This window comes from Allobosea robiniae (genome assembly GCF_900102525.1).
In the GTDB taxonomy this organism is placed as follows: Bacteria; Pseudomonadota; Alphaproteobacteria; order Rhizobiales; family Beijerinckiaceae; genus Allobosea; species Allobosea robiniae.
The window spans coordinates 226,813-281,313 of record NZ_FNBZ01000005.1; the positions used below are offsets into that span (position 1 = coordinate 226,813).

General features: G+C 66.7%; 55 protein-coding genes (2 of these 55 cut by a window edge). 30 read left to right on the forward strand and 25 right to left on the reverse strand.

The window, feature by feature from the left end; all coding sequences use genetic code 11:
- The 3 genes in view from folP to folK are tightly spaced (each overlapping or abutting the next) and all read left to right on the forward strand, a layout consistent with a single transcriptional unit that may run on beyond the window.
- Window positions 1-217: the final stretch of a dihydropteroate synthase gene (gene folP, locus BLQ70_RS15520; RefSeq protein WP_091858266.1), read on the forward strand. Its footprint begins 626 nt before the window's first position; only the last 217 of its 843 coding nucleotides appear in the window; the start codon falls outside the window, past its left edge; its stop codon occupies window positions 215-217.
- Window positions 214-588 carry a dihydroneopterin aldolase gene (folB, locus tag BLQ70_RS15525; protein ID WP_091858269.1) on the forward strand — a complete coding sequence of 125 codons (375 nt, stop codon included), beginning with the start codon at window positions 214-216 and terminating at the stop codon, window positions 586-588. Before folP ends, folB begins: the two co-directional genes overlap by 4 nt.
- Window positions 578-1,093 (forward strand): 2-amino-4-hydroxy-6-hydroxymethyldihydropteridine diphosphokinase, encoded by a 516-nt coding sequence (gene folK, locus BLQ70_RS15530; RefSeq protein ID WP_091858272.1) that lies wholly within the window; start codon window positions 578-580, stop codon window positions 1,091-1,093. Before folB ends, folK begins: the two co-directional genes overlap by 11 nt.
- A gap of 53 nt (window positions 1,094-1,146) precedes the next feature.
- Here folK and fabI read toward each other — a convergent pair whose 3' ends face one another.
- The 3 genes from fabI to BLQ70_RS15545 form a co-directional block, all read right to left on the reverse strand.
- Window positions 1,147-1,986, reverse strand: coding sequence for an enoyl-ACP reductase FabI (fabI, locus tag BLQ70_RS15535; protein WP_061968686.1), 840 nt, complete (start codon window positions 1,984-1,986; stop codon window positions 1,147-1,149).
- Window positions 1,987-2,141: 155 nt separating this feature from the next.
- A complete protein-coding gene (locus BLQ70_RS15540) occupies window positions 2,142-3,080 on the reverse strand; it encodes a DnaJ C-terminal domain-containing protein (protein ID WP_091858275.1) in 939 nt (312 codons plus the stop codon).
- A 152-nt stretch (window positions 3,081-3,232) separates the two neighbouring features.
- Window positions 3,233-3,703, reverse strand: a complete 471-nt coding sequence (locus tag BLQ70_RS15545; RefSeq protein WP_091858278.1) for an RT0821/Lpp0805 family surface protein — start codon at window positions 3,701-3,703, stop codon at window positions 3,233-3,235.
- Between the two features lie 124 nt (window positions 3,704-3,827).
- On the opposite strand from BLQ70_RS15545, the gene pdxH reads away from it, so the two are divergent.
- From pdxH to BLQ70_RS15570, 5 genes are all read left to right on the forward strand, one after another.
- Window positions 3,828-4,442 (forward strand): pyridoxamine 5'-phosphate oxidase, encoded by a 615-nt coding sequence (gene pdxH, locus BLQ70_RS15550; protein ID WP_091858281.1) that lies wholly within the window; start codon window positions 3,828-3,830, stop codon window positions 4,440-4,442.
- Between the two features lie 67 nt (window positions 4,443-4,509).
- A complete protein-coding gene (locus BLQ70_RS15555; protein ID WP_082617531.1) occupies window positions 4,510-5,232 on the forward strand; it encodes an SDR family NAD(P)-dependent oxidoreductase in 723 nt (240 codons plus the stop codon).
- 16 nt (window positions 5,233-5,248) lie between these two features.
- Window positions 5,249-5,731 carry an NUDIX hydrolase gene (locus tag BLQ70_RS15560; RefSeq protein ID WP_280140815.1) on the forward strand — a complete coding sequence of 161 codons (483 nt, stop codon included), beginning with the start codon at window positions 5,249-5,251 and terminating at the stop codon, window positions 5,729-5,731.
- On the forward strand, window positions 5,728-6,171 hold the full coding sequence (locus tag BLQ70_RS15565) for a TIGR02301 family protein (RefSeq protein WP_091858284.1): 444 nt from the start codon (window positions 5,728-5,730) through the stop codon (window positions 6,169-6,171). The genes BLQ70_RS15560 and BLQ70_RS15565 overlap by 4 nt, the downstream gene beginning before the upstream one ends.
- A gap of 183 nt (window positions 6,172-6,354) precedes the next feature.
- On the forward strand, window positions 6,355-6,624 hold the full coding sequence (locus tag BLQ70_RS15570; RefSeq protein ID WP_348521636.1) for a hypothetical protein: 270 nt from the start codon (window positions 6,355-6,357) through the stop codon (window positions 6,622-6,624).
- Window positions 6,625-6,633: 9 nt separating this feature from the next.
- Here BLQ70_RS15570 and BLQ70_RS15575 read toward each other — a convergent pair whose 3' ends face one another.
- Together BLQ70_RS15575 and ggt are read right to left on the reverse strand one after the other, a co-directional pair.
- Window positions 6,634-7,647, reverse strand: coding sequence for a Gfo/Idh/MocA family protein (locus BLQ70_RS15575; RefSeq protein WP_091858819.1), 1,014 nt, complete (start codon window positions 7,645-7,647; stop codon window positions 6,634-6,636).
- Between the two features lie 89 nt (window positions 7,648-7,736).
- On the reverse strand, window positions 7,737-9,332 hold the full coding sequence (ggt, locus tag BLQ70_RS15580) for a gamma-glutamyltransferase (RefSeq protein WP_091858286.1): 1,596 nt from the start codon (window positions 9,330-9,332) through the stop codon (window positions 7,737-7,739).
- A 97-nt stretch (window positions 9,333-9,429) separates the two neighbouring features.
- Here ggt and ilvA point away from each other — a divergent pair, with 97 nt between their 5' ends.
- The gene (gene ilvA / locus BLQ70_RS15585; RefSeq protein ID WP_425284587.1) at window positions 9,430-11,049 is read left to right on the forward strand and encodes a threonine ammonia-lyase, biosynthetic; all 1,620 of its coding nucleotides are present in this window, start codon (window positions 9,430-9,432) and stop codon (window positions 11,047-11,049) included.
- 22 nt (window positions 11,050-11,071) lie between these two features.
- Window positions 11,072-11,950, forward strand: a complete 879-nt coding sequence (locus BLQ70_RS15590; protein ID WP_091858289.1) for a LysR substrate-binding domain-containing protein — start codon at window positions 11,072-11,074, stop codon at window positions 11,948-11,950.
- Window positions 11,951-11,953: 3 nt separating this feature from the next.
- On the opposite strand, the gene BLQ70_RS15595 is transcribed toward BLQ70_RS15590, so the two are convergent.
- The gene (locus BLQ70_RS15595) at window positions 11,954-13,012 is read right to left on the reverse strand and encodes an ornithine cyclodeaminase (RefSeq protein WP_091858292.1); all 1,059 of its coding nucleotides are present in this window, start codon (window positions 13,010-13,012) and stop codon (window positions 11,954-11,956) included.
- Between the two features lie 128 nt (window positions 13,013-13,140).
- On the opposite strand from BLQ70_RS15595, the gene BLQ70_RS15600 reads away from it, so the two are divergent.
- The 3 genes from BLQ70_RS15600 to mgrA all read left to right on the forward strand — a co-directional run bounded on the left by BLQ70_RS15600 (window position 13,141) and on the right by mgrA (window position 16,375).
- Entirely contained in the window at window positions 13,141-13,578 is a 438-nt protein-coding gene (locus BLQ70_RS15600; RefSeq protein ID WP_091858294.1) for an Lrp/AsnC family transcriptional regulator, read from the forward strand.
- Between the two features lie 248 nt (window positions 13,579-13,826).
- Complete coding sequence (locus tag BLQ70_RS15605) at window positions 13,827-15,257, forward strand: aldehyde dehydrogenase family protein (RefSeq protein ID WP_091858298.1); 1,431 nt, start codon at window positions 13,827-13,829, stop codon at window positions 15,255-15,257.
- Window positions 15,258-15,352: 95 nt separating this feature from the next.
- Window positions 15,353-16,375, forward strand: coding sequence for an L-glyceraldehyde 3-phosphate reductase (mgrA, locus tag BLQ70_RS15610; protein WP_091858301.1), 1,023 nt, complete (start codon window positions 15,353-15,355; stop codon window positions 16,373-16,375).
- A 135-nt stretch (window positions 16,376-16,510) separates the two neighbouring features.
- Here mgrA and BLQ70_RS15615 read toward each other — a convergent pair whose 3' ends face one another.
- On the reverse strand, window positions 16,511-16,999 hold the full coding sequence (locus tag BLQ70_RS15615) for an Lrp/AsnC family transcriptional regulator (protein WP_091858305.1): 489 nt from the start codon (window positions 16,997-16,999) through the stop codon (window positions 16,511-16,513).
- 168 nt (window positions 17,000-17,167) lie between these two features.
- Here BLQ70_RS15615 and BLQ70_RS15620 point away from each other — a divergent pair, with 168 nt between their 5' ends.
- The gene (locus BLQ70_RS15620) at window positions 17,168-18,526 is read left to right on the forward strand and encodes an aminotransferase-like domain-containing protein (protein ID WP_091858308.1); all 1,359 of its coding nucleotides are present in this window, start codon (window positions 17,168-17,170) and stop codon (window positions 18,524-18,526) included.
- Window positions 18,527-18,539: 13 nt separating this feature from the next.
- Here the strand turns inward: BLQ70_RS15620 and BLQ70_RS15625 are convergent, their stop codons facing one another.
- The 5 genes from BLQ70_RS15625 to BLQ70_RS15645 all read right to left on the reverse strand — a co-directional run bounded on the left by BLQ70_RS15625 (window position 18,540) and on the right by BLQ70_RS15645 (window position 24,058).
- Window positions 18,540-18,947, reverse strand: a complete 408-nt coding sequence (locus BLQ70_RS15625) for a DUF983 domain-containing protein (protein WP_061968707.1) — start codon at window positions 18,945-18,947, stop codon at window positions 18,540-18,542.
- Between the two features lie 124 nt (window positions 18,948-19,071).
- A complete protein-coding gene (gene lpdA / locus BLQ70_RS15630; RefSeq protein ID WP_091858311.1) occupies window positions 19,072-20,469 on the reverse strand; it encodes a dihydrolipoyl dehydrogenase in 1,398 nt (465 codons plus the stop codon).
- Window positions 20,470-20,479: 10 nt separating this feature from the next.
- Complete coding sequence (locus tag BLQ70_RS15635) at window positions 20,480-21,778, reverse strand: dihydrolipoamide acetyltransferase family protein (RefSeq protein ID WP_091858314.1); 1,299 nt, start codon at window positions 21,776-21,778, stop codon at window positions 20,480-20,482.
- On the reverse strand, window positions 21,778-22,794 hold the full coding sequence (locus BLQ70_RS15640; protein ID WP_091858824.1) for an alpha-ketoacid dehydrogenase subunit beta: 1,017 nt from the start codon (window positions 22,792-22,794) through the stop codon (window positions 21,778-21,780). The genes BLQ70_RS15635 and BLQ70_RS15640 overlap by 1 nt, the downstream gene beginning before the upstream one ends.
- Before the next feature lie 4 nt (window positions 22,795-22,798).
- On the reverse strand, window positions 22,799-24,058 hold the full coding sequence (locus BLQ70_RS15645; RefSeq protein ID WP_091858827.1) for a 3-methyl-2-oxobutanoate dehydrogenase (2-methylpropanoyl-transferring) subunit alpha: 1,260 nt from the start codon (window positions 24,056-24,058) through the stop codon (window positions 22,799-22,801).
- A 228-nt stretch (window positions 24,059-24,286) separates the two neighbouring features.
- Here BLQ70_RS15645 and BLQ70_RS15650 point away from each other — a divergent pair, with 228 nt between their 5' ends.
- A complete protein-coding gene (locus BLQ70_RS15650) occupies window positions 24,287-24,784 on the forward strand; it encodes an Lrp/AsnC family transcriptional regulator (RefSeq protein WP_061968714.1) in 498 nt (165 codons plus the stop codon).
- Between the two features lie 51 nt (window positions 24,785-24,835).
- On the opposite strand, the gene BLQ70_RS15655 is transcribed toward BLQ70_RS15650, so the two are convergent.
- The gene (locus BLQ70_RS15655) at window positions 24,836-25,867 is read right to left on the reverse strand and encodes an LLM class flavin-dependent oxidoreductase (protein WP_091858830.1); all 1,032 of its coding nucleotides are present in this window, start codon (window positions 25,865-25,867) and stop codon (window positions 24,836-24,838) included.
- A 209-nt stretch (window positions 25,868-26,076) separates the two neighbouring features.
- Between BLQ70_RS15655 and BLQ70_RS15660 the strand changes: the two genes are divergently transcribed.
- The 7 genes from BLQ70_RS15660 to BLQ70_RS15690 all read left to right on the forward strand — a co-directional run bounded on the left by BLQ70_RS15660 (window position 26,077) and on the right by BLQ70_RS15690 (window position 35,004).
- Window positions 26,077-26,991 carry a LysR family transcriptional regulator gene (locus BLQ70_RS15660; RefSeq protein ID WP_244492883.1) on the forward strand — a complete coding sequence of 305 codons (915 nt, stop codon included), beginning with the start codon at window positions 26,077-26,079 and terminating at the stop codon, window positions 26,989-26,991.
- A 227-nt stretch (window positions 26,992-27,218) separates the two neighbouring features.
- Window positions 27,219-27,695, forward strand: coding sequence for an NAD(P)H-dependent oxidoreductase subunit E (locus tag BLQ70_RS15665; protein WP_091858317.1), 477 nt, complete (start codon window positions 27,219-27,221; stop codon window positions 27,693-27,695).
- Window positions 27,692-29,257, forward strand: a complete 1,566-nt coding sequence (locus BLQ70_RS15670; RefSeq protein WP_091858320.1) for a formate dehydrogenase beta subunit — start codon at window positions 27,692-27,694, stop codon at window positions 29,255-29,257. Before BLQ70_RS15665 ends, BLQ70_RS15670 begins: the two co-directional genes overlap by 4 nt.
- Window positions 29,258-29,267: 10 nt before the next feature.
- Entirely contained in the window at window positions 29,268-32,150 is a 2,883-nt protein-coding gene (gene fdhF / locus BLQ70_RS15675; RefSeq protein ID WP_091858322.1) for a formate dehydrogenase subunit alpha, read from the forward strand.
- Window positions 32,137-32,979 (forward strand): formate dehydrogenase accessory sulfurtransferase FdhD, encoded by an 843-nt coding sequence (gene fdhD / locus BLQ70_RS15680; RefSeq protein WP_091858325.1) that lies wholly within the window; start codon window positions 32,137-32,139, stop codon window positions 32,977-32,979. Before fdhF ends, fdhD begins: the two co-directional genes overlap by 14 nt.
- Window positions 32,976-33,248 carry a formate dehydrogenase subunit delta gene (locus BLQ70_RS15685; protein ID WP_091858328.1) on the forward strand — a complete coding sequence of 91 codons (273 nt, stop codon included), beginning with the start codon at window positions 32,976-32,978 and terminating at the stop codon, window positions 33,246-33,248. The genes fdhD and BLQ70_RS15685 overlap by 4 nt, the downstream gene beginning before the upstream one ends.
- A gap of 97 nt (window positions 33,249-33,345) precedes the next feature.
- The gene (locus BLQ70_RS15690) at window positions 33,346-35,004 is read left to right on the forward strand and encodes an OFA family MFS transporter (protein ID WP_091858331.1); all 1,659 of its coding nucleotides are present in this window, start codon (window positions 33,346-33,348) and stop codon (window positions 35,002-35,004) included.
- Window positions 35,005-35,093: 89 nt separating this feature from the next.
- On the opposite strand, the gene BLQ70_RS15695 is transcribed toward BLQ70_RS15690, so the two are convergent.
- Entirely contained in the window at window positions 35,094-35,390 is a 297-nt protein-coding gene (locus BLQ70_RS15695; protein WP_091858334.1) for an antibiotic biosynthesis monooxygenase, read from the reverse strand.
- A 158-nt stretch (window positions 35,391-35,548) separates the two neighbouring features.
- On the opposite strand from BLQ70_RS15695, the gene BLQ70_RS15700 reads away from it, so the two are divergent.
- Entirely contained in the window at window positions 35,549-35,980 is a 432-nt protein-coding gene (locus BLQ70_RS15700) for an OsmC family protein (RefSeq protein WP_091858337.1), read from the forward strand.
- Between the two features lie 4 nt (window positions 35,981-35,984).
- Here BLQ70_RS15700 and BLQ70_RS15705 read toward each other — a convergent pair whose 3' ends face one another.
- From BLQ70_RS15705 to BLQ70_RS15735, 7 genes are all read right to left on the reverse strand, one after another.
- Complete coding sequence (locus BLQ70_RS15705) at window positions 35,985-36,989, reverse strand: ABC transporter ATP-binding protein (protein ID WP_091858340.1); 1,005 nt, start codon at window positions 36,987-36,989, stop codon at window positions 35,985-35,987.
- A complete protein-coding gene (locus BLQ70_RS15710) occupies window positions 36,982-37,971 on the reverse strand; it encodes an ABC transporter ATP-binding protein (RefSeq protein ID WP_091858343.1) in 990 nt (329 codons plus the stop codon). The genes BLQ70_RS15705 and BLQ70_RS15710 overlap by 8 nt, the downstream gene beginning before the upstream one ends.
- Window positions 37,968-39,431, reverse strand: a complete 1,464-nt coding sequence (locus BLQ70_RS15715) for an amidohydrolase family protein (RefSeq protein WP_091858833.1) — start codon at window positions 39,429-39,431, stop codon at window positions 37,968-37,970. Before BLQ70_RS15715 ends, BLQ70_RS15710 begins: the two co-directional genes overlap by 4 nt.
- 38 nt (window positions 39,432-39,469) lie before the next feature.
- A complete protein-coding gene (locus BLQ70_RS15720; protein WP_091858346.1) occupies window positions 39,470-40,666 on the reverse strand; it encodes an amidohydrolase family protein in 1,197 nt (398 codons plus the stop codon).
- A 32-nt stretch (window positions 40,667-40,698) separates the two neighbouring features.
- The gene (locus BLQ70_RS15725) at window positions 40,699-41,634 is read right to left on the reverse strand and encodes an ABC transporter permease (RefSeq protein WP_091858349.1); all 936 of its coding nucleotides are present in this window, start codon (window positions 41,632-41,634) and stop codon (window positions 40,699-40,701) included.
- Entirely contained in the window at window positions 41,624-42,616 is a 993-nt protein-coding gene (locus BLQ70_RS15730) for an ABC transporter permease (RefSeq protein ID WP_091858352.1), read from the reverse strand. Before BLQ70_RS15730 ends, BLQ70_RS15725 begins: the two co-directional genes overlap by 11 nt.
- Before the next feature lie 130 nt (window positions 42,617-42,746).
- The gene (locus BLQ70_RS15735) at window positions 42,747-44,315 is read right to left on the reverse strand and encodes an ABC transporter substrate-binding protein (RefSeq protein WP_061968737.1); all 1,569 of its coding nucleotides are present in this window, start codon (window positions 44,313-44,315) and stop codon (window positions 42,747-42,749) included.
- 243 nt (window positions 44,316-44,558) lie between these two features.
- Between BLQ70_RS15735 and BLQ70_RS15740 the strand changes: the two genes are divergently transcribed.
- The 5 genes from BLQ70_RS15740 to BLQ70_RS15760 all read left to right on the forward strand — a co-directional run bounded on the left by BLQ70_RS15740 (window position 44,559) and on the right by BLQ70_RS15760 (window position 48,721).
- Window positions 44,559-45,266, forward strand: coding sequence for a GntR family transcriptional regulator (locus tag BLQ70_RS15740; protein ID WP_061968739.1), 708 nt, complete (start codon window positions 44,559-44,561; stop codon window positions 45,264-45,266).
- A 270-nt stretch (window positions 45,267-45,536) separates the two neighbouring features.
- Window positions 45,537-46,352 carry an alpha/beta fold hydrolase gene (locus BLQ70_RS15745; RefSeq protein ID WP_091858355.1) on the forward strand — a complete coding sequence of 272 codons (816 nt, stop codon included), beginning with the start codon at window positions 45,537-45,539 and terminating at the stop codon, window positions 46,350-46,352.
- 133 nt (window positions 46,353-46,485) lie between these two features.
- Complete coding sequence (locus BLQ70_RS15750; protein ID WP_170843433.1) at window positions 46,486-46,872, forward strand: c-type cytochrome; 387 nt, start codon at window positions 46,486-46,488, stop codon at window positions 46,870-46,872.
- An 82-nt stretch (window positions 46,873-46,954) separates the two neighbouring features.
- Window positions 46,955-48,151 (forward strand): Na+/H+ antiporter NhaA, encoded by a 1,197-nt coding sequence (gene nhaA / locus BLQ70_RS15755; protein WP_091858361.1) that lies wholly within the window; start codon window positions 46,955-46,957, stop codon window positions 48,149-48,151.
- A gap of 120 nt (window positions 48,152-48,271) precedes the next feature.
- On the forward strand, window positions 48,272-48,721 hold the full coding sequence (locus BLQ70_RS15760; protein WP_091858364.1) for an NUDIX hydrolase: 450 nt from the start codon (window positions 48,272-48,274) through the stop codon (window positions 48,719-48,721).
- On the opposite strand, the gene BLQ70_RS15765 is transcribed toward BLQ70_RS15760, so the two are convergent.
- Window positions 48,718-49,191 carry a DUF6644 family protein gene (locus BLQ70_RS15765; protein ID WP_091858367.1) on the reverse strand — a complete coding sequence of 158 codons (474 nt, stop codon included), beginning with the start codon at window positions 49,189-49,191 and terminating at the stop codon, window positions 48,718-48,720. The two genes, BLQ70_RS15760 and BLQ70_RS15765, sit on opposite strands and share 4 nt — an antisense overlap.
- 2 nt (window positions 49,192-49,193) lie before the next feature.
- Window positions 49,194-49,580 carry a DUF6152 family protein gene (locus BLQ70_RS15770; RefSeq protein ID WP_091858370.1) on the reverse strand — a complete coding sequence of 129 codons (387 nt, stop codon included), beginning with the start codon at window positions 49,578-49,580 and terminating at the stop codon, window positions 49,194-49,196.
- 611 nt (window positions 49,581-50,191) lie between these two features.
- On the opposite strand from BLQ70_RS15770, the gene BLQ70_RS15775 reads away from it, so the two are divergent.
- Window positions 50,192-50,689 (forward strand): GNAT family N-acetyltransferase, encoded by a 498-nt coding sequence (locus BLQ70_RS15775; protein WP_091858373.1) that lies wholly within the window; start codon window positions 50,192-50,194, stop codon window positions 50,687-50,689.
- A gap of 3 nt (window positions 50,690-50,692) precedes the next feature.
- Here the strand turns inward: BLQ70_RS15775 and BLQ70_RS15780 are convergent, their stop codons facing one another.
- A complete protein-coding gene (locus BLQ70_RS15780; protein WP_091858376.1) occupies window positions 50,693-51,112 on the reverse strand; it encodes a DUF2267 domain-containing protein in 420 nt (139 codons plus the stop codon).
- 198 nt (window positions 51,113-51,310) lie between these two features.
- Between BLQ70_RS15780 and BLQ70_RS15785 the strand changes: the two genes are divergently transcribed.
- Window positions 51,311-52,258, forward strand: a complete 948-nt coding sequence (locus tag BLQ70_RS15785) for an RES family NAD+ phosphorylase (protein WP_210184306.1) — start codon at window positions 51,311-51,313, stop codon at window positions 52,256-52,258.
- Window positions 52,259-52,279: 21 nt separating this feature from the next.
- Here the strand turns inward: BLQ70_RS15785 and uvrB are convergent, their stop codons facing one another.
- A protein-coding gene (gene uvrB / locus BLQ70_RS15790) for an excinuclease ABC subunit UvrB (RefSeq protein WP_091858381.1) crosses the window boundary here: on the reverse strand, window positions 52,280-54,501 show its 3' portion. Its footprint extends 478 nt past the window's final position; only the last 2,222 of its 2,700 coding nucleotides appear in the window; its start codon lies beyond the right edge, outside the window; it ends in the stop codon at window positions 52,280-52,282.

Here is a 54,501-nt window from a genome sequence, read left to right on the forward strand (position 1 = left end):
CGGCTGCCCGATCCTGCTCGGCGCGTCCCGGAAATCGACACTCGGGCGCATCACAGGCCGGGAGGTTCCGGCCGAGCGGCTCGCCGCCAGCATCGCCGCGCATCTCTATGGCGCGAGCCGCGGCGCCGCCATCATCCGCGCCCATGACGTTGCCCCGCATATCGACGCGCTCAAGACCTGGGCCGCCATCGAAGACAGCATGAAAGCAGACCTGTGAGCGAAACCGGCCGCATCCTGATCGAGAAACTCGACATCTACGCCTATCACGGCTTCTTCTCGGAGGAGGAGCGGCTCGGCCAGCGCTTCGTCATCGACCTCGTGCTCGATGTCGACCTGCGCGCCGCCGCCGCCAGCGATCGCCTCACTGACACCGTCGATTATGGCCGCGCCGTCGCCATCGTCGCCGAAGCCTTCACGGCCCGCCGCTACCACCTGCTGGAAGGCGCGGCGCGCGCCGTGGCACTGGCGCTGTTCGATGCCTTCCCGATGATCGAGGCCGTCGAGGTCACCCTGCGCAAGCCGGCGCCGCCGATCCCGGCGACGCTCGGCTCGGTTGGCATCCAGCTGAGGTTCCAGCGTGAAGGTTGAGGCCGCACTCGCCTTCGGCGGCAATATCGGCGACCCCGTCGCGGCCTTCGCCGCGGCGCTGAAGGGGCTGCGCGCGCATCCGGACATCACGCTCGGCCAGCTGTCCTCGATCTATCGCACGCCGCCCTGGGGCAAGACCGACCAGCCGGAATTCCTCAATATGGCCGTGCTGGTCGAGACCTCCTTGCCGCCGCAGGACCTGCTCGCCTTCTGCCTGGAGCTGGAGCGCGCCGGCGGCCGGGAACGCCGCGAGCGCTGGGGGCCACGCACGCTCGATATCGACATCCTGACCTATGGCGACGCGATCATCGACCAGGCGCGGTTGCAGATCCCGCATCCGCGCATCCCCGAGCGCGCCTTCGTGCTGACGCCGCTGGCCGAGATCCTGCCGCAGCGCCTGATCGGCGGGCGCAGCGTCACCGAATTGCTGGCGGCGGCCACAGACGAAACGATCCGCCGCGACGATATCGCGACGGATCGTTTGAAGACTCTACTGGCCAGTTAACTCACCGCATCGGATCGATCAGACGGAACAGTCGGTCGATCCGATGAGCGGGATCACTCGCCCTTGTCGAGGGAGATGTCCGGCGCGGTCGGCACCTTCATGCCGACGACATGGTAGCCGGCATCGACATGCATGATCTCGCCGGTGATGCCGCGCGACATGTCGGAGACGAGGAAGACCGCGGTCTCGCCGACCTCCTCGATGGTGACCGTGCGGCGCAGCGGCGAGTTGTACTCGTTCCAGCGCAGGATGTAGCGGAAATCGCCGATGCCGGAGGCCGCCAGCGTCTTGATCGGGCCGGCCGAGATCGCGTTGACGCGGATCTTCGAGGGGCCGAGATCGGCGGCGAGATACTGCACGCTCGATTCCAGCGCCGCCTTGGCGATGCCCATGACGTTATAATGCGGCATCCATTTCTCGGCGCCGTAATAGGTCAGCGTCAGCAGCGAGCCGCCATCGGGCATCAGCTTCTCGGCGCGCTGGGTGATCGCCGTGAAGGAATAGCAGGAGATCAGCAGCGACTTCGAGAAATTCGCCTCGGTGGTCTCGACATAGCGGCCGGTCAATTCGTCCTTGTCGGAGAAGGCGATGCAATGGACGACGAAGTCGAGCTTGCCCCAGAGCCTTTCGACCTCGGCGAAGACCGCGTCGATGGTCGCGCCGTCAGTGACATCGCAATGGCCGACGACATGGCCGCCGAGTTCCTTGGCGAGCGGCTCGACCCGCTTCTTCAGCGCATCGCCCTGATAGGTGAAGGCGAGTTCAGCGCCCGCATCGGCCGCAGCCTTGGCGATGCCCCAGGCGATGGACCGGTTGTTCGCGACGCCCATCACGAGCCCGCGCTTGCCCTTCAGGAGATTGGCGGTCGGCGAAACGGCGTTGGAATCAGGCATGGGAAACCCGCAGATGAACGATGAGCAGGTCTCTTAGAACAGTCGCAGGGAAACGGGAACCGCTTTGATGCCCGCCTCCACGGCTGAATCACGCATAAGACCGCGATCCGTAGCCCGCGCGGCTCGTTTTCGGCTGTAACGGCGCCCGAGCCGGCTCAGTTCGCCTCGTCCCGCCCCTTCATCAGCGCCGTCAGCTCCGCGTCGCTCGCCGGCATCTCGATATCGATGGCGACGAAGAGATCGCCGACCGCGCCCTTTTCGCCCTTCAGGCCCTTGCCGCGCAGGCGGAACTGCCGGGCCGTGCCGGTCAGCGGCGGGATGTTCATCTCGACCGCGCCGGTCAGCGTCGGCACATGCAGCGGCCCGCCGAGCACCGCCTTGGCGAGCGGCACCGCGACGCGGGTGCGCAGGTCGTTGCCATCGACCGCGAAGCGGGAATCCGGCTTGACCTTGATGGTCATCATCACATCGCCGGCCTCGCCGGAGTACGGATCGATCTGGCCGAGCCCGCGCAGGCGCATCACCTTGCCGTCGCTCACCCCCACGGGGATGGTGATCTCAACCTCGCGCCCACCCGGCAGCTTGACCCGGCGCGTGCCGCCGGTCGCGGCCTGCGCCAGCGTGACCTCCAGTGTGAAACTCTGCTCCGGCGGCTTCTGCGGCTCGGGCTTGCCGCGGGCGCGCCGGCCGGCCTCGCCGAAGAGCGAGGAGAAGATGTCGGAGGCGTCGAAGCCGGCATCGCCCGCGCCCCCGCCCGGGCCGCCGCGACCGCCGAAGGGATGGCCGCCACCGCCCTGGCCGAAATTGAACTCGAAGCCGCCGCTGCGCCCGCCCCGGCCGGCGCCCATGCCCTCGAAGCCCTGGAAGCGCGGCTTGCCCTCGGCATCGATCTCGCCGCGGTCGAACTGCTTGCGCTTGGTCTCGTCGCCGACGATTTCATAGGCGGCGTTGAGCTCGGAGAACTTGTCCTGCGCCTTCGGGTCGTCCCGGTTGCGGTCCGGGTGTAGCTCCTTGGCGCGCTTGCGGAAGGCCTTCTTCAGCTCCGCATCGCTCGCGCCGCGGGCAACGCCTAGAACCTGATAGGGATCGCGCATCCAAAACCTCTTTCAGACAAAGTCGAACGGCCGGCGCGAGAACCGCCAGCCGTCCGCCTCGCCCAATGTGGGGGCGGTGTGGCGTGTGCGCAACACCTGGCGGGGGCCGTTCTGCACCCGGCCTCGCGGCAAGGCAAGCCAGGTAAAAAGCTTCAGCCCAGGCCCTTCCAGGGCTCCATGTCCTTGACCGCCCACTCGCCGCCCGAAGGGCGGCAGGCCGTGCCCTGCAACTTGACCGGCCGGCTTTGCGTCTCGACGCTGGCGATGAAGGCGCGGCAGATTTCGTCGGAGCGCAGGAAAGGGCCACCGACCGGGATGAAGGAGCCCTTGATGCCACTTTGGGGATTGTCCCAGGAAACGGGAGCGCCGTTGCCCTGGGGATCGAGCGCCACGCTCATCGCCCCGTCGGCGCGGCGCATGTCCTCCGGCCCGAGCTCGGAGGACAGGCCCGCAAGCGCGCCGGAGCGATCGCCGCCACGCGCCGGCAGGACCGAGGAGGTCGTCATCGCCGAGGCCGCGGCGACCTCGTCCTCGCTCTTGCTCGAAAGGCCGAGGATGGGGAAAGAGACCGAACAGCCGGCGCCGAACAGCCCCAGCAGCACCGCGGCAGCCAGCGGGCGCATGGGGGCTGCGCAACTGTTGAGGCTTTGGAACGCCCCCGCCCCTGCCCTATATAAACCAGCCGCCCGAATCCGGATCACTTCTGCGCTCGCCCGACGCCCATTTCCACTGACCGAGGATTAGAACGTGCAACCGTTAACGAGCGGTGACTTCACCGAGGAAAACGAGCCTTTCGCCTTGTTCCAGAAGTGGTTGGACGAGGCCACGAAATCCGAGCCGAACGACCCGACCGGCATGGCGCTCTCGACCGTCGATGCCGAGGGCATGCCCAACAGCCGCATGGTGCTGCTGAAGGGCCATGGACCGGACGGTTTCGTGTTCTACACCAACACCGAAAGCCAGAAGGGCCAGGAACTGCTCGGCCAGCCCAAGGCCGCCGCCCTGTTCCACTGGAAAAGCCTGCGCCGGCAGATCCGCATCCGCGGCACGGTGACGCTCGTCAGCGATGCCGAATCGGATGCTTATTACCAGTCCCGCCCGCGCGACAGCCGGATCGGCGCCTGGGCCTCGCAGCAGTCGCGCCCGCTGGAAAGCCGCTTCGCGCTCGAGAAGGCTGTCGCGAGCTACACGCTGAAATTCGGCATCGGCGAGATTCCGCGCCCGCCCTACTGGCGCGGGTTTCGCATCACCCCGACCTATATCGAGTTCTGGCGCGACGGCGCTTTCCGCCTGCATGACCGCATCATCTTCCGCCGCGACGCGCCCGACGCGTCCTGGACGAAGACGCGCTTCTACCCCTGAGGACACCTGCCCCATGGCGATGCCCAAGTTCGATTTCCCGAAGACCGAAGCCGGCAAGCGCCCGGTCATGCTTTTGACCGGGGCGAGCCGCGGCATCGGCCATGCCACGGTGATGCAGTTCGCCATGGCGGGCTGGCGCATCCTGTCCTGCTCGCGCCAGGCCTTCTCCGACAAATGCCCCTGGCCGTCGGGCGCCGACGACCATGTCCAGATCGATCTCGGCGACCCCGAGGACACGATGCGCGGCATCGCCGAGATCAAGAAGCGCCTAGCGGCAGAGGGCGGCAAGCTCAACGCGCTGGTCAACAATGCCGGCATCTCGCCGAAGGGCCCGAAGGGCGAGCGGCTGGGCGCCGCCACGACCTCCTTCAACGACTGGCACAAGGTCTTCCAGGTCAATTTCTTCGCGCCGATCATGCTGGCGCGCGGCCTGCTCGACGAGCTCACCGTGGCGAAGGGCGCGATCGTCAACGTCACCTCGATCGCCGGCTCGCGCGTGCACCCCTTCGCGGGCGCCGCCTATGCCACCTCCAAGGCGGCTCTCGCCAGCCTCACCCGCGAGATGGCGGCCGATTTCGGGCCGTTCGGCATCCGCGTGAACTCGATCTCGCCCGGCGAGATCGATACCGCCATCCTCTCGCCGGGTACCGAGAAGATCGTCGCGACCCTGCCGATGAAGCGCCTGGGCAAGACCGACGAGGTCGCCAAGGCGATCTATTTCCTCTGTACCGACCAGTCGAGCTACGTCACCGGCTCGGAGCTTCACATCAATGGCGGGCAGCACGTCTGATGCGTGAGCCCGCGCCATGATGGGAGATGGCGGCCAGGTCATCCGCTTCCCGACGCCCGGCCGGGCCGCGGCGCGGCCGGTTCTGGCAGCCTCCGTCGCGGTTTTCCGCGACGGCAAGGTTCTGCTGGCGACGCGCACCAAGCCGCCGGCCGACCGTCTCTGGTCGCTGCCGGGCGGCAAGGTCGAGGCCGGCGAGACGCTTGAAGAAGCGGCCCTGCGCGAGCTGGAGGAAGAGGTCGGCGTCGCCGCCCGCATCCTTGGCTTCAACCGCCATGTCGAGATCTTCGGCCGCGATGCAAAGGGCGCCGTGACGCATCATTTCGTCGTCGCCTCCTTCATCGGCGAGTGGCTCTCCGGCGAGCCGCGGACGGGGCCTGAGGCCGGCGCGGTGATGTGGGCCGACCCGCTCAAGCTCGGCGGGCTGGCGACGACGCGCGAGCTCGGCGACGTGCTGCGCCGCGCCCACCAGCTCTTCATCGCGGGTATCCCCGCACCATGAGAATCGGGCTTCGCCATTCGGCGCTTCTGGTTGCGCTCCTGCTGTTGCCGATGGCGGCCGCGGCGCAGCAACGGTCACAGCCGGCCGCGAAGCCGCCCGCAGCCAAGCCTGCCGAGCAGCCTGCCCCGGAACCGACCGCTCCGCCTTATGAGCCGCAGCTCCTGCAGCTCTCCGAGATCATGGGTTCCCTGGCTTATCTCCGGACGCTTTGCGGCGGCCGGGAGGCGCAGGACTGGCGCGCGCGGATGAGCGCGCTGATCGAGGCCGAGGGCCGGACGCCGCAGCGCCGCGACCGGTTAACCTCAGCCTTCAATCGCGGCTTCAAGGCCTATTCCCTGACCCATCGCTCCTGTACCGAGGCAAGCCAGGAGGCTTCTTCCCGACTTGCAGCCGAAGGCGAGGTGCTGTCGCGCGCGCTCGCCGGGCGCTATGGCGGATAGGCAACAGCTGTTGCCGGAATGCGCACTTCCACCGGATTCTTCCGGTCGCGTTAACCTTTCTTAAAGGCCATGGTAGCGTGCCGCTCTGGCACGGCTTATGTCTTGGGCATCGCCCAACCGTCGCGATCCGGGGCAAAACCGCCGCGATTCGCGCCAGACAGAAGGCTGAAGAGTCCCGTTTCGATGCCGATCCAGCCAGACGACACGATGCTCGACCCGAATCTCGCCGAGGACCATGGCGACGTCCGCCGCGTTGCCTATGGCTATGTCGAGGACGCGTTCAACGAGGCGCAGCAGGACGGGCTCGATCCCGACGCCATGGCCCATGCCGCGCTGTTCGCGGCGCTTCGCACGCTGGTCGAGACCTATGGCGAGGACGCGACCGCCACTTTCGCCGAGACGCTGGCCGACAAGGTCCGCTGCGGCGCCTTCACCTGCGGCACGCGGCACTGAACAAACCGGTCAGGCCGCCCCCGCCGGCCCGGCCCTTACCGCCTCGATGATCCGCAGCACGGCCGCGCTTTCGCCGAGCAGCATCTGCGCGCTGGCGCTCTTCCCCGCACGCACTGCCGCCATCACGGCTTGCGCCTGGAACTGAAGGCCATTGCCGGGAAAGGCGAAGCTTTCGCTGAGCCGCCCTGACTGAGGCAAGCGGTCGAGCAGACGCGCCAGCCTACCAGGTCCGCGATCGTAAGCCGCGACTGCCTTGTCGGCATCGACATACCACGACAGCCGCTGCACCTTCAGGAATGGCGCCTCGAGGATGAGCCCGCCAGCCTCGCCCTCGATCAGGAGCCGGTTCGCTCCGTTCCGGTCGAAACCGCAGGAGAGTTCCGCGACCGCCGTTGGATAGTCCAGCCGGAAGCTGCTGCGCCGGTCGACGCCGGTGCCGGCGGCGAGCCAGCTTCCCCTCACGGCCTGTGGCTCGCCGAGCAGATGCAGGGCCAGCGACAGCGGATAGACGCCGAGATCGAAGGCAGCTCCACCCCCGAGAGCCGGATCGTAGAAGCGGCTGCCCGGTTCCTCGGGATGGAGATAGGAGAGATCGGCCCGGATGCGCCGGATTGCACCGATACGGCCTGCGGAGATCTGCTCTCGCGCCCGGCGCGCCGCCGGCAGGAAACGGCTCCACAGGGCTTCCATCGCGAAGACACCGCGCTCGCCCGCCGCCTGCGCGATCGCCTCGACATCGGCGCTGGCGAGCGCGATCGGCTTCTCGATCAGCACCGGCTTGCCGGCCGCGATGGCCTTCAGCGCCTGCGCGGCGTGGAGATGGTTCGGTGTCGCGATATAGACCGCCTCGATCGCGGGATCGGCGAGAAAAGCGGCTTCGTCGTCATAAGCCTTCGCCCCGTCGAAGCGCGCGACAAAGCTCTGCGCCTTCTCAAGGGAGCGCGAATGAGCAGCAACGATGCGCGCCTGCAGCGGCAGGTCGAGATCGGCGGCGAAGAGCCCGGCGATGGCACCGGTGCCCATGATCCCCCAGCCGAATGGCTTGTCCTGCGCCAAGCGCCCCTCCCTCGCTGGCGACGAGCGATAGCGGAGGGGCGTTAAGGGCCGGTTCCTCAGACGGCGAGCGCGAAGCCGTCCTTGCGATGATCGGAGGCACCGAACATCACGCCGCGCTTGTGATCGACCCAGATCGCCTGGCAGCCGCCGAGCGGCTCCTCGGACCAGACCACGTCATGGCCGCGCGCCTTGAGATCGGCGGCGACGCTCGCGGGAATGGTCGTCTCCAGCGAGAGCTTGCCGTCATAGGCGAAGCTGCGCGGCGCATCCGAGGCCTGCTGCGGGTCGAAACCGCGGTCGAGGATGCCGGAGAGGAAATGGGCATGGCCGGTCGACTGGTACTGGCCGCCCATCACACCGAACGGCATGATCGGCTTGCCGTCCTTGGCCAGCATGCCCGGAATGATCGTGTGGAACGGGCGCTTGCGCGGGGCGATGGCGTTGGGATGGCCCTCGATCAGGCGGAAGCCCGAGCCGCGGTTCTGCAGCATCACGCCGGCCTTCGACGCATAGATGCCACTGCCGAAGGCGGAGAACAGCGAGTTGATGAAGGACACCATGTTGCCCTGGCCATCGACGACGCAGAGATAGATCGTGTCCTTGTGCAGCGGCATGTCGAAGGCTTCGGGCTTCGCCGCCTTCTCCAGGCTGATCTCCTTGCGGATGCGGCCGACGAACGGGTCCGACAGGAAGGCGTCCGTGTCGAAGGGGCTGACAGCCGGGTCGGCGACCAGCGCGTCACGCTGGCGATAGGCGGCCTTGCTGGCTTCGGCGAGGAGATGGATCCGGTCGGCCTCGCTGAGCTTCTCGTCCTTCATGTCGAAGCCTTCAAGGATGCGCGCGATCAGGAGCGCGGCGATGCCCTGGCCGTTCGGCGGGCATTCCCAGAGGCGGTGGCCGCGATAATCGGCGCCGATCGGATCGACATAATCCGGCTTCGAGGCGGCGAAGTCATCAAGCCCGATCAGGCTGCCGGCGGCACGGAGTACGCCGACCATATCCTCGGCGAGTTCGCCCTCGTAGAAGGCCGAGCGGCCCTCGCGGGCGATGCGGCGCAGCATATTGCCGAGCGCCGGATGGACCATCTTGTCGCCGACGGCCGGGGGATTGCCGCCCGGCAGGTAGACGGCGTTGCCGAGGCCGTGCTTCTCGATGCGGCCACGGGCCTTGGCCCAGTCGAGCGCGACGCGCGGCGTCACCACGAAGCCCTCCTCGGCGGCGCGGATCGCGGCTGAGAAGATTTCCTCCAGGCTCTTGCTGCCATGGTCGGCGACGAGGCGGCACCAGGCGTCGATGGCGCCGGGCACCGTGACGGCGTGGGGCGAATCCGCCGCGATCGAGGTCATGCCCTGACCGAGAAACCAGCCGAGCTCAGCCTTGGCGGCCGAACGGCCCGAGCCGTTGATCGCAACCATCTTGCCATTGGCCGGCGCGTAGATCGCGAAGCAGTCGCCGCCGATGCCGGTCATATGCGGGTCGACCACTGCCTGGACGGCCACCGCCGCGATGGCGGCATCGATGGCGTTGCCGCCGGCGCGCAGGATATCGACAGCGGCCAGCGTCGAGGCCGGATGCGAGGTCGCCGCCATGCCGCGGTCGCCGACCGCAACCGGGCGGCCCGGCACCATGAAATCGCGATTGCCCCAGCTCATGCTCGTCTCCACCTCTGCGGCGCCGTCGCTGCGCGGCGCCTTGTTTCCCCCAACGCTTTCGCGCGCCGGCCGGGGGCTTGGCAATCCCGCCTCGCGCATGGCCGACGCCACCTGCCCCTCGCCGCACGCAACTGTCGCGATTGACATCCCGGCGCGGAGGGCTATCGCGACCGGGAAGGACGGGCCGGCCATGCAAGACTACATCCGCAAGATCATCGGGGCGCGCGTCTATGACGTCGCGATCGAAAGCCCGCTCGACCCGCTGCCGCGATTGTCCGCCCGCATCGGCGGCAGCGCCCTGCTGAAGCGCGAGGACCTGCAGCCCGTCTTCTCGTTCAAGCTACGCGGCGCCTACAACAAGATCGCCGGGCTTTCCGCCATCGAGGCCGAGCGCGGCGTGATCTGCGCCTCGGCCGGCAACCATGCGCAGGGCGTGGCGCTGGCGGCGAAGAAGCTCGGCATCAAGGCGACCATCGTGATGCCGCGCACCACGCCCGACATCAAGGTTCAGGCGGTGCGCAGCCTCGGCGGGCGCGTCGTGCTGCATGGCGAGAATTTCGACGAAGCCTATGGCCATGCCCGCAAGCTCGAAGCCGAGAAGGGGCTGACCTTCGTCCATCCCTATGACGATCCGGACGTCATTGCCGGCCAGGGCACGGTCGGCATGGAGATCCTGCGCCAGCATTCCGAGCCGATCGAGGCGATCTTCGTGCCGATCGGCGGCGGCGGACTCGCGGCCGGCGTCGCAGTCTACGCCAAGTTCCTGCGGCCCGAGATCAAGGTGATCGGCGTCGAACCGGAGGATGCCGCTTCGATGGCCGGTGCTATCGCTGCCGGGGAACGCGTCGTGCTCGATCAGGTCGGGCTCTTCGCTGACGGCGTCGCGGTGCGGCAGGCGGGCGAGGAGACGTTCAGGCTCTGCCGCGAATTGCTCGACGAGGTCGTCACCGTCTCGACCGACGAGATCTGCGCGGCGGTAAAGGACATCTTCGAGGATACCCGCGCCATCGCCGAACCGTCCGGTGCCGTCAGCCTCGCGGGCTTGAAGGCCTATGCGGCGCGCGAGGCCAAGCGCAGCGGCGCGCTGATCGCGATCAACAGCGGCGCGAACATGAATTTCGACCGCCTGCGCCATATCGCCGAGCGGGCCGAGATCGGCGAGCATCGCGAGGCGCTGCTGGCTGTGACAATCCCGGAAAAACCCGGTGCCTACCGCGCCTTCATCGAACTGCTCGGCCGGCGCGCCATCACCGAGTTCAACTATCGCTATTCCGATCCGACGGCCGCGCGCATCTTCGTCGGCGTGCAGCTTTCCGAGGGCGATGCCGAGAAGCACCAGATCATCGCGATGCTGACCGAGCGCGGCTATCCCGTGCTCGACATGAGCGACAACGAGCTGGCCAAGCTGCATATCCGCTACATGGTCGGCGGCAAGGCGCCGGGGCTCGGCGACGAATTGATCTTCCGCTTCCAGTTCCCGGAGCGGCCGGGCGCGCTGCTGAAATTCCTCAACAGCCTTTCGGCCGATTGGAACATCTCGCTCTTCCATTACCGCAACCACGGCGCCGATTACGGCCGCATCCTCGCGGGCATCCAGATCCCGCCGGCCCAGCGCGGGCAGCTCGCAAAGCGGCTCGATGCGCTCGGCTATCCCTATTGGAGCGAGAGCGACAACCCGGCCTATCTGTCGTTCCTGGCGGAGATGCCGGCGCCGTGAATAATCGGCTTAAGGTGGAAGCATGACGCTCGAACAGCTGCGCATCTTCGTCGCCGTCGCCGAACGCGAGCACCTGACGCAAGGCGCGCGGGCCCTCAACCTCACGCAATCGGCGGTGAGTTCCGCGATCACGACGCTGGAGGGGCGCTATGCGACCAAGCTGTTCGACCGGATCGGCCGGCGTATCGCCCTGACCGAAGCCGGCAAGCTCTTCCTGATCGAGGCCCGCGCCGTGCTGGCGCGAGCGACAGCTGCCGAAGCCGTACTCTCCGATCTCTCGGGGCTGGCGCGCGGCTCGCTTGCACTGGTGGCGAGCCAGACCGTGGCGAATTACTGGCTGCCGCCGGTGATCCAGCGCTTTCGCCGGGAGCATCCCGGCATCGCCGTCTCGCTCGCGATCGGCAATACCGAAACCGTGAGCGCCACCATCCGTGACGGCGTCGCCGATCTCGGCTTCATCGAAGGCGAGATCGACGACCCGGCCCTCTCCATGACCGAGGTCGACGAAGACGAACTCGTTATCGTCGTGCCGGCTGGCCACCCCTGGGCGAAGAGCACCCCATCAGCCGAGGAGCTCTCGCGAGGCGGCTGGGTCCTTCGCGAAGCGGGCTCGGGAACACGGGCGATGTTCGAGGCGGCGCTGCCGGGACTCGGCCTCGCGGCAGACGACCTCAGCGTGGCGCTGGAACTGCCGTCCAACGAGGCGATCTGCGCCGCGGTTGCGGCCGGCGCGGGCGCGACCGCGATCTCGCGGCTCGTCGCCGCCAACGCCATCGCCGCCGGACGCCTCGCCACCGTGGCGCTGCCGCTGCCGAAGCGCCGCTTCCTCGCGTTGCGCCACAAGGAACGCTACCTCGCCAAGGCGGCGGCGGCGTTCCTCGCGCTTAGTCAGGCTGGCTGAGCCTCAGGCCGCCGCAGCCGAGCCCGGTGCGGCGCGCATCAGCATGCCGAAGAGATCGCGGGAATCATCGGGATCGGCGATCAGGTCGAGATCGACATAAGTGCCGGCCTCGCGGATGCGCTCGTAGACATAACGCAGTGCCGAAAAGTCCTCGATCGCGAAGCCGACCGAGTCGAACATCGTGATCTGTCGTGCATCGGTTCGGCCCTGAACCGCTCCCGTGATGACCTTCCAGAGCTCCTCGACCGGGTGATCGGCGTCGAGCTGCTGGGTATCGCCCTCGATGCGGGTCTGCGGCGGATATTCGACGAAGATCGAGGAGCGCAGCAGCACGTCGCGGTGAATCTCGGTCTTGCCGGGGCAGTCGCCGCCGACCGCGTTGATATGGATGCCAGCGCCGACCATGTTGTCGGTCAGGATCGTCGCGTACTGCTTGTCGGCCGTGACGGTGGTGACGATCTCGGCGCCCTCGACCGCTTCCATCGCGGTGGCGCAGCGCGTGATCCTGAAGCCGTGGCGGGCGAGGTTGCGGGCGCATTTCTCGGTCGCCGCCGGATCAACGTCGTAGAGTCGCAGGTTCTCGATGCCGAGGATCGCGCGGAAAGCGAAGGCCTGGAATTCGGACTGGGCGCCGTTGCCGATGATGGCCATGGTCGCGGCATTCTTCGGCGCGAGATGCTTCGCAGCCACCGCCGACATCGCCGCCGTGCGCAGCGCGGTCAGGAAGGTCATCTCGGAGAGCAGCACGGGGTAGCCGGTCGCGACATCCGAGAGCAGGCCGAAGGCGGTGACGGTCTGGAGGCCCGCCTTCATGTTCTTGGGGTGGCCGTTCACGTATTTGAAGCCGTAGAGCTTGCCGTCGCTGGTCGGCATTAGTTCGATCACGCCTTCGAGGCTGTGCGAGGCGACGCGCGGTGTCTTGTCGAAGATCTCCCAGCGCCGGAAATCATCCTCGATATAGCCGGCGATCTCGGACAGCATCCGCTCGATACCAATCGCATGGACCAGCTTCATCATGTGGTCGACGCTGACGAAAGGCACGACGTTGAGCTGCTGAATCATGGGTCCCCGCGCTGTTCTCGTTGAAGGAGCGATTGTCCCTGTTTTTGGCGGCAGGCGATAGAAACCAAAACGACCAGATCGGCGCCAAGATTGATCGATATGACAAAGTCATCTATCCATTTCGAGCAATGGACGATCTCGACCGCAAGCTCATCACCCTGCTGCGCCATGACGGACGGCGCAGCATCTCGGACCTCGCCGCCGATCTCGGCCTGACGCGGGCGACGGTGCGGGCCCGGCTGGAGAAGCTGGAGCAATCCGGCGAGATCATCGGCTTCACCGTGATCCTCCGCTCGGACGCCATCGACTTACCCGTACGCGGCATCACGATGATCGAGATCGCCGGGCAGGCGGCGGATTCGGTGATCGATGCGCTCTCCGGCTTCACCGAGGTCTCCAGCATCCACACCACCAACGGCAACTGGGACCTCGTGGTCGAGCTCGGCACCTCCGACCTGATCGCCTTCGACCAAGTGCTCAGGCATATCCGCATGATCCCCGGCGTGACCAACAGCGAGACCAGCCTACTGCTGGCGACGCCGCGCAGCGTCAAGGCGCGGCTCTAGCCCCCACAAGAAGCGCCACTGCATGGCCGCCATCCGCAAACGCGACGCGGCGCCCCGTGACAGGCGCGCATCCGCCCCCTAACGTTATGCCTCGTCAGATACAGCGTTGGTGGCGGCCGGCGATGCATGATCGCGCAGGGCCGCCCGTTCGCGTCGGACACCACAGTTCCCGCTCGGGGCATGGATGATCGGCCGTTTCCCGGCAGGCTGTCCGCGTCTTGAGCCAAGACCAAGGCAGGAGACCAGACATGGCGCATGAGCTCGAATTCTATATCGACGGCCAGTGGGTGAAGCCGTCCGGCAATCGCACGCTCGGCGTGATCGATCCGTCGAACGAGGAGGTCTTCGCCACGATCGCGCTCGGCGAGCAGGCCGATGTCGACAAGGCCGTCGCCGCCGCCCGCGCCGCTTTCCCGGCCTTCGCTGCGACCTCGAAGGCCGAGCGCCTCGCCCTGATGCGCCGCCTCGCCGAGGCCTACAAGAAGCGCTACGACGACATCGCCAATATCCTGTCGCGCGAGATGGGCGCGCCGAAAGAGCTGGCGCACCGGGCGCAGGCCGCGATGGGCACCGCCCATCTCGCCAAGATGATCGAGACCCTCGAGAACTTCGAGTTCGAGGAGCTGCGCGGCACCACCCTGATCGCCAAGGAGCCGATCGGCGTCGTCGGCATGATCACGCCGTGGAACTGGCCGCTCAACCAGATCATGTGCAAGGTTGCGCCCGCGCTCGCCGCCGGCTGCACCATGGTGCTCAAGCCCTCCGAGATCGCCCCGCTCAACGCCATCATCTTCGCGGAAGCGATGGAAGAGGCCGGCGTGCCGAAGGGCGTGTTCAACCTCGTCAACGGCGACGGCCCGACGGTCGGCGAAGCCATCTCGCGCCATCCGGGCGTCGACATGGTCTCCTTCACCGGCTCGACGCGCGCCGGCATCCTCGTTGCCAAGGCGGCGGCGGATACCGTCAAGCGCGTGCATCAGGAGCTCGGCGGCAAGTCGGCCAACATCATCCTTGATGATGCCGACCTGAAGAAGTCTGTGAAGCTCGGCGTCGAGAGCGTGATGCGCAACTCCGGCCAGTCCTGCAATGCACCGACCCGGATGTTCGTGCCGGAGAAGCTGCATGAGGAGGCCCTCGCCATCGCCAAGCAGGTGGCCGAGCCGCTCAAGGTCGGGGCTCCCTCGGCGGACGGCGTCTTCCTCGGCCCCGTCGTCAGCGAGGTCCAGTACGACAAGATCCAGCGCCTGATCGAGGCCGGCATCAAGGAAGGCGCGACGCTGGTCACCGGCGGCGCTGGCCGTCCGGAAGGGCTCAACCGCGGCTACTATGTCCGTCCGACCGTGTTCGGCGGCGTGACCGACGAGATGGCGATCGCCCGCGAGGAAATCTTCGGCCCCGTGCTGTCGATCCTGCCCTACAAGAGCGACGACGAGGTGGTCTCGCGCGCCAACGACACGCCCTACGGCCTGGCTGCCTATGTCCAGTCCGGCTCGCAGGAGCGCGCCCGCAAGATCGCGGGCCAGATGCGCGCGGGCAATGTCTATATCAACTACCCGGCCTGGGACGCGGGCGCGCCCTTCGGCGGCTACAAGCAGTCCGGCAACGGCCGCGAATATGCCGATTTCGGCCTCGAGGAGTTCCTGGAGATCAAGGGCACGGTCGGCTACGCCGCGGCCTGATCGTATCGCGATCTGACGACAACGAGGCCCGGTGGACCAAAAGCCGCCGGGCCTTCATTTTATTCTCCGTTTCAATCGTTTGAGAGGGCCGAGCCATGGTCAATCCGAACCGCTACGACGCGATGCGCTACAACCGCTGCGGCCGCAGCGGGCTGCAATTGCCGGCGCTCTCGCTCGGCCTCTGGCAGAATTTCGGCGAGACCGGCAGCCACGCCAATATGCGCGAGATCTGCCGCACGGCCTTCGACCTCGGCATCACCCATTTCGACCTCGCCAATAATTACGGGCCCCCGCCCGGATCGGCCGAGACCGCTTTCGGCGAGATTCTGGGCCAGGATTTCGCGGGTTATCGCGACGAGCTCGTGATCTCGACCAAGGCCGGCTACCGGATGTGGCCGGGCCCCTATGGCGAATGGGGCAGCCGCAAATACCTGATCTCCAGCCTCGACCAGAGCCTGAAGCGGATGAAGCTCGACTATGTCGACATCTTCTATTCGCACCGCTTCGACCCGAACACGCCGCTTGAGGAGACGATGGGCGCGCTCGACGCCATCGTGCGCCAGGGCAAGGCGCTCTATGTCGGCCTGTCCTCCTACAACGCGAAGCGCACGCAGGAGGCGGTCGCGATCCTGCGCCGGCTCGGCACGCCCTGCCTGATCCACCAGCCGAGCTATTCGATGCTCAACCGCTGGATCGAGCAGGACGGCCTGCTCGACACGCTCGACGCGGAAGGCATCGGCTCGATCGTGTTCTCGCCGCTGGCGCAGGGCATGCTGACCGACAAGTACCTGAAGGGCGTGCCCGCCGGCAGCCGCGCCGACAAGAAGGCGCCCTCCTTCCGCGATGGCTTCCTCAGCGAGGCTAATATCAGGAGCATCGCGGCGCTGAACGAAATCGCCGCCGCGCGTGGCCAGAGCCTCGCGCAGATGGCGATCGCCTGGGTGCTGCGCGGCGGACGGGTCACCTCCGCCCTGATCGGCGCGAGCCGGCCGGAGCAGGTGACGGATTGCGTCGCGGCGCTGAAGAACCCTGAATTCTCGGCGGAGGAGCTGGCGGCGATCGACAAGCATGCCGTCGATGGCGGGATCAATATCTGGGCGGCTTCGGCGGAGCGCTGACACCGTTCTTGCAGTGAACAACCGTCATGCTCGCCCCCGTGGCGAGCATCCACGTCTTGAACACCGCCCTCGCTCGGCAAAAACGTGGATGGTCGGGACAAGCCCGACCATGACGATCTCTCGAAGCAATCTCGCTTAATCCTCCTCCGGCACCGCCGCGATCGGGAGTGCGCTGGAGCGCTTCACCTGCCCCAGCGCAAAACTCGACTCGATCGAGGCGACGCCGTCGAGGCGGGTGAGCTTGTCCTTGAGGAAGCGCTCATAGGCAGGCAGGTCGCGCACGACGATGCGCATCAGATAATCGCGCTGACCCGTCATCAGGTAGCAATCGACCACTTCGGGCCAGCGCGCCACCGCCTGCGAGAAGCGGTCGAGCTCGTCCTCGCGCTGGCGCTCCAGCTTGATCGAGACGAAGACGCTGATCGGCAGACCGACCTTGGTCTGGTCGATGATCGCGGCATAGCCGGTGATGACGCCCGCTTCCTCCAGAATGCGGATGCGGCGCGCGCAGGGCGAGGCCGACAGACCCACGCGCTCGGCCAGATCCTGCACCGAGAGGCGCGAATTGATCTGCAATTCCGCGATGATCTTGCGGTCGAGCGCATCGAGGCGCAGGCGTGCCATGCCCTGTCTCCGGTCCCGGCTGAAATCGCTCTATGACAGGAGAGGCCGCGCATCGCCACCGGCATCGCCGCGGAAGCGAACAGCGGCGACGGCATGGCACTGGCGTGGGGAGCCCGGCCGCGCTATGCGATACCTACAATCCATTGAATGTATGGAACCTGTTCAGCGATGGTCGACAATGACGGGCTTTCCTGGACCGCCCAGCTCGATCCGGCGGCCGGGCCGCGCTATCTCCAGATCGTCGCTCAGCTCGAAGGGGCCGTCGCGACTGGGCTATTGCGGCCCGGCGACCGGTTGCCGCCACAGCGCCGGCTCGCCGAGCACCTCGCCGTCGATCTCACGACCGTAACCCGGGCCTTCGGCGAGGCCCGCGAGCGCGGCTTGATCGACGCGGTGACGGGGCGCGGCTCCTTCATCTCGGCGCGACAGGAACAGGAAGGCCCGCCGCTCGACCTCAGCATGACGATCCCGCCGGCGCCGAAGGGGCTGCGGCTGGGCGAGCTCATGCAGCGCGGCATCGCCGAGATCCTGGCGCGCAGCGATGCCGACCAGTTGATGAACTATCATGGCGGAGCCGGCTCTCTCGCGGAGCGCGCAGCCGGTGCGGCATGGCTCGCGCCTCTGATGGGCACGGTTTCCCCGCAGCGCATCGCCGTCGTTCCCGGTGCCCAGACCGGGCTCAACGCCTTGCTCTCGCTGCTAGCCGGGCCCGGCGAGACGATTCTGATGGAGCCGCTGGCCTATCCCGGCCTGATCGGTGCGGCGCGGCAACGTGGGCTCGCGATGGCTCCGGTCGCAAGCGATGAAAACGGCCCGCTCCCGGATGCGCTCGACGAGGCCGCCGGCCGCTACGACGCGAGGCTGTTCGCGCTGACGCCGACGCTGCAGAATCCGACCTGCATCACGATCCCGGAAAGGCGCCGCATCGACCTCATCGCCGTCGCCCGCAAACGTGATCTCACCCTGATCGAGGACGACCCCTACAGCCTGCTCGCGGGCGATGCGCCCGTGCCGCTGGCCGCGCTGGCGCCCGAGCGGACATGGCATGTCGCAACCTTGTCCAAGGTGCTGACGCCCGGCCTGCGCACGGCTTTCATGGCGATGCCGGAGGGGGCCGACAGCACGCCGTTCCTCGCCGCATTGCGGGCGACAGCGCTGATGCCGGCCCCCCTGATGACGGCGCTCGCGGCGCATTGGATCAGGATCGGCGCGGCGAAAGACCTGCTGGATGGCGTGCGGCACGAGGCGGCTGAACGGCAAACGCTGGCGCGGGGGATCCTACCCGAGACGATGCAGGCTCATCCGCATGCCCTGCATGTCTGGCAGCCCCTGCCCGCCCATTGGGCGCGCGACCGGTTGATCGAGCGCGCCCGCGAGGCCGGGCTTGGCGTGATGGCCGCCGATGCCTTCAGCACGGGCGGCGTGGCGCCGGATGCGATCCGGATTGCGCTGGGTGCGATTCCGGAACGGGCGCGGCTGGCGGAAGCGCTCGGCCTGCTCGCCGCATTGATCCGCGACGGGGGCTGAGCGCCCGGCTGGCTCAGTTGGAGGCGACCGGCTTGTCCTGCGGCACCGCGCGGGCGAGCCGGCCCTCCTCCGCCTTGTGGAAATATTGCGAGGCGATCAGCCAGCCCTTGAGCGGCTGCAAGGGCGGGATGCAGGTCGCCAGGATCAGCGGCAATGTCGTGACCAGATGCACCCAGGTCGGCGGATTGTAGCTCAATTCCAGCCAGAGCGGGAACGCCACGGCCGGGATGCAGAGGAACATCATCACGAAGAAGGCCGGGCCGTCAGCGGGGTCGGCGAAGGAATAATCCAGGCCGCAATTCTCGCATTTCGGCTTCAGCTTCAGGAAGCCCTCGAACATCTTGCCCTGCCCACAGCGCGGGCAGCGGCCGCGCAGGCCGGTCTGGAGCGGAGAGAGTGGCGGCCAGTGCTCGCCGGACATGGAATGTCTCCTCGGGACGGCGCCGTTCATTTGGCGTCATCCTTCAGATCGCGCTCGATGCAGACAATGTCAAGATTGTATGCATCTTAGCTGGCTGCCTGCGCGGATCGGTCGCGGGGAGCGCTCAGATATGCAGCGCGTGACCCAGCGCCTTCATCGCGGCTTCCGGGAAGGCCTCGCCCAGCGTCGGATGGGCGTGGATCGTGCCGGCGATGTCCTGCAGGGTCGCGCCCATCTCGATCGCGAGCCCGAAAGCCGCCGACAATTCCGAGACGCCCTGTCCGACCGCCTGGATACCGAGCACCAGTTCGCTGCCGGCCTGCGCGACGACGCGCACGAAGCCAGCTTCGCCATGGCGGGTCATGGCGCGGCCATTGGCGGCGAAGGGGAACTGGCCGATCTTGAGCTCATGGCCGGCGCGCTTGGCCTCGTCCGGTGAGAGACCGACCGAGACGATCTCGGGATCGGTGAAGCAGATCGCCGCGATGCCGCGCTTGTCCCAGGCTCGGGGCAGGCCGGCGACGATCTCCGCCACCATCTCGCCCTGCGCCATGGCGCGATGCGCCAGCATCGGCTCGCCGGTGACGTCGCCGATGGCGTAGATGCCGCGCATCGCGGTCTCGCAGCGCTCGCCGATGCGGATGAAGCGGCCATCCATGTCGAGCACGAGGTTTTCGAGACCGAGACCATCCGTGACCGGCTTGCGGCCGACCGTGACCAGGATCCTGTCGGCCGGCAGGCTGCGCTCCTTGCCGTCTGCCGTCTCGATGCGCAGGCCATCGCCCTTGGGCGTCGGGCCGAGCGCCTTGGCCCCTAGCAGCACCTCGACGCCGAGCGCGGTCAGGCGCTTGGAGATGGGGCCGGTCAGCTCGGCATCGTAGAGCGGCAGGATCTTGTCCTGCGCCTCGACCACGCTGACCTTGGCGCCGAGCTTGGCGAAGGCGGTGCCCAGTTCCAGCCCGATATAGCCGCCGCCGACCACGACGAGACGCTTCGGAACCTCGGTCAGCGCCAGCGCGCCGGTGGAGGAGATGACGTTGCCGCCGAAGGGCAGGAAGGGCAATTCGACCGGAGCGGAGCCGGTTGCGATGACGATGGCCTCGGCCTGGATCGTCTTCGGACCGGTCTCGGTCTCGACCACGACGGTCTTGCCGTCGCGGAAGCGGGCCTTGCCATGGACGATCTTGACCTTGGCCTTGCGCAGCAGGCCGGCGACGCCGTTGTTGAGGCGCTGGACGATGCCGTCCTTCCAGGCCACGGCCTGTTTCAGGTCGAGCTTCGGCTCGGCCGCAGTCAAGCCGAAGGGCGTCTTGCCGGCGGCGGCTTCCGCCGCCTTCTCGAATTCCTCGGCGACATGGATCATCGCCTTGGAGGGGATGCAGCCGACATTGAGGCAGGAACCGCCGAGCTTGGTGCTCTCGACGATGACGGTGTCGATGCCGAGCTGGCCGGCACGGATGGCGCAGACATAGCCGCCGGGGCCGGCGCCGATGACGAGGAGCTTGCAGGTGATCTCGGTCATGGCACGCTCCTCAGATGTCCACGAAGAGCGTGGCCGGGTTCTCCAGCAGCTCCTTCAGCCGCTGCACGAAGACGGCAGCGTCCCAGCCATCGATGACGCGGTGGTCGAAGCTGGAGGAGAGGTTCATCATCTTGCGCGGCACGAAGGTGGTGCCGTCCCAGACGGGCCTGACGACCATCTTGTTGACGCCGACGATGGCGACTTCAGGATAGTTGATCACCGGCGTGGTCGCGATGCCGCCGAGCGCGCCGAGCGAGGTGATGGTGATGGTCGAGCCGGTGAGCTCGTCGCGCGTCGCGGTGCCGTCGCGGCCGCGCTCGGCGAGGCGGGCGAGCTCGATGCCGCAGCCCCAGAGATCGCGCGCCTCGGCATGTTTCACCACCGGGACGATCAGGCCGGTCGGCGTCTGCGTGGCGATGCCGATATTGATCGCGGCATGCTGGCGCACGATGCCGGCATCGTCGTCATAGAGCGCGTTCAGCGCCGGCTGCTCGGCGAGCGCCTTGACCATGGCGCGCATCAGGAAGGGCAGCAGCGTCAGCTTCGGCCGCTCCGGCGTCGGCTTCTTGTTCAGCGTCGCGCGCAAATCCTCCAGCGGCGAGACGTTGACCTCCTCGACGATGGTGATGTGCGGGATGCGCGATTTCGACAGCGCCATCTTCTCGGCGATGCGGCGGCGCAGGCCGACAACCTTGACCTCGGTGACGGCGCTCTGCTCGACGAGCCCACCGCCCCGCGCCGGCTCAGGGCCGCGCAGCAGGAAGGCGTCGATATCCTGATGGCTGATCCGGCCGGCGGGGCCGGTGCCCTGGACCTGGCGCAGATCGACCCCGGCCTCGCGCGCCTTCAGGCGCACGGCCGGCGAGGCCAGCGGCTTCTCGCCCGGCGCGCGGCGCTGGGCGGGGGCTGTGCTGGCGCGCGCGTGCTTGGGGGCTGGCTGGGGCGGTGCGGCCGGCTTGGCGGGGGCCGCCGGTGCGGCAGGCTTTTCGGCCTTGGCCGGCGCGGCGACAGGAGCCGGCTTTTCAGCAGGCGCTTCCTCAGCGGGCTCCTCGGTCGCGGCACCGTCGCCTGCAACCTTCAGCTTCACGATGGCCGAGCCGATCGCGACGGTGTCGCCGACCTCGGCGCCGACCCAGGTAACCTCGCCCTCGACCGGCGAGGGAATCTCGACCGTCGCCTTGTCGGTCATCACGGCGGCGAGCAGGTCGTCCTCGCGAACGATGTCGCCGACCTTGACGTGCCACTCGACGAGCTCGGCTTCCGCGATGCCCTCGCCGACATCCGGCAGCTTGATGATGCGCTCGGCCATCAGCGTGCCTCCATGATGTCGCGCAGCGCCTGTCCGAGGCGGGCGGGGCCGGGGAAATAGTCCCATTCCTGCGCATGCGGATAGGGCGTGTCCCAACCGGTGACGCGCATCACCGGCGCTTCCAGATGGTAGAAGCAGTGTTCCTGCACCAGCGCCGCAAGCTCGCCGCCGAAGCCGGAGGTCAGCGTCGCCTCGTGCAGCACGATGCAGCGGCCGGTCTTCTGGACCGAAGCCAGGATCGCCTCCAGATCGAGCGGAACCAGCGTGCGCAGGTCGATGACCTCGGCGTCGATGCCGGTATCCTCGGCGGCGGCGAGCGCGACATGGACCATGGTGCCATAGGCGAGGATGGTGACGGCCGAGCCCTCGCGCCGCGTCACCGCCTTGCCGAGCGGCACGGTGTAATGGCCCTCCGGCACCTCGGCGAGTTCATGCTTCGACCAGGCCGTGACCGGGCGATCGTGATGGCCGTCGAAGGGGCCGTTATAGAGCCGCTTCGGCTCCAGGAAGATCACCGGGTCGGGGTCCTCGATCGCGGCGATCAGCAAGCCCTTGGCGTCGTAGGGGTTGGACGGGACGATCGTCTTCAGGCCGGAGACATGGGTGAACAGCGCTTCCGGGCTCTGACTGTGGGTCTGACCGCCGAAGATGCCACCGCCGGTCGGCATGCGGATCACCAGCGGGCAGGTGAAATCGCCGGCCGAGCGGTAGCGCAGCCGGGCCGCTTCCGAGACGATCTGGTCATAGGCCGGGTACATGTAGTCGGCGAACTGGATCTCGATGCAGGGCTTGAGGCCATAGGAGGCCATACCGATCGCGGTGCCGACGATGCCGGCCTCGCTGATCGGCGCGTCGAAGCAGCGGGAGACCCCGTATTTCTGCTGCAGCCCGTGGGTGCAGCGGAAGACGCCGCCGAAGAAGCCGACATCCTCGCCGAAGACCACGACATCGTCGTCGCGGCCCATGGAGACGTCCATGGCGGAGCGGATCGCCTCGATCATCGTCATGCGTGCCATCGCGTCAGACTCCGATCTGCTGGCGCTGGCGGCGCAGATGCGGCGGCAGCTCGGCATAGACGTCCTCGAAGATGTCGCGCGCCGAGGGCTTGCCGCCGGAATGCAGGGTGCCGAAGCTCTCGGCTTCCTTCTGCGCCGCGATGACGGTGGCAAGAATCTCGGCCTCCGCCTGCTTGTGGCGCTCCTCCGACCAGGCGCCGACCGCGATCAGATGCTGCTTCAAGCGGATCAGCGGGTCGCCGAGCGGCCAGTCGTCGGATTCATGCTTGGGGCGATAGGCGGAGGGGTCATCCGAGGTGGAATGGGCGCCGGCGCGATAGGTGACGTACTCGACCAGCGTCGGCCCGAGATTGCGGCGGGCACGCTCGACCGCCCATTGCGCGACCGCATAGACCGCGAGGTAGTCGTTACCGTCGACGCGCAAAGCCGGGATGCCGAAACCGAGCCCCCTTGCGGCAAAAGTGCCGGAGCCGCCGCGTGCGATGCCCTGGAAGGTCGAGATCGCCCACTGGTTGTTGACGACGTTGAGCACGACCGGCGCCTTGTAGGTCGAGGCGAAGACGAGGGCGGCGTGGAAATCCGATTCCGCCGTCGAGCCGTCACCGATCCAGGCGGCGGCGATGCGGGTGTCGTTCTTGATCGCCGAGGCCATCGCCCAGCCGACGGCCTGCACGTATTGCGTCGCGAGATTGCCGGAGATCGAGAAGAAGCCATGCTCCTTGGAGGAGTACATCACCGGCAATTGCCGGCCCTTCATCGGGTCGCGCTCGTTCGAGTAGATCTGGCACATCATGTCGACGAGCGGATAGTCGTGCGCGATCAGCAGGCCGGCCTGGCGATAGGTCGGGAAGTTCATGTCGCCGGGCTGGAGCGCGATGCGGAAGGCGCAGCTCACCGCTTCCTCGCCGGTGTGCTGCATGTAGAACGAGGTCTTGCCCTGGCGCTGCGCCATCTGCATGCGCCCGTCGAAGGTGCGCAGCGTCATCATGTGGCGCAGGCCGCGGATCAGGTCCTCATGCGAGAGATCGGGCACCCAGGGGCCGACCGCCTCCCCCTCGCGGTTGAGTACGCGGATGATCGAATAGGCGAGATCGCGGATGTCCTTGGGGTCGACATCGACCGGCGGGCGCGCGACCGAACCCGCTTTCGGGATCACGACATGGGAGAAATCGGGCTTCTCGCCCGGACGACTCGCCGGCTTGGGGACATGGAACTGCAGTGGCTGGGTTGCTGCCGGCGCCTGGCCTGACTTGTCGCTGCTCATGAGCGCCTCCATCCCTGACGCCGCCAGCATTCCGCCTTCGCGCGCATCCCGCAAGCGCCTGTGGCGCTCTTCAGAGATGCGGCAAGGCGCACAGCCGACCGGCGATCGTTCCCCTTGCAACCAACGCTAGCGGGGACGGTTCGGAGGTTCATTCCGAATTTGCCGGAAACGGCGAAATCGGGCAGAAGAAACACCTGCCATTCACCCCATTCTCAGAATGATCGTCCGATGAACAAAAAGAGCCAGAATGGTCCTGCTCTCGATCTGATCGATCGCAAGATTCTCGCTGCGTTGCGGGACGACGGGCGGCTCACGACGCAGGCGCTGGCCGAGAAGGTGGGACTCTCGCCCTCCCCCTGCTGGACGCGGGTGAAACGGCTGGAGGAGTCCGGCGCGATCGAGAAATACGTCGCGCTGCTCGACCACAAGGCGCTCGGCTACAACAATATCGTCTTCGTCGAGATCACGCTCGACAAGCATGATGACAAGGTGCTCGACCAGTGCGGCGAGGCCCTGAGCCGGGCGCCGGAGGTGGTCGAGGCGCATCTGGTGACCGGCGAGTACGATTATCTCGCCAAGGTCGTGGTCAGCGGCACCGACCATTACGAGCGCTTCCTGCGCGGAACGATCTACCGCATTCCGGGTGTCCGGCAGACGCGGACGACGTTTGGCTTGAGGGCGCTGAAGCGGACGTTGTCGGTCGATCCGCTGAAGGTGGTCGGTTAAATGGCCGTCATGCTCGGGCTTGACCCGAGAATGACGGCCTTCGGGAATGCTTCAGGCCAACATCTCCCGCACCAGCGGCACGACCTTCTCGCCGTAGAGCCGGATGCACGCCATCGCCTTCTCGTGCGCCAGCGGGCCGGCGCTGTATTTCAGCTGGAAGCGAGCGATGCCCAGCCCCTTCGCCGTCGCGGCGATCTTGCGGGCCACCGTCTCGGGCGAGCCGAGATAGAGCGACCCGCGCGCGACCTCCTGCTCGAACTCGTCACGGCCCATCGGCGGCCAGCCGCGCTCGGCGCCGATGCGGTCACGCATCTGCTTGTAGGCCGGGAAGAACTCCTCCTTCGCCTGCTCGTCGGTCGCCGCGATGTAGCCCGGCGAATGCACGCCGACGGGCTTGGCCGGCTTGCCGATCTGGCCATAGGCACGGTGGTACAAATCCACGAAAGGCTTGAAGCGCAGCGGATCACCACCGATGATGGCGAGCATCAAGGGCAGGTCGTAGCGTACCGCGCGGACCACCGATTCCGGGCTGCCGCCGACGCCGATCCAGGTCTTGAGCGGGCCGTTCTCCACCGGCGGATAGACGAGCTGGTCCTTCAGCGGCGAGCGGATCGAGCCTTGCCAAGTCAGCGGCTCCTGCGGCAGCAGGCCGGCGAAGAGATCCAGCTTCTCCTCGAACAGCTTCTCATAATCACGCAGGTCCAGCCCGAAAAGCGGAAAGGACTCGGTGAAGGAGCCGCGACCCAGGATGACCTCGGCGCGGCCGTTCGAGAGCGCATCGACCGTCGCGAAACGCTGGAAGACGCGGATCGGATCGTCCGAGCTCAGCACGGTGACGGCCGAGCCGAGCTTGATCCGGCTGGTGCGTGTGGCCATGCCGGCCAGCACCGTCTCCGGCGCGGAGACCGCGAAATCGGCGCGGTGATGCTCGCCGACGCCAATGAAGTCGATACCGATCTCGTCGGCCAGGACGGCTTCGTCGACCAGATTGCGGATCACCTGCGCATGCGGCAGCGGCTTGCCGTCCGCCCCGTTGGTGACGTCGCCGAAGGTGTCGAGCCCGAATTCCAGTTCCTGTGCCATGATCATCCCGAGGCTGCGGCGCAGCCCTTTGCCTGCCGGCCATCCCGGCTTCCGGGAGTTAGGGTCGGGATTGCCGCAGCGCAATTCTCCAGGCGTTGCCCCGGCAGCAACAGGCTGTTTGCACGAATGCAACCGCCTCGCTTGCAACGGCAGCGAACTCTGCCGATGCTCGGATGCGCGGCGACCTCCGCCGCCTCCGAGCCGACGCCATGATCATTCGCCAGCTGGTCTATCTCGACGCGCTCGCCCGCGAGAAGCATTTTCGCCGCGCGGCCGAGGCCTGCCATGTCTCGCAGCCGACGCTCTCGGCCGCGATCGTGCAGCTCGAGGAGGAGCTCGGCGTGCTGATCGTCGAGCGTGGGCGGCGCTTCCAGGGCTTCACCAAGGAGGGTGAGGTCGTGCTCGCCCATGCCAGGCGCATCCTGGCCGAGGCCGAGGTGATGAAGGATTCGATCGCCGAACTCCGCGAGGGCGTCTCCGGCCGGATCCGGCTCGGCGCGATCCCGACCGCCTTGCCGATGATCGCCCATATCACCGCGCCCTTCTCGGAGCGCTATCCGGCGGTATCGCTGACCGTGCTGTCGCTGACCTCGCAGGAGATCCAGCAGGGCATCGACGATTTCGAACTCGATGTCGGCCTGACCTATCTCGACAACGAGCCGCTCGACCGGGTGATCTCCAAGCCGATCTATCAGGAATCCTACGTGCTGCTGACGCGTGAGGATGGGCCCTTTGGCGCGCGCGATACCATCACCTGGGCCGAAGCGGCCGAGCAGAAGCTCTGCCTGCTCACCGGCGACATGCAGAACCGGCGCATCATCGACGGCATCTTCCGCTCGGTCGGCACCGCGCCGCGGCCGATGATCGAGACCAACTCGATCTTCAACCTGTGTTCCCATGCCGGCATCCAGGGCGTCGCCAGCATCGTCTCGCTGCAATTGCTGGAATTCTTCGGCGTGCCTCTCGGCACGAGGGCACTGTCGCTGGTCGAGCCGGAGGCGCAGCGCACGATCGGGCTGATCGTGGCGGACCGTCAGCCGGTGGCGCCGCTTGCCCGCAACCTGCTGATGATGACGAAGCCCGTGACCGATGCCGGGCTGCCGCGGCGGCCCATCGTACGATAGACTTCGCCTATCGTCGTAGAAGCACCGCAGCATTGTGCAGCGCAAAACCGGCGCTTGGTGCAATTTTCGAGGCGCCGCAAGCCATCCCTTGAGGAAAGGCAGCTTCATATCGCACCGATTGATAGCCATAAACTATCATACGGTTGAAAGAAACGATTTGAAATCATTCCAGTTTCAACCACCCTCCCCTTAACGAGCGCCCGGCGAACCGGGCCTATGGAGGAAAGATGGCGGGTTATCCAGCCTGGGATCAGGACAGCGCACGCATGATCGTCGCGGGGCTGGCGCATCTGGAAGGCGCCACGCTGCCGATGCTGCATGCCCTTCAGGACGAGTTCGGCTATGTCGACCCGCAGGCCGTGCCGCTGATCGCGGAGGCCTTGAACCTGTCGCGCGCCGAGGTCCATGGCGCGATCTCGTTCTATCACGATTTCAAGACCGCCCCGCAGCCGGCCCGCATCGTCAAGCTCTGCCGGGCCGAGGCCTGCCAGGCTTTGGGCTGCGAGAGCGTCGTCGATGACCTCGCACGCACGCACGGCATCGCGGTCGACGATCACCATGCCGGCGACGCCATCGTCGAAACGGTGTATTGTCTTGGCAATTGCGCGCTCGGGCCTTCCGCCCTGGTCGATGGCGAACTGATCGGGCGCGTCGATGCCGCCCGCATCGCCGGGCTCTGCCAGCACGGAAGGGCGCATTCATGAGCGCCAACCCGGTTCGCATCTTCGTCCCCGTCGACGCCGCCGCCCTGTCGGTCGGCGCTGAAGCCGTGGCGCAGGCGATCGCCAGCGAAGCGACGAAGCGTGGGCTTTCTGTCGAGATCGTCCGCAACGGCTCGCGCGGCATGCTCTGGCTGGAACCGCTGGTCGAGGTCGAGACAGCCGAGGGGCGGATCGCCTATGGGCCGGTCGCGGCCAAGGACGTGCCCTCGCTCTTCGATGCCGACTTCGCCTCGGGCGGCGCCCATCCCTTGCGCCTCGGCAAAACCGAGGAGCTCGATTGGATGAAGCGCCAACAGCGCCTCACCTTCGAGCGCGTCGGCGTCATCGATCCGCTCTCGATCGCCGATTACCGCGCCTATGGCGGCTTCAAGGGGCTGGAGAAAGCGCTCAGCCTGACCGGCGGCGAGATCGTCGACGCCGTGAAGGCTTCGGGCCTGCGCGGGCGCGGCGGCGCCGGCTTCCCGACCGGCATCAAATGGAAGACCGTCCACGACGCCAGCGCGACACAGAAATACATCGTCTGCAATGCCGACGAGGGCGATAGCGGCACCTTCGCCGACCGCATGCTGTTCGAAGGCGACCCCTATCTGGTGATCGAGGGCATGACGATCGCCGCGATCGCCGTCGGCGCGACGCGCGGCTACATCTACCTGCGCTCGGAATATCCGCATGCCCATCGTACCCTCCAGCGCGCGATCCTGAAGGCGGAAGCCGCCGGGCTGATCGGCGCCTCGGTGCTGGGCTCGCAGCACGCCTTCCATCTCGAAGTCCGACTCGGGGCCGGCGCCTATATCTGCGGCGAGGAGACCTCGCTGCTCGAAAGCCTCGAAGGCAAACGCGCCGTCGTCCGTGCCAAGCCGCCGCTGCCGGCGCTTCAGGGCCTGTTCGGCAAGCCCACCGTCGTCAACAACGTGCTCTCCTTCGCCGCCGTGCCGTGGATCATGGACCATGGCGCGCAGGCCTATGCGGATTGCGGCATGGGCCGCTCGCGCGGCACGCTGCCGATCCAGCTCGGCGGCAACGTCAGGCGCGGCGGGCTGGTCGAGCTCGCCTTCGGCATCAGCCTGCGCGAGATCATCGAGGATATGGGCGGCGGCACGCTCTCGGGCCGGCCGATCCGGGCCGTGCAGGTCGGCGGGCCGCTCGGCGCCTATCTCACGGCCGGGCAGCTCGACGTGCAGATGGATTACGAGGCGCTGGCCGCGATGCGCGCCATGCTCGGCCATGGCGGCATCGTCGTTTTCGACGACAGCGTCGACATGGCCCGGCAGGCGCGCTTCGCGATGGAGTTCTGCGCCAAGGAATCCTGCGGCAAGTGCACGCCCTGCCGCATCGGCGCGACGCGCGGCGTGGAGGTGATGGACCGCATCATCGCCGGCACCGAGGTGCCCGAGAACATCGCCGTGCTGCGCGATCTCTCGAAGCTGATGATCGACGCATCGCTCTGCGCCATGGGTGGCCTGACCCCCATGCCGGTGCTGAGCGCGCTCGACCATTTCCCCGAGGATTTCGACCGTCCTCCGCTGCCTCTGGCGGCCGAGTGAGGAGGCTGAGATGAGCTTGATCAAGGAAATCGACTACGGCACGCCGATCCGTCTCTCCGAGAAGACTGTGACGCTGACCATCGACGGCCAGAGCATCACGGTGCCCGCCGGCACCTCGGTGATGGCGGCGGCAATGAGCCTGGGCACCAAGATCCCCAAGCTCTGCGCCACCGACTCGCTCGAACCCTTCGGCTCCTGCCGGCTCTGCCTCGTCGAGATCGAGGGGCGGCGCGGCACGCCAGCCTCCTGCACCACGCCGGCCGAAGAGGGCATGGTCGTGCGCACGCAGTCGGAGAATCTCTCCGGCCTGCGCAAGGGCGTGATGGAGCTCTACATATCCGACCATCCGCTGGACTGCCTGACCTGCTCGGCCAATGGCGACTGCGAATTGCAGGACATGGCCGGCGCCGTGGGCTTGCGCGAGGTGCGCTATGGCTATGAGGGCGAGAACCACGTCTTCGCCAAGGGCAAGGACGGCGCGGTCAACGAGAACTGGCTCGCGCAGGATACGTCCAACCCCTATTTCACCTACGACCCCTCGAAATGCATCGTCTGCAATCGCTGCGTGCGGGCCTGCGAGGAGGTGCAGGGCACCTTCGCGCTGACGATCACCGGCCGCGGCTTCGACTCCCGCGTCGCGGCGGGGCCGACCGATTTCCTTGGTTCGGAATGCGTCTCCTGCGGCGCCTGCGTGCAGGCCTGCCCGACGGCGACGCTGATGGAGAACAAGGTCATCGAGCACGGCCAGCCCGAGCATTCGGTGATCACGACCTGCGCCTATTGCGGCGTCGGCTGCTCGTTCAAAGCCGAGATGCAGGGCGACCGCGTCATCCGCATGGTGCCCTACAAGGACGGCAAGGCGAACGAGGGCCATAGCTGCGTCAAGGGCCGCTTCGCCTGGGGCTATGCGACCCATACCGACCGCATGACCAAGCCGATGATCCGGACGAAGATCACGGACCCGTGGCGCGAAGTCTCCTGGGAAGAGGCGATCAACTACGCGGCCTCCGAGTTCAAGCGCATCCAGGCGAAGTACGGCCGTGAATCGGTTGGCGCCATCACCTCGTCGCGCTGCACCAACGAGGAGGTCTTCCTCGTCCAGAAGCTGGTGCGCGCCGCCTTCCGCAACAACAACGTCGATACCTGCGCCCGCGTCTGCCATTCGCCGACCGGATATGGCCTCAGGACGACGCTCGGCACCTCGGCCGGCACGCAGGACTTCAAGTCGGTCGCCAAGTCCGACGTCATCCTCGTCATCGGCGCCAACCCGACCGACGGCCACCCGGTCTTCGCCTCGCGGATGAAGAAGCGCATCCGCGAGGGCGCCCGCCTGATCGTCGCCGATCCCCGCCGGATCGACATGGTGCAGTCGCCCCATATCAAGGCGGATTACCACCTGCCGCTCAAGCCCGGCACCAATGTCGCGCTGCTCAATGCGCTGAGCCATGTCGTCGTCACCGAAGGGCTGATCGACGAGGCCTATGTGCGCGAGCGCTGCGATCTCGGCGATTTCGAGCACTGGGCCCGCTTCGTCGCCCGCGAGGAGAATTCGCCGGAGGCAAGCGAGGCCTATACCGGCGTGCCGGCGGCCGATGTGCGCGCCGCGGCGCGGCTCTACGCCACCGGCGGCAATGGCGCGATCTATTACGGGCTCGGCGTCACCGAGCACAGCCAGGGCTCGACCACGGTGATGGCGATGGCCAACCTCGCCATGGCGACCGGCAATATCGGGCGCGACGGCGTCGGCATCAATCCGCTGCGCGGCCAGAACAATGTCCAGGGTTCCTGCGACATGGGCTCCTTCCCGCACGAGTTCTCGGGCTATCGCCACGTCTCCGACGACTCGACCCGGCAGGTCTTCGAGATGCTCTGGGGCGTGCCGCTCGATCCCGAGCAGGGCCTGCGCATCAACAACATGCTCGACGAGGCGGTCGAAGGCACCTTCAAGGGCCTCTATGTCCAGGGCGAGGACATCGCCCAGTCCGACCCCAACACCAAACATGTCACGGCCGGGCTGGCCTCGATGGAATGCGTCGTCATCCAGGACATCTTCCTGAACGAGACGGCGAAATACGCCCATGTCTTCCTGCCGGGCGCCTCCTTCCTGGAGAAGGACGGCACCTTCACCAATGCCGAGCGGCGCATCAACCGCGTCCGGCAGGTGATGGCGCCGCTGTCCGGCAAGGACGAGTGGCAGGTCACGATCGAGCTGGCGCGGGCACTCGGCTACGAGATGGCTTATGGCCATCCGGGCGACATCATGGACGAGATCGCGCGCCTCACCCCGAGCTTCGCCGGCGTCTCCTATGACAAGCTGGACAAGCTCGGCTCGGTGCAGTGGCCCTGCAACGACAAGGCGCCGACCGGCACGCCCCTGATGCATGTCGACCGCTTCGTGCGCGGCAAGGGCAAGTTCATGATCACGGAATACGTCCCGACCGACGAGCGGACCGGGCCGCGCTTCCCGCTGCTGCTCACCACCGGGCGCATCCTCTCGCAATACAATGTCGGCGCGCAGACGCGCCGCACCGAGAACGGCGCCTGGCATGACGAGGACGTGCTGGAGATCCACGCCTTCGACGCCGAGAGCCGCGGCATCCGCGACGGCGACCTCGTCGCGCTCGCCAGCCGGTCGGGCGATATCGCGCTCAGGGCCATGATCTCCGAGCGCATGCAGCCGGGCGTAGTCTACACCACCTTCCACCACGCCAAGACCGGTGCCAACGTCATCACCACCGATTATTCGGACTGGGCGACCAACTGCCCGGAATACAAGGTCACCGCTGTCGACGTCCGGCGCACCAATGCTTATTCCGCGTGGCAGGAGAAGAATTTCGAGGAGGACGTGACCTTGCGCCGGATCGCGGAACGCCTGCCCGATGCCGCGGAATAACCCGCCCGCCCAGCCGCCGGCCTCGGCCGCCGTCACGGCTGAGCCGCTGCGCTTCGGCGCGGCACGGGAGGATGCGCGCGAGATCGAGGTCGCGGTCGAGACACCCATCAACATCGTCTACGGCAACATGCCCTATGCGGTGATGATGGCGAGCCCGTCGGATCTGGAGGATTTCGTCACCGGCTTCAGCCTGACCGAGGGCATCGTTCGAGACGCCTCCGAGATCCGCGGCGTCGCCGTCGAACCGAAGGACGAAGGCGTCATCGTCACCGTCGAGCTTGCGCCCGGCCGCTTCCGCGAGCATCTGGCGCGGCGGCGCAACCTCTCGGGCCGGACCTCCTGCGGGCTCTGCGGGGTCGAGACCATCGAGGAGATCCCGATGGCCGATGCGGCGACGCGAGCGTCCCGGGCCGTATCCGCCGCGGCAATCGAGACAGCACTTGCTGAACTCGACAAGCACCAGCCGCTGAGCCAGCTCACCCGCGCCGTCCATGCCGCTGCCTGGTGCGATGCGAACGGCGCGATCCTGGCCGTGCGCGAGGATGTCGGCCGCCACAACGCGCTCGACAAGCTGATCGGCGCACGGCTCCGCGCAGGGGCGGATGCGAGCGAAGGCTTCCTGCTCGTCACCAGCCGCGCCTCCTTCGAAATGGTCGAGAAGGCCGCGATCTTCGGCGCGGGAACGCTGGTCGCGATCTCGGCACCGACCTCGCTCGCGATCGAGCGGGCGAAGCACCTCGGCCTGACTCTTGCCGCGGTCGCGCGCCGCGACGGCTGCATCGTCTTCACCGGTGCGCTCGCGCCCGAATCCGAGACCATTGCCCGATGACGGAGGCCGGCCTGACCACAGAACCCACCGCGGCCGACCACCACGCGGAGAACGTCGCGAAGCTCCTGCGCATGGCCGGGCAGATCGCCGATTTCTTCAAGGCCTATCCGGAAGCGGAGGCCATCGCCTCCATCGCCGACCACATCAACCAGTTCTGGACCGGGCGCATGCGCGGGGACTTCCTCGCCGCCTTCGCGGACCGGCCGGAGGACCTCCCGCCCCTGCTGCGGCAAGCCCTGCCGCGGATCAGGCCGGGGCGCGGAGGATAGCGCGTAAGCCGCCGCCCTGGCGGCGCATCGAGAGAGTGCAACGAGCCGGGAACCTACCTGGCCCGAACAGCGAAGCCATGGGGAAAGGAACCGGGGAATGAGTGTCGCACAGGATATCGGACAGGCGGGAGGCGGCATCGGCCTGCTCGACCGCGAAAGGACCATCGCCAAACCGGGCTTCAACCGCTGGCTCGTGCCCCCGGCTGCGCTCTGCATCCACCTGTGCATCGGCATGGCCTATGGCTTCTCGGTGTTCTGGCTGCCGCTCAGCCAGGCGATCGGCATCACCAAGCCCGTCGCCTGCGCGGCGGATGTCGGCCTGATCGGCTCGCTGTTCACCACGGCTTGCGACTGGAAGGTCGCCGATCTCGGCTGGATGTACACGCTGTTCTTCGTGCTGCTCGGCTCCTCGGCCGCGATCTGGGGCGGCTGGCTCGAGCGCGTCGGCCCGCGCAAGGCGGCCTTCGTCTCGACGCTGTGCTGGTGCGGCGGCCTCATGATCTCGGCGCTCGGCGTCTACTGGCACCAGCTCTGGATGCTGTGGCTTGGCTCCGGCGTGATCGGCGGCATCGGGCTCGGCCTCGGCTATATCTCGCCGGTCTCGACCCTGGTGAAATGGTTCCCGGACCGGCGCGGCATGGCGACCGGCATGGCGATCATGGGCTTCGGCGGCGGCGCGATGATCGGCTCGCCGCTGGCGGACATGCTGATGAACTATTTCAAGACCCCGGCCTCGGTCGGCGTCTGGCAGACCTTCGTCGCAATGGCCGCGATCTATTTCGTCTTCATGATGGCCGGCACCTTCGGCTACCGCATCCCGCCGGCCAACTGGCGCCCCGAGGGCTGGACCCCGCCGGCGACGCAGAACGCCATGATCACCTCCGGTCACGTGCATCTCCAGAACGCGCATAAGACACCGCAGTTCTGGCTGATCTGGTCGGTGCTGACGCTCAACGTCTCGGCCGGCATCGGCGTGCTCGGCATGGCCTCGCCGATGCTGCAGGAGATCTTCGCGGGCTCGCTGATCGGGAAGCCGGAGATCGGCTTCGCGGCGCTCGACGCCGGGCAGAAGACGCAGATCGCCACGATCGCCGCGGCCTTCGTCGGCCTGCTCTCGCTGTTCAACATCGCCGGGCGCTTCTTCTGGGCCTCGCTCTCTGACAAGCTCGGCCGCAAGCTGACCTATGCCACCTTCTTCGGGCTCGGCATCCTGCTCTATGCGCTCTCGCCCTGGGCGGCGCATGCCGGGTCGCTGGCGCTCTTCGTCGCCTTCTTCTGCATCATCCTGTCGATGTATGGCGGCGGCTTCGCGACGGTACCGGCCTATCTCGCCGACATGTTCGGCACCCAGTTCGTCGGCGCGATCCATGGCCGCCTGCTGACGGCGTGGTCTACGGCCGGCATCATCGGCCCGGTGGTGGTCAACTATATCCGCGAGGCGCAGATCAATGCCGGCGTGCCGCGCGCGCAGGTCTATGACCGCACCATGTACATCCTCGCCGGCATGCTGGTGCTCGGCTTCCTCTGCAACCTGCTGGTCCGCCCCGTCGCGGCCAAATGGTTCATGAAGGATGCCGAGGTCGCGGCCTTGCAGAAGCGGTCGGCCAGTGTCGACGGGGCAGCTCACTACGGCTCCTACGGCATCGGCAAGGGCGGGTTCGACGGCACGGCCATGCTCGCCTGGGCCGTGGTCGGCCTGCCGATCGCCTGGGGCGTCTGGATCACCCTGTCGAAGTCACTGGCGCTGTTCCGCTAAACGACGACATCCCTGCCCTACCCGAAGGCCCGCATCGAGCGATCGGTGCGGGCCTTCGTCTGTTGCGATACAGCGTTCAAACGGGGGCGCTATTTCAGCGACAAGGCAACCGTGCCGGCGATCGGATCGGTGACGCCGAGCCCGCCGCCGAGATCGTCGAGCGTATGGCGGAAGCTGTTGAGCGTGGCGATCATCTGCGGGCGCGCCGCCGCCATCGCGTCCATGCTCTCCCATTCTGCGATGATGCAATAGCGCCCCTCCCCGGCGGCGATGATGTTCGCGTGCCGCAGGCCCGGCCAGTCGGCGGCGACATTGCGATGGGCGTCGAGAAAGGCGGTCTCCATCCCCGGCTTGACCTTGAAACGAACGGCATTGAATGCGGTCATGGCGGCCTCCAGCGTTCGGAGAGATGACCTTACGGCAATCGATGTGCTTCTCCTCGTCACGATCACGTGCCGGTGAACCCAACGAGCACCAGGCCGTTGTCAGAGAGTAGCTTTCCAGGCGCAGGATAACCCACCCAACCAGAACGGGAGACAGCACCATGGCGATCAACAAGACCGGCTCGGCCCATTGGGAAGGCGGCATCAAGGACGGCAAGGGCACGATCTCGACCGAGACCAAGGCGCTTGACGCCTATCCCTACGGCTTTTCCAGCCGCTTCGAAGGCAAGCCCGGCAGCAATCCCGAGGAACTGATCGGCGCGGCGCATGCCGCCTGCTTCACCATGGCGCTCTCGCTGATCCTCGGCGAGGCCAATCTCAAGGCCGATGCGCTCGACACCACGGCGCGGGTAACGCTCGACAAGCTCGAGGACGGCTATGCCATCACCGCGATCCACCTGACGCTGAAAGGCAAGGTGCCCGGCGCCGACCAGGCGACCTTCGAGTCGCTGGCCGGCAAGGCCAAGGCCGGCTGCCCGGTCTCGAAACTGTTCAAGGCGCCAATCACGCTGGAAGCGACGCTGGTCAGCTAACGCTTCAGGCGAAGTGGCAGGAGACGCTGACCCCGCCCAGTTGCCGCAGCTCCGGCCGCTCGACGCGGCAGCGATCGGCGGCCTGGGCGCAGCGCGGATTGAAGGTGCAGCCGGCCGGCGGATTGATCGGGCTCGGCACCTCGCCCGACATCGGCCGGCGCTCCCGGTTCGGCCGTTCGACATCGGGGATCGTGTCGAGCAGCAGGCGCGTATAGGGGTGCTGCGGCCGGGTGAAGACCTGCTCGGCCGGGCCTGCCTCGACGAAGCGGCCGAGATACATGATCGCCAGCTCGTCCGACATGTGCCGGACGACCGAGAGATTGTGGCTGATGAAGAGATAGGTCAGCCCGAACTCCTTCTGCAGCCGGACCATCAGGTTGAGGATCTGCGCCTGCACGGAGACGTCGAGCGCCGAGGTCGGCTCGTCGCAAACGAGGAAATCGGCCTCTGTCGCGAGCGCACGGGCGATCGAGATGCGCTGGCGCTGGCCGCCGGAGAAGGCATGCGGATAACGGCTCGCATCGGTACGCGAGAGGCCGACCACTTCCAGCAGGTCGCCGACGCGCTGCTGGACCGCCGCCTCGCCGGACCTGAGCTTCAGCTCGCGGATCGGCTCGGCGATGATGTCGCCGACGCGCCAGCGCGGATTGAGCGAGGCATAGGGGTCCTGGAAGATCATCTGCACGCGCGGCGGGCCGATGGTGCCGTCGGCACGGCGGATGTCGCGGAAGCTGAGCCTGCCCTCGGTCGGCCGCTGCAGGCCGACGACCATGCGGGCGAGCGTCGATTTTCCGCAGCCGGATTCGCCGACGATGCTGAAGGTGGTGCCGCGCCTGACCGTGAAGGAGACGCTTTCGACCGCCCGCAGGATGCGCCGCGGCTCGTGCGAGAACAGTCGGGACAAAGCCGGCGCCGACACATCGAAGCGGCAGCAGGCGGCGGCGACGTCGAGAATGATGTCGTCACCCGCTGCCTTGGCGGGGGCGAGCGTCGAAACCTGCTCAAGCATGGGCCGCCTCCTTCAGGGGGAAATGGCAGGCGGCCGCATGACCCGAGGGAGGCAGGCCGGGCTTGTGCTCGCGGCAGAAATCCTCCGCCCGGCCGCAACGCGGATTGAAGGCGCATCCCGGCGGAATGGCGTTGAGGCGCGGCATGGCGCCGTCGATCTGGTTGAGATGCTCGTGGCGGACATGGACGCTCGGGATCGAGGCCATCAGCCCGGCGGTGTAGGGATGGCTCGGCCGGCGCGTCACGTCCTCGACCGGGCCGATCTCGACGATGCGGCCGGCATACATCACCGCGACGCGATCGGCCGTCTCGGCGATAACGCCCATGTCGTGGGTGACCAGCATGATCGCCGTGCCGTGCTCGCGGCAGAGCCGCTTCAGCAAGGTCGTGATCTGCGCCTGGATCGAGACGTCGAGCGCCGTCGTCGGCTCATCCGCGATGATCAGCGAGGGCTCGGCGCAGAGTGCGAGCGCGATGACGACGCGCTGGCGCATGCCGCCGGAGAACTGGTGCGGGAAATGGTCGATCCGCGTTTCGGCTGCGGGGATGCCGACCTCCTTGAGCAGGTCGAGTGCGCGCTTGCGCGCTTCCGCCCGGCTGACCGGCAGGTGGGTCAGGATGGTCTCGACGAGCTGGTCGCCGACCTTGAGCAAGGGATGCAGCGAGGTCAGCGGGTCCTGGAAGATCGCGCCGATGCGCCGGCCGCGCAGCTTGCGCATCGCCTCCGCCGGGAGGTTGTCGATGCGCTGGCCCGAGAGATGGATCTCACCGCCGGCGATACGGCCCGGCGGATCGAGCAGGCCGATCACCGCCGTGCCGGTCAGGGACTTGCCCGCCCCGGATTCGCCGACCACGCCCAAGATCTCGCCGGGCGCGATGTCGAAAGAGACGCCATCGAGCGCCGTCAACGCGCCATGCCGGCCGTCGAAGACGATGCGCAGGTCGCGCACGGAGAGAAGAGGCGCTGCGGCGGATGCGGTCATGCAGAGGCCTCGCTGCGTTCGATCGCGTAGCTCGACGAGAATATCTCGCTCATCGGCGGGTGGCCGAGCGTGCGCTCGGGATAGCGCGCCATCACGCCCTCGAACTGCTTCTGGGCGCGGGCATTGTCGGCGGCCTCGTCCTGGCCGGGGATCGCCCGGTTCTCCATGACGAAGCGGCCATCGATCACCACGGTCGCGAAGTCGCGGCCATGTCCTGTCAGCATCATCGTCTGGATGGGATCGATGACCTGCCCGCTATGCGGCCGGTCGAATTCGAAGACGGTGATGTCGGCGCGGGCGCCCGGCTGGAGCCGGCCGAGATCGGGCCGCTGCAGCGCGTTGGCGCCGCCGATGGTCGCCGCATCGTAATAATCCTCGGAGCGCACGGCGCCGACATTGCCGGCCATGGTACGGGCGAGGATCATGCCGGTCTGCATGTTCATCACCATGTCCGGCGGGCTCGTATCCGTGCCCATGGCGATGTTCAGGCCCATCGCGCGATAGCTGCCGAGATGGTTGATGGCGTTGCCGTGCCGGCCCGAGACGAGCGGGCAATGCACGATGCTGGCGCCGGAATCGCGGATGATCTCGAGATCGCGGCCGGGGCGATCGATCAGGCGGCTGCCGGAGACGACGGTGCCATGCGGCAGCAGGCAGCGCTCGTTGAGGAAGCCGAGGCTCTCGAGCCATTCCGGCGGACTCATGCCGTGCTGGGCGAGGACGAGATCATACTCGATCTTCGACTGGCAGCAGTGGAGCCGGACGGGGATATCGAGCTCGCGCGAGGCTGCCGCCGTGCGGCGCAGAAGCTCGGCGGTCGAGGTCTCGATGCGGTCCGGCGCGAACATTGCGCGGATCAGGCCGCCGGCTTCACCCTCATGACGCTTGGCAAAGTCGATCGCCGCGTCGAGCTCGGCGAGGCCGCGCTCCTCCTCGTAATAGGTGACGACGCGCCCGTCGCTTTCGACGACCTGGTTGCCGGTGCGATAGGCCGGGCCGAGATAGGCGCGCATGCCGAGATCGGCGGCGGCAACCGCAGCGTCCTCGAACTCCTGCACCGTCTCGCCCCAGGCGCGGTAGAACAGCGAGGCGATCGGCAGCGCCGTGGTGATGCCGTTGCGGATGAGCTGCGAGAAGGCGTAGCGCTTCTGGAAGGCCAGTTCCTCGCGCGTGTACATCTCGTAGGGACCGGCATCGAGATAGCTGCGCGGCCAGACGCGACCCTTCTTCCAGGCCGGCTGGTTGTCATAGCCGAGGATGGTGGTGTCGAGGTCGGAGAGCGCGTCGCAATCGACGAAACCCGGGCCGATCAGGGCATGGCCATAGTCGATGCGGCGTGCGACCTCGCCCGGAAAACCATGGCCGACGAAGACGATTTCGCCGTTCTCGAACACGACCTCGCCGTTCTCGTAGAGGCGATGGCGGCCGTCCTTGTGGCCGACCACCCAACGCGCGGTCATCAGGATGCGGCCTTCGGGCCGCTTCTTGGCCTCAAGGCTCACGGGGCCGTCCTCACCGAAACGCCGTCACGGGCGACGATCCTGCCGCGCTTGATCACGCGGCGCCTGGGCGAACGGGTCACGACGATATCCGTCAGGCTCTCGCCGGGCATGATCACCAGATCGGCGGCCTTGCCCTCAGTGAGGCCGTAATCGGCGATCTCCATCACCTGGGCACCGCCGGTCGTGCAGACGTGGAGGCCGAGTTCGACCTCGTCGTCGCGGCGGAAATTGTTGCGCAGGCCGATGAACATGGCGCGCTCGACCATGTCGGCATTGCCATAGGGGCCCCAGGTGTCGCGGATGCCGTCCGAGCCCGAGCAGACGCGAATGCCGGCATCGAGCAGCTTCTTCACCGCCGGCGCGGTGTTGCGGGCCGGCGCGGTCGTCATGATCGCGATGTCGAGCGCGGCAAGCTGCGGGATGACGGGATCGACCAGTTGCGGATCGGTGCCAAGGCAGAAGGCGTGGCTGACCGTCACCTTGCCCTTCATGCCGAGCGCGCGGGTGCGCTCGATGATCAGGTCGAGCGAGAACAGGCCCATCTCGCCGGGCTCGTGCAGATGGATGTCGAGCGGCCGGCCATAGGTCTGGCAGAGCCCGAAGATCGCATCGAGATGGCCCTTCGGATCGCGGTCGATGGCGCAGGGGTCGAGGCCGCCGACGATCTCGCAGCCGGCCTTCATCGCCTCGTGCATCAATTCCAGCGTGCCCGGCCGGCGCAGCAGCCCGGATTGCGGGAAGGCGACGAGCTCGATGTCCATGATGTCCGCGTAATCCTCGCGGGTCTTCAGGATGCCCTCGACGCCCCAGAGCCCGTGATCGGTGTCGACATCGACATGGCTGCGGGTATGGGTCGAGCCCATCGTCGAGGACTGGACGGTCTGGCGTGCCGACTGGCGGGCGGGGTCCATATCGAGGCGGCGCTTGTTCAGGCGCTCGTTGTCGATCTTGTCGAGCAGCTTCGGGCCGACTTCGTTGACGTACCAGGGCTGGCCCCAGAGGCTCTTGTCGAGATGGGCATGGGCCTCGACCAGGCCGGGAATGACGATCTCGCCGCGGCCATCCTCGACCGTCACGCCGGCGGGCGCGGCGATGTCCTTCGCCATCCGGCCGATGCGGCCGTTCTCGATCAGGATGTCGAGGGCAGGCCCCGCGTTCGGGCGGACGTTGCGGATCAGGAGAGAGGTGGTCATCGCAGGCGTATCCTCGTGGTTTCTTGTGATGGTCAGCGCAGTTTCGGGTTCAGCGCGTCGCGGAGCCAGTCGCCGAGCAGGTTGACCGAGAGCACGATCAGCCCGAGCTGCAGCGAGGGGAAGACGACGAGCCACCAGGAGCCGGAGAACAGGTACTGGTTGCCGATGCGGATCAGCGTACCCAGGGACGGCTGGGTGATCGGCATGCCGACGCCGAGGAAGGAGAGCGTCGCCTCCGAGAGGATGGCGAGGCCAAGGCTCAGCGTCGCCGAAACCAGCACCGGCGTCATCGTGTTCGGCAGGATGTGGCGGCCCATGATCCGCGTCGCCGGCACGCGGATGATGCGGGCGGCGAGCACATATTCCTTGCGACGCTCGACCATGGTCAGCGCGCGCACGGTGCGGGCATATTGCACCCAGCTCGTCAGCGCGATCGAGAGCACCAGCACCACGGCGGAGAAGGGCTCGCGCAGGGCCGGCGGCAGCATCTCGCGGAAGATCGCCGAGACCAGGATCGCCATCAGCAGGGTCGGGATCGAGAGCACGGTGTCGCCGAGCCGCATCAGCAGGTTGTCGATGCGCCCGCCATGGAAGCCGGCGATCAGCCCGATCGAGACCCCGATCAGCATCGAGACCATCACCGCCGCGAAGCCGATGATCAGCGAGATGCGCGAACCGTAGAGAATGGCCGAGAGCACGTCGCGGCCCTGCGGATCGGTGCCGAGCAGGAAGGGCCATTCGCCGCCATCCTGCCAGATCGGCGGAATCTCGGCCTTGTCGATGAAGATCTGCGCGAGGTCGTAAGGGTCCTGCGGCGCGATCAGCGGGGCGAAGAACGCGCTCAGGACAAGCAGCGCCAGCATCAGCGCCGAGAGCCAGGCCACGGGCGTATGGCAGAAGCTCCAGCCGATGTCGCTGTCGAGAAAGCGGCGCAGGCGGCCGGGGCTTTTTACGGTGTCAGCGGGCATTTGCGCCTCCCGTCAACGCGTCCTCGCGCAGGCGCGGATCGACCCAGGCATAGGTCAGGTCGACCAGCGTGTTGAGCGTGACGAAGATGAAGGAGACGACGATCAGATAGGCCGCCATCACCGGGATATCGACGAAGGTCACGGCCTGGACGAAGAGCATGCCCATGCCCGGCCACTGGAACACCGTCTCGGTGACCAGCGCGAAGGCGATGAGGTTGCCGATCTGCAGGCCGGTGACGGTGATGACCGGCATCAGGCAGTTGCGCAAAGCATGGCCGAAATGGACGGCGCGTGCCGGCAGGCCGCGCGCCCGGGCGAAGCGGATGAAGTCGGTGCGCATCGTCTCCAGCATCTCGGCGCGGACGAGCCGCATCACCAGCGTGATCTGGAAGAGCGAGAGCGTGATGCCGGGCAGGATCAGCGCCTTGCGGCCCGACGCGGTGAGCAGGCCCGTGCTCCACCATCCGATCTGCACGACCTCGCCGCGCCCGAAGGCCGGCAGCCATTGCAGCGTCACCGAGAAGATCAGGATGAAGAGGATGCCGAGCGCGAAGCTCGGCAGCGAGACCCCGAGCACAGAGACGAATTGCAGGGTCTTGGCGAGGAGGCTGTCTCGCCGGATCGCGGTGTAGACGCCGAGGGGAATGCCGACGGCCAGCGACAGGAAGGTCGCGACCAGCACCAGTTCGAAGGTCGCCGGGAAGCGCTCCGAGATCAGCGTGAAGACGTCCTGCTGGTTGCGGTAGGAAATGCCGAAATCGCCGCGCACGGCATTGCCGACGAAGGTCGCGTATTGCAGCACGAAGCCCCTGTCGAGGCCGAGGCGGGCGCGCAGCTCGTCGCGCTGCTGCTGGCTCGCCTGCTCGTTCAGCATCAGCTCGACGGGGTCGCCGACGAAGCGGAAGATCAGGAAGGCGAGAAAGGCCACCGCCAGCATGACGCCGGCAGCGTTGAGCAGTCGCTTGAGGAGAAAGGCCGGCATGGGAACTCCTGCGTTCCGGCGTCATTCCCGGGCTTCGCGCAGCGAAGACCCGGGAACTTCAGGAGAAGAGGCACTGGTTTCCGAGATGACCGGGGTCAAACCCGGCCATGACGGCAGAACCGCATCAGCCTCACTTCATCATGGTCAGCCAGAGCCGCGGCTTGTTGTCCGAGGCCTGCACGGTCGAGACGATCGTCGAGCGCATCGCCCAGGCCATCGGCTGCTGGTGCAGCGGGATGAAGAGCTGCTCCTGCTTGGCGATCTTGAGCGCCTCCTTCATCATCTCGATGCGCTTGGGCGTGTCGAGCTCGACGCCGGCCTTGTCGATCAGCGCGTCGATGCGCGGATCGCCCCAGTTGCCCCAGTTGAAGACACCGCTGGTGCCGTTCTTGGAATGCAGCACCTGCACCAGCAGGGAATAGGCGTCGATCATCGGCTCGTTGGCCCAGCCGAAGGAGATGACGTCGAAATCGCCCTTGACGCGCTTCGGCGTCTGCTGGCTGCGCGGGGCCATGCTGAGGTTTGGCTTCAGGCCGGCGCGTGACCACATCGCCGCGATCGCCTGGCAGAACTCCTCCTCGTTGACGAGGGAGTCGCTCTGGCAGTTGATCTGGAAGGAGAAGCCGTTGGGATAGCCCGCATCGGCCAGCAGCTTCTTGGCGCCGTTCAGATCGAAGGGCAGGCGCTCGTCCTGCGAGGGATCGTAGCCGGGGATCGCCGGGGCGACGAGCGCGCCGGTGTTGCGCGACAGGCCGCGCATGGCGCGCTTCTGCACCGCGTCGATGTCGATGGCCCGGTAGAGCGCCTCGCGGACCCGGATGTCCTTGAAGGGGTTCTTGTCCTTGACGTCGCTCTCGGTGAGCTTGTCGCCAAGGTTCAAGGCGAAGAAGACCGAGCGCAGCTCGTTGGTCTGCAGTACCTTGACGTCCGGCGAGGCGGAGAGCCGCGGCAGGTCCTGCAGCGGCGCGACGTTGGTATAGTCGATCTCGCCGGAGAGCAGCGCGGCCACGCGGGTCGAGGACGAGGTGATCGGCGAGAATTCGATCACGTCGATATTGTGCTTCGGCTTGTCCCACCAGCCGGCATTCCTGACGAAGACCGTCTTGGAATCGGCACGGCGGCTCTCGACCTTGAACGGGCCGGTGCCGTTGGCGTTGTCGGTGGCATAGCCCTTCACGCCCTTGCCGGAATCGGTGGGCAGCAGCGAGTTGTTCGCCTCCATCCATTCCTTGTCGAAGATGAAGATGTTGGTGAGGTCGTTCAGCAGCAGCGGATAGGGGCCGTTGACCTCGATCTCGACGGTCAAGTCATCGATCTTCTTCGAGCTCTTGTAGGCCGGCAGATTGCCTTTGAGCGGCGAGGTCTCGTGGGTGACGCGGGCCAGCGAGGCGATGACGTCGTCGGCCGTGAACGGGTTGCCGTTGTGGAACTTGACGCCCTGGCGCAGCTTGAAGCGCCAGACAGTCGGCGACACGGTTTCCCAGGACTCGGCCAGAGCCGGCTCGATCTTGAGGTCGCCGGTATAGCGAACCAACCCCTCATAGACGTGATTGAGCACCGCGAGCGTGAAGGTCTCGCCGTAGGAATAGGGGTCGAGCGAGGCAATCTCGCGTGACGCGCCCCATTTCAGCGTCTTGGCTTCCGCCGCGCCGGTGAACGCGAAGGCGGCGACGGCCGCCAGCAACCAGGCCTTCTTCATCGACTTCTCCCCTTTTGCATCGGCGTGCCGCGGGCCCGCCGAACCTCGATCGCTTGTTGCCGTTCCGTTATGCACCTGGCGCTTTGCGCGCCAATTTCGTGTGCGATTATCAGGCATACTTGCATACGATATGAGAAGCGTATTGTATGCGATTATTGAGCACAAGCGGAAACTGGCGCGGAGCCCGCGATCGTGACATTGACGCCCCCGGACAAGACCATTCCAGCACGAGGGACAGCCACGATGGGCGAGAAGCGAACCCCGGTTCTGCGCGCCGAATCCGTCTACCGGGCGCTGCGCCGGGCGATCATCGAGCAGGCGCTGAAGCCCGGCATGAAGCTGCCGGAGGATTCGATCGGCGAGCAGCTCGGCGTCAGCCGCACCCTGGTGCGGGAGGCCTTCGGGCGCCTCGCCGTCGAGGGCCTGGTCGAGCTCAAGCCCAATCGCGGTGCCTCGGTCGCCTATCCGACACTGGAAGAAGCACGCGACGTCTTCGAGGTCCGGCGCGGCCTCGAGCGGCTCGTCGCCGAAAGCCTGGCCGGGCGCATCACCCCCTCCCAGGTCGCGGAGCTGGAAGCCCATGTCCGCCAGGAGGAGAAGGCGCATGAGCAGGACGGCCCGGAATCGATCCGCCTCTCCGGCGAGTTCCACATCAAGCTCGCGAAGATGACCGGCAACGCGCTGCTGCTGCGCTATGTACAGGAGGCCTCGTCGCGCTGCTCGCTGATCCTGGCGATCTACGGGCGCCCGCACTCGACCGAATGCGCCGTCTCCGAGCATCGCCAATTGATCGACGCGCTGCGCGCCGGCGACGCTGCCCGCGCAGCCGACCTGATGGACCACCATCTGCGGGCCGTCGTCACCCGCGCCCTGCTGACGCCGCGCATCGAGCGCGACATCCGCGACGTGCTCGCGCCTTACGCGCTCAGCGAAGGGCTGAACCCCTCCTGACCCCAAAGGCACTACGCACAAAGATATGCGCCACACGCAGGCCAATTAGTCTTTGGTCTATTTGATCTGCGTCAAGAACATTGCTCCCCCTGCACTCAAGCCATGGCGGGGGCGGGCCCGATGCGCCATCCTGCCACGAAGTGATCCCATCGGCCAAATCAAGACCGAGCGATCAGGGCGGGCGACCTACTATTCCAGGGAGGATGGGGCCATGGACGACATCAAGCGCCGGCAGCGCAGCATTCGGCATCTCCATCCGCGAGGTGATGCATGACGGCCACCACGGACATCATCGATTTCAAGATCGAGACGCCGGACGGCGCGACGCTCCACGCGTTCAAGGAAGGCCACGGCCAGCCGCTGCTGCTCGTCAGCGGCCTGAGCGGCAGTGCCGCCTTCTGGAGCGAGATCGCCGCGACCCTCTCGCGCTCCTTCCAGGTCATCCGCTTCGACCAGCGCGGCATCGGCGCCAGCAGCCGCGGCGAAGTGCCCTGTTCCATCGACCTGCTGGCGCAGGACAGCCTCGCCGTGCTCGACGCAGCGGGTGTCTCGCGCGCCGTGGTGCTCGGCCATTCCACCGGCGGCTGCATCGCGCAGGCCATCGCCAAGCAGGCCCCCGGCCGCCTCGACGGCCTCATCCTGAGCGCGAGCTGGCTCAAGCCCGGCCGCTATCTCAACGCGGTCTTCGGTACCCGACGGGCGATCCTGGGCTGCGATCCACATGCCTATGCCGCCACCTCGGTGCTGAACGGCTACCAGCCGCGCTGGATCGAAGCCAACTGGCATATCTATGACGCCGCGATCGAAGCTGCGCCGGTGAGCGAGCACGCCCGGACGATCGCCCGCGAGCGCCTCGACGCGCTGCTCGCCTTCGACGGCACCGCCGATATCGACCAGCTGCTGATGCCCGTACTCGTCCTCGGCACGCGCGACGACATGGTCGTGCCCGTCTATCATCAGGAGGAGCTCGCCGCCGCCCTGCCCGGCTGCCGCCGGGCGATCATGGAAACCGGCGGGCATCTTTTCCCGATCTCCCGGCCGGACGCCTTCACCGCGACCGTGGCGGAATGGATCGGCGAACTCTGAGAATCGCTTCGGAATTCCCCGAGCTCCCATTTTCCAGCTGAAAGGACAGCGCGCCGCGCGTCGAAATGGCTCATGCCATCGGCACGCGGCTCGGCGCTAAGCTGAGAATGCCTCCAAGTCGAAAGACGTGATCATGCGAGCCATTCTCTCCAGCCTTGTTCTCCTTCTTCCCTTCCTCTCCCAACCGGCCGCGGCACAGGATGCCTCGGCAGGCGAACGCTCCTTCGCAAAGTGCCGCGCCTGCCACCAGATCGGCGAAGGCGCGCGCAATCTCGTCGGCCCCGAGCTCAACGGGCTGATCGGCCGGCATTCCGGCGCCGTCGAGGGCTACAGCTACTCGGCCGCCAACAAGAATTCCGGCCTGACCTGGGACGAGGCGACCTTCGCCGAGTACATCAAAGACCCCAGGACCAAGATCCCCGGCACCAAGATGATCTTCGCCGGCATCAAGAGCGAGAAGGAGATCAAGGACCTGACCGCCTTCCTCAAGCAGTTCGACAAGGACGGCAAGAAGTCCTGAAGCCGCCTGCGGCATCGGCAAACTTGGTCTTCGGCGGCTGCCTGTCGTATCTCTCCGCGTCTGATCGACCAAGGAGAGCTTGATGGCCGCCCCAGCGACCCGGACGAAACCTCTTTCCGCCTTGCGGGACTTCCTGCACGGCGAGGCAGCGGGCGGCATCGTCCTGATGGTCGTCGCGGCCCTTGCCCTCGTCGTCGCCAATTCGCCGGCGGCGCCGCTCTATTTCGGCGTGCTGAAGAGCTATGTGCTGGGCCTGTCGGTCCTGCACTGGATCAACGACGCGCTGATGGCGGTGTTCTTCCTGCTCGTCGGGCTCGAGATCAAGCGCGAGATGCTGGACGGGCAACTCTCGAGCTGGAGCCGCCGCGTCCTGCCCGGCTTCGCCGCGCTCGGCGGCATGGTCGCGCCGGCGCTGATCTATGTCGCCTTCAATCTCGGCGCGCCCGAAAGCCTGCGCGGCTGGGCCATCCCGACAGCCACCGACATCGCCTTCGCGCTCGGCGTGCTCTCGCTGCTGGGCTCGCGCGTGCCGGCCTCGCTCAAGGTCTTCCTGACGGCGCTCGCCATCCTCGACGATCTCGGCGCGGTGATCATCATCGCGGTCTTCTACACGGCCGGTCTTTCGGGCCTTCACCTCGGGCTCGCCGCCGCGACGCTCGCGACGCTCATCGCGCTGAACCGGCTCGGCGTGATGCGGCTGGCGCCCTATCTCTTGCTCGGCCTGGCGCTCTGGTACTTCACTCTGAAATCCGGCGTGCATGCGACGCTGGCCGGCGTCGCGCTGGCGCTGACGATCCCGCTCACCCCCTCGCCGGCCAAGCCCGACGATGCCGGCTCGCCGCTGCACCGGCTGGAGCACGGGCTGCACCCTTGGGTCGCCTTCCTGGTCATCCCGGTCTTCGGCTTCGCCAATGCCGGCGTCTCCTTCGCCGGGCTCGGGCTTTCCACGCTCGCCGCCCCCGTTCCGTTCGGCATCATGCTCGGGCTGTTCCTCGGCAAGCAGATCGGCGTCTTCGGCTTCAGCTGGCTGGCGATCCGCACGGGCTTCGCCGATCTGCCGACCCGCGCCTCCTGGGCGCAGTTCTACGGCATCGCCCTGCTTTGCGGCATCGGCTTCACCATGAGCCTGTTCATCGGGCTGCTCGCCTTCCCGGATTCGGAAGCCCTGCAGAGCCAGACGAAGATCGGCGTCATCGCCGGCTCGCTGCTCTCCGGCATCTGCGGCTGGCTGCTGCTGCGGCCGGCGAGGCCAGAGGATATGCGCGAATCGAAGGGCTGATGCGATTCGACGGAACGCCTCTTCCATTTTTCCGGATCGATGCAATATTTATTCGTTCCGGCGAACATCTGTGATTCGAAGCCGGACGAATGTGCAGCCGGGAAAGGGCTCTCGACGTCGATGAAGAAGGCCAAGCGGAAACCGGGGGAGAAGCGGTCGCAGATCGCCGCCATGCCGATCCGTCACGCCGCCGACGGCTCGACCGAAATCCTGCTCGTGACCTCGCGCACCACGCGCCGCTGGATCGTGCCCAAGGGCTGGCCGATGAAGGGCCTCAAGGACCGCGACGCCGCTGCGCGCGAGGCCTATGAGGAGGCCGGCGTCATCGGCCGCGTCAGCGAAAAGCCGGCCGGGCGCTATACCTACTGGAAGCGGATGAACGACCATTTCGCGCTCTGCGAGGTGAAGCTCTATCTGCTCGAGGTCGAGCAGCAGCTCGACAGCTGGGCCGAGCAGCACCAGCGCGACCTGCACTGGTTCACGCTGGCCGACGCCGCCGATATCGTCGACGAGCCCGAGCTCAGCACCGCCATCCGCAAGCTCGATATGCAGCTCGCCATCGCGGCCTAGACGAAACCGATCCAGCGCCCCGCCAGCAGCACCGCAAGCCAGAGCGTGAAGGAGGCGAAGGCGCTCGCACGCACGCTGAGCGGCACCCGCTCCGTTGCCAAGGCCTCCGCCAGCGCCCTGCGCCAATGCTGGAGCGCGATATTGCCGAGCGCCAGCGCGAGCAGGGCGAGCTTGGCGAGGAAGGCCGGGTTCCCCGCATATTCCGACGGCTTCACCGTGAAGAGCCAGGCGCCGGTCAACAGCGCCAGCGCGAGGCCGAAGGCGGCGGCGCGGGTCAGGAACGGCGCGAGCACCGCAAGGGGTGCGCCGCGCAGCACGCCGATCAATCGGAGATCGAGCGGCAGGATCGCGCCGACGAGCAGGCCGATGCCGAGGATATGGGCGGCGTTGACGACGAGATAAGCCGTGCCGGAGCGCTGTAGCCACAGCGCGCCCGGCCAGTGCCCCAGCGCCTCGATCAGTTCGGCCACGCTCAGTTCGTACGGATGCGCTCCGGATACATGTCGTAATCCTTGCCGGCGAGGGTGATGCGCACGGCCTTCATGTGCAGCTTGGTCTTGTCGAGATGGCGGTTGCCGAGCGCGGTGATGGCATCACCGGGCTTGGCCGTGTCGCCGCGGAAGCCGGAGCGCTCGGTCTGGTTGGGATTGCCGAGATCGACCTGCCAGAGCTTGCCCTCGGACTCGACCATCAGCATCGGATGCGGCGGGGCCATCGAGATCTTGCTGATCTTGCCCTTGAGCGTCATCTGCTCGCCCTCGGCCCAGGCCCAGCCGTGATGCGCCAAAGCCGGCAGCGCGACGGTGGCGGCGAGGCCGGCGAGAAGGACGGGAAGGCGGCGGCGGTTCAGCATCGTCATGCAACGTCTCCCTGCTCGGGCGCGCGAGCCGCGCGCCTCTCCACAAACCAGCCTGCCACGGCCGGGTTGCAGCCGGGCCATCACATCTGCGTTGGCGGCGTCGAGAAACGCGCAAGCGCCTGCGGCCGCCCGCGTCGCCGCGTGCGGGGAGAATGAGGGGCAGCGGAGCGCCGCGAGGCGCGGGGTATCGGCCGCTTCCATTGAGCCAGGATGCGGCGCGGATGGATTGAGCCACCATCCGCACGCCCCGTGGCGCTCCGCTTGCCGGCGATTTGAAAGCCACGGGCCGCGCTTATACGGTCGGAATTCCACAGGTCGGCCGTTTCACGGATCAGTTCGGCTCATCGCCTCGTCATCCGCTCCGCGTCCGGCCCCGGATATCCCGAGCCTTCCAGCGAGCTCCTCGCACAGGCGCCGTAGTACGCCCAGGGCGGTTCCCGCAGCCTCCCGGGGCCGGGGTGCAAACCCGGCCGCAGGGCGCCGCCCCCACCCCGCCATGCAGCATGCCTCCGGATGGCTGCCCCTCGGGGTGAGGTGGGCCGAGGATAGGCATGGGTCGCGCGGGCGGGGATTAGTTTTCATCGGCGGCACAGGCATGGCATAAGCCCCGCATGGATATCCGCCCTGAACAGCCCGCCGATTCCGACGCCATCCGCGCCCTGACCACGGAGGCCTTCGCGACGGCGCCGCATAGCAGCGGCACCGAAGCAGCGATCGTCGACGGCTTGCGTGCGGCCGGGGCGCTGACGCTCTCGCTCGTCGCCGTCGAGGACGGGGAGATCGTGGGCCATGTCGCCTTCTCGCCGGTGACGATCGACGGGGCGGAGCGCGATTGGTTCGGGCTCGGGCCGGTCTCGGTGCGGCCGAGCCGACAGCGCGGCGGCATCGGCTCGGAGCTGATCCGCGAGGGCCTGCGGCGCCTGCGCGAGAAGGGCGCCGGTGGCTGCGTGCTGCTCGGCGACCCCGCCTATTACGGCCGCTTCAGCTTCGCCAACGATCCGGCGCTGGTGCTGGAGGGCGTGCCGCCGGAATACTTCATGCGCCTCGGTTTCGGCGCGGAGCTGCCGGCCGGCACGGTGCGCTATCACGCGGCTTTCGACGGGGCCTGAGGCTCAGACCGCCCAGAATTCGCGCGCGCCCGGCGGCAGCTTGGCCAGCGCGCGCTCGAAGGCTTGCGGCTCGACATGCCGGCGCAGCGCCCGCGCGACATCGGCGATGCCGTTTTCGGGCAGAATGCTGTGGTCGCCGCGAAAGGCCATTGCCTCTCGCGCCAGCGCCGCGCGCTCGGCGAAGGGCTTTGTCGGCTGGCCGAGGTCCCAGTCCTGCAGGACCATTGCCGCGAGCAGCGGCGGCAGTGCATCGGCGAAAGCCAGTCCCGCGGCCGGCGTCAGCCGTGCCCGGAAGGTGATGAGCACGGCCAGCACCGACTGCCAGGTCTGATGCGTGGTGGCATGGCCGAGCTCATCGCGCGCATCGAGCAGGAAGCGTTCGAGATCGCGCGAGGCATGGACGAAAGTGGAGGGGACGGTCATGGCCTTCTGAAATATTATCTGCGACGACATCATTTTTGCGCTTGAACTACAAAACGCGTCATATTGGAATATTCAATTCGTATTGGAAATATCCTTCCTACCTGAAGAGACCCAATGGCATCGCGCTCTAATTCGACCGACAGAGCAGGCAAGCAGCCTACCAGACTCGTAAATCCGATTGTGTGCTCGAAGTGCTTTTTGGACCAGGGTCTGCGGCTTGAAGCAGAAAATATTGGAAGCGGTAGTAGGCAGAAATGCCCAAGCTGCGGATCAAATGACGGGTTTAAACTTAGCTACCGGAATACTGAGGACCTATTTCATTCATTCTTCTATGATGGGACGTTCTTTAGAGCTGATTTCGGCGGCGCATCACGCCTCGCCGCGAATCCCCATCGATACGGTGAGCGCGACGTCAAATTTCCCACATGGCTCGAAGCGGATGTACGGCTCCTAGAAGACAAGCTGAAAATCGGACTATTCCACTACGGGCCACCACTCTGGCGAATTGGTGAAATTGAGCCTCTCTCGAATTTACGGGACTCCGAGACACGCCTCAGATACTCGCACGAGTTCATCAAAAAATTCCCAGAAAAACAGCTTACAAAAGGAGATTTATTTTATAGAATTCGAAAAAACCTCCCTCCCGAAATCGACAGCACGCAATATGATTCACCACCCAAAGGCCGAACGTCTTTTGGCCGGCTGGATAGCAGCGAATTACCAGTTCTATACGGATCAAAAGATTTAGAAATTTGCATTCACGAATGCAGAGTTCTCATCCCTGATGAATGTTTTGTTGCAACGCTCGAAACGACTCGAAACTTCCGAATGCTCGATCTAACGTCGCCGCCGCAGGAGGCAGCTGAGACACCTTTTGAGAGCTTAGATATCGCAATGCGCTTTCTGTTTTCTGCAACTGATCACGCATATGAAATAACACGCTCGCTTTCTCACGCCGCGCACGAACAAGGCTTCGATGGAATTTACTACCCCTCTTACTTCAGTCTCGTAAAAGAAAACACAATCGAAAACATAGCTTTATTTGGTCATCCCATTTCATCCGGAGACCTAAAGATAAAATGCATAAACAGAGCCATGCTTAGAAAGGCCACCTACGAAGTTACGATGGGCCCACTGTTCAAATAGCCCTCATAGCAAAACGACAAACTACCTCCGCCGCCTTCTCTCCCCCGCCCCCTTCGGCCGCGATTCCGGCACCGGGCCCATCTCGTCGAGTGTCGGCTTCCGCACCCGTGAGGTGCCCGTCAGCAGCGGGTTTGGCTTCTCGCCGGCCTTCGGCTTGCCCTCGCCGCCGCCCCAGTTATGCGGGCCCATATCCTCGTCCGTCGGCTTGCGGGCGCGGGTCGGCGGCAGGTTGGCGCTGGAGCCGTAAGAGCGCTCGCCCTTGTACTTGCCCGCACTGGCCTCGACATCGCCCTGCCGGGCGAGCGGATCGTCCGCGATCGCCAGCTCCGTCGCCTGCAGGCGCTTGATCTCGTCGCGCAGGCGGGCCGCCGTCTCGAATTCGAGATCGGCCGCGGCCTCGCGCATGCGCTTCTCGAGATCGGCGATCGCGGCCTTGAGATTGTGGCCCGAGGCCGGCGTCACCAGCCCCTTGTCGACCGTGACATGGTCGCGCTCATAGACCGAGCCGAGGATGTCGCCGATGGCGCGCTTGATCGTCTGCGGCGTGATGCCGTGCTCGGCGTTGTAGGCCTCCTGCTTCTCGCGGCGGCGATTGGTCTCGGCAATAGCCCGCTCCATCGAGCCGGTGATGTGGTCGGCATAGAGGATGACCTTGCCGTCGACGTTTCGGGCGGCGCGGCCGATGGTCTGGATCAGCGAGGTCTCGGAGCGCAGGAAGCCCTCCTTGTCGGCGTCGAGAATGGCGACGAAGCCGCATTCGGGGATGTCGAGGCCCTCGCGCAGCAGGTTGATGCCGACCAGCACGTCGAAGGCGCCAAGGCGCAGGTCTCTGAGGATCTCGATGCGCTCGATCGTGTCGATATCCGAGTGCATGTAGCGCACGCGCACGCCGTTCTCGTGCAGGTATTCGGTCAGGTCCTCGGCCATGCGCTTGGTCAGCACGGTGACCAGGGTGCGATAGCCCTTCTCGGTGACCTCCTTGACCTCGTCGAGCAGGTCCGCGACCTGATGCTTGGCGGGGCGGATCTCGACCGGCGGGTCGATCAGCCCGGTCGGGCGGATGACCTGTTCGGTGAAGACGCCGCCGGTCTGCTCCATCTCCCAGCCGCCGGGCGTGGCCGAGACATGCACCGACTGGGGCCGCATCGCGTCCCATTCCTCGAAGCGCAGCGGCCGGTTGTCCATGCAGGAGGGCAGGCGGAAGCCGTATTCGGCCAGCGTCGCCTTGCGGCGGAAGTCGCCCCGGTACATGCCGCCGATCTGCGGCACGCTGACATGGCTCTCGTCGGTGAAGACCAGCGCGTTGTCGGGCAGGTATTCGAACAGCGTCGGCGGCGGCTCGCCCGGCTTGCGGCCGGTGAGATAGCGCGAATAGTTCTCGATGCCGTTGCAGGAACCGGTGGCCTCGATCATCTCGATGTCGAAGGTGCAGCGCTGGTCGAGCCGCTGCGCCTCCAGGAAGCGGCCCATGCGGTTGAGCTCGTCGAGGCGGGCTTTCAGCTCCTCCTTGATCGACTTCACGGCCTGGGTCAGCGTCGGGCGCGGCGTGGTGTAGTGCGAATTGCCGTAGACCTTGATGAATTCGAGCTCGCCGGTCTTCTGGCCGGTCAGCGGGTCGAACTCGCTGATGCTCTCGACCTCGTCGCCGAACAGGCCGATGCGCCAGGCGCGGTCCTCATAGTGCGCCGGGTAGAGCTCGATCACGTCGCCGCGGACGCGGAAGGTGCCGCGGGCGAAGTCATGCTGGGTGCGCTTGTACTGGAGCGCGACGAGATCGGCGATAAGCTGGCGCTGCTCGATGCGCTCGCCGAGCTTCACCGAGAAGGTCATCGCCGTGTAGGTCTCGACCGAGCCGATACCGTAGATGCAGGAGACCGAGGCGACGATGATCACGTCGTCGCGTTCGAGCAGGGAGCGCGTCGCCGAATGGCGCATGCGGTCGATCTGCTCGTTGATCGAGGATTCCTTCTCGATATAGGTGTCCGAGCGCGGGACGTACGCCTCCGGCTGGTAATAGTCGTAATAGGAGACGAAGTACTCGACCGCGTTGTCGGGGAAGAAGCTCTTGAACTCGCCATAGAGCTGCGCGGCCAGCGTCTTGTTCGGCGCGAGGATCAGGGCCGGGCGCTGCGTCTCCTCGATCACCTTGGCCATGGTGAAGGTCTTGCCCGAGCCGGTGACGCCGAGCAGGACCTGATCGCGCTCCTGCCGGCGGATGCCGTCGACGAGATCGGCGATCGCGG

What these genes read in the sequence shown, in the direction of transcription:
- BLQ70_RS15705 (WP_091858340.1), bottom strand. Translation starts at nt 36,989, where the DNA reads ATGCTTGAGCAGGTTTCGACGCTCGCCCCCGCCAAGGCAGCGGGTGAC.
- BLQ70_RS15770 (WP_091858370.1), bottom strand. Translation starts at nt 49,580, where the DNA reads ATGACGATGCTGAACCGCCGCCGCCTTCCCGTCCTTCTCGCCGGCCTC.
- BLQ70_RS15665 (WP_091858317.1), top strand. Translation starts at nt 27,219, where the DNA reads ATGGCGGGTTATCCAGCCTGGGATCAGGACAGCGCACGCATGATCGTC.
- BLQ70_RS15760 (WP_091858364.1), top strand. Translation starts at nt 48,272, where the DNA reads ATGAAGAAGGCCAAGCGGAAACCGGGGGAGAAGCGGTCGCAGATCGCC.
- ilvA (WP_425284587.1), top strand. Translation starts at nt 9,430, where the DNA reads ATGGCCGACGCCACCTGCCCCTCGCCGCACGCAACTGTCGCGATTGAC.
- BLQ70_RS15710 (WP_091858343.1), bottom strand. Translation starts at nt 37,971, where the DNA reads ATGACCGCATCCGCCGCAGCGCCTCTTCTCTCCGTGCGCGACCTGCGC.
- BLQ70_RS15575 (WP_091858819.1), bottom strand. Translation starts at nt 7,647, where the DNA reads ATGGGCACCGGTGCCATCGCCGGGCTCTTCGCCGCCGATCTCGACCTG.
- BLQ70_RS15555 (WP_082617531.1), top strand. Translation starts at nt 4,510, where the DNA reads ATGCTTTTGACCGGGGCGAGCCGCGGCATCGGCCATGCCACGGTGATG.
- BLQ70_RS15590 (WP_091858289.1), top strand. Translation starts at nt 11,072, where the DNA reads ATGACGCTCGAACAGCTGCGCATCTTCGTCGCCGTCGCCGAACGCGAG.
- BLQ70_RS15745 (WP_091858355.1), top strand. Translation starts at nt 45,537, where the DNA reads ATGACGGCCACCACGGACATCATCGATTTCAAGATCGAGACGCCGGAC.
- BLQ70_RS15540 (WP_091858275.1), bottom strand. Translation starts at nt 3,080, where the DNA reads ATGCGCGATCCCTATCAGGTTCTAGGCGTTGCCCGCGGCGCGAGCGAT.
- mgrA (WP_091858301.1), top strand. Translation starts at nt 15,353, where the DNA reads ATGGTCAATCCGAACCGCTACGACGCGATGCGCTACAACCGCTGCGGC.
- BLQ70_RS15660 (WP_244492883.1), top strand. Translation starts at nt 26,077, where the DNA reads ATGATCATTCGCCAGCTGGTCTATCTCGACGCGCTCGCCCGCGAGAAG.
- BLQ70_RS15635 (WP_091858314.1), bottom strand. Translation starts at nt 21,778, where the DNA reads ATGGCCGAGCGCATCATCAAGCTGCCGGATGTCGGCGAGGGCATCGCG.
- BLQ70_RS15615 (WP_091858305.1), bottom strand. Translation starts at nt 16,999, where the DNA reads ATGGCACGCCTGCGCCTCGATGCGCTCGACCGCAAGATCATCGCGGAA.
- BLQ70_RS15570 (WP_348521636.1), top strand. Translation starts at nt 6,355, where the DNA reads ATGCCGATCCAGCCAGACGACACGATGCTCGACCCGAATCTCGCCGAG.
- BLQ70_RS15685 (WP_091858328.1), top strand. Translation starts at nt 32,976, where the DNA reads ATGACGGAGGCCGGCCTGACCACAGAACCCACCGCGGCCGACCACCAC.
- lpdA (WP_091858311.1), bottom strand. Translation starts at nt 20,469, where the DNA reads ATGACCGAGATCACCTGCAAGCTCCTCGTCATCGGCGCCGGCCCCGGC.
- fabI (WP_061968686.1), bottom strand. Translation starts at nt 1,986, where the DNA reads ATGCCTGATTCCAACGCCGTTTCGCCGACCGCCAATCTCCTGAAGGGC.
- nhaA (WP_091858361.1), top strand. Translation starts at nt 46,955, where the DNA reads ATGGCCGCCCCAGCGACCCGGACGAAACCTCTTTCCGCCTTGCGGGAC.
- BLQ70_RS15695 (WP_091858334.1), bottom strand. Translation starts at nt 35,390, where the DNA reads ATGACCGCATTCAATGCCGTTCGTTTCAAGGTCAAGCCGGGGATGGAG.
- BLQ70_RS15605 (WP_091858298.1), top strand. Translation starts at nt 13,827, where the DNA reads ATGGCGCATGAGCTCGAATTCTATATCGACGGCCAGTGGGTGAAGCCG.
- BLQ70_RS15650 (WP_061968714.1), top strand. Translation starts at nt 24,287, where the DNA reads ATGAACAAAAAGAGCCAGAATGGTCCTGCTCTCGATCTGATCGATCGC.
- BLQ70_RS15730 (WP_091858352.1), bottom strand. Translation starts at nt 42,616, where the DNA reads ATGCCGGCCTTTCTCCTCAAGCGACTGCTCAACGCTGCCGGCGTCATG.
- BLQ70_RS15600 (WP_091858294.1), top strand. Translation starts at nt 13,141, where the DNA reads ATGGACGATCTCGACCGCAAGCTCATCACCCTGCTGCGCCATGACGGA.
- BLQ70_RS15655 (WP_091858830.1), bottom strand. Translation starts at nt 25,867, where the DNA reads ATGGCACAGGAACTGGAATTCGGGCTCGACACCTTCGGCGACGTCACC.
- BLQ70_RS15670 (WP_091858320.1), top strand. Translation starts at nt 27,692, where the DNA reads ATGAGCGCCAACCCGGTTCGCATCTTCGTCCCCGTCGACGCCGCCGCC.
- BLQ70_RS15720 (WP_091858346.1), bottom strand. Translation starts at nt 40,666, where the DNA reads ATGACCACCTCTCTCCTGATCCGCAACGTCCGCCCGAACGCGGGGCCT.
- ggt (WP_091858286.1), bottom strand. Translation starts at nt 9,332, where the DNA reads ATGAGCTGGGGCAATCGCGATTTCATGGTGCCGGGCCGCCCGGTTGCG.
- BLQ70_RS15700 (WP_091858337.1), top strand. Translation starts at nt 35,549, where the DNA reads ATGGCGATCAACAAGACCGGCTCGGCCCATTGGGAAGGCGGCATCAAG.
- BLQ70_RS15725 (WP_091858349.1), bottom strand. Translation starts at nt 41,634, where the DNA reads ATGCCCGCTGACACCGTAAAAAGCCCCGGCCGCCTGCGCCGCTTTCTC.
- BLQ70_RS15560 (WP_280140815.1), top strand. Translation starts at nt 5,249, where the DNA reads ATGATGGGAGATGGCGGCCAGGTCATCCGCTTCCCGACGCCCGGCCGG.
- BLQ70_RS15565 (WP_091858284.1), top strand. Translation starts at nt 5,728, where the DNA reads ATGAGAATCGGGCTTCGCCATTCGGCGCTTCTGGTTGCGCTCCTGCTG.
- BLQ70_RS15735 (WP_061968737.1), bottom strand. Translation starts at nt 44,315, where the DNA reads ATGAAGAAGGCCTGGTTGCTGGCGGCCGTCGCCGCCTTCGCGTTCACC.
- BLQ70_RS15740 (WP_061968739.1), top strand. Translation starts at nt 44,559, where the DNA reads ATGGGCGAGAAGCGAACCCCGGTTCTGCGCGCCGAATCCGTCTACCGG.
- fdhD (WP_091858325.1), top strand. Translation starts at nt 32,137, where the DNA reads ATGCCGCGGAATAACCCGCCCGCCCAGCCGCCGGCCTCGGCCGCCGTC.
- BLQ70_RS15545 (WP_091858278.1), bottom strand. Translation starts at nt 3,703, where the DNA reads ATGCGCCCGCTGGCTGCCGCGGTGCTGCTGGGGCTGTTCGGCGCCGGC.
- BLQ70_RS15620 (WP_091858308.1), top strand. Translation starts at nt 17,168, where the DNA reads ATGGTCGACAATGACGGGCTTTCCTGGACCGCCCAGCTCGATCCGGCG.
- fdhF (WP_091858322.1), top strand. Translation starts at nt 29,268, where the DNA reads ATGAGCTTGATCAAGGAAATCGACTACGGCACGCCGATCCGTCTCTCC.
- BLQ70_RS15775 (WP_091858373.1), top strand. Translation starts at nt 50,192, where the DNA reads ATGGATATCCGCCCTGAACAGCCCGCCGATTCCGACGCCATCCGCGCC.
- BLQ70_RS15715 (WP_091858833.1), bottom strand. Translation starts at nt 39,431, where the DNA reads ATGACCGCGCGTTGGGTGGTCGGCCACAAGGACGGCCGCCATCGCCTC.
- BLQ70_RS15640 (WP_091858824.1), bottom strand. Translation starts at nt 22,794, where the DNA reads ATGGCACGCATGACGATGATCGAGGCGATCCGCTCCGCCATGGACGTC.
- BLQ70_RS15690 (WP_091858331.1), top strand. Translation starts at nt 33,346, where the DNA reads ATGAGTGTCGCACAGGATATCGGACAGGCGGGAGGCGGCATCGGCCTG.
- BLQ70_RS15780 (WP_091858376.1), bottom strand. Translation starts at nt 51,112, where the DNA reads ATGACCGTCCCCTCCACTTTCGTCCATGCCTCGCGCGATCTCGAACGC.
- BLQ70_RS15625 (WP_061968707.1), bottom strand. Translation starts at nt 18,947, where the DNA reads ATGTCCGGCGAGCACTGGCCGCCACTCTCTCCGCTCCAGACCGGCCTG.
- BLQ70_RS15595 (WP_091858292.1), bottom strand. Translation starts at nt 13,012, where the DNA reads ATGATTCAGCAGCTCAACGTCGTGCCTTTCGTCAGCGTCGACCACATG.
- BLQ70_RS15645 (WP_091858827.1), bottom strand. Translation starts at nt 24,058, where the DNA reads ATGAGCAGCGACAAGTCAGGCCAGGCGCCGGCAGCAACCCAGCCACTG.
- BLQ70_RS15750 (WP_170843433.1), top strand. Translation starts at nt 46,486, where the DNA reads ATGCGAGCCATTCTCTCCAGCCTTGTTCTCCTTCTTCCCTTCCTCTCC.